Genomic DNA, 56,459 nt, shown 5'->3' on the forward strand with positions numbered 1-56,459 from the left:
AATTGAGATCGACGCTCGGCAGGATTGGCATTGCGACACCTTATCTCGCCGCTGCCGCCATCAGCCTGGTCTGGCTCTTCGCATCTGCCGGATCCACCCACATCCGGTTCGCGGGATGGGGCGCGCTCGGTGGAAGCGTTGGCACGATCCTCGTCGCCATCGCCCGGGAAGGATCGCGCCTTGCAGCACTTGCCGACAAGGTTCCTGATGACCAGTCCGTGGCTGCATATCTCGATCCAGCGACGATGATCGGCGCAACGGCTGTGCTGGCTACGGGATGCTTCGCACTGCGAGCCGCACTGGTCGGAAACGCCGCGTTCGTGCGATCCGAGCCAAAGCGGATTATCGGCAAGCGCGCACTCCATGGCGAAGCCAACTGGATGAAACTGCAGGAGGCCGGACAGCTCTTTGCCGAAGCGGGCGGGATCGTCGTGGGCGAGAAATACCGGGTCGATCTCGATGGGCTAACTGCTCGCGGCTTTCGGGCTGATGACAGGGAGAGTTGGGGAAAGGGAGGCAAGGCACCTCTACTCTGCTTCGACGGTTCCTTCGGCTCGTCCCACGGGATTGTCTTCGCTGGTTCGGGCGGGTTCAAGACGACATCGGTGACGATCCCGACATCACTCAAATGGGGCGGGACGCTGGTTGTCCTCGACCCATCGAACGAAGTCGCGCCGATGGTATCGCAGCATCGCGAAGACGCTGGCCGCAGGGTTCGGATCCTCGATCCGCGCCAACCGGCAACCGGCTTCAACGCGCTTGACTGGATCGGCAAGTTCGGCGGCACCAGGGAAGAAGACATCGCCTCCGTCGCATCCTGGATCATGAGCGAAAGCGGCCGCGCCTCCGGCATTCGAGACGACTTCTTCCGCGCTTCCGGCCAGCAACTGTTGACCGCGATCATTGCTGATGTCTGTCTGTCGGGTCAAACGGCGCGAGAGCAGCAGACATTGCGCCAGGTGCGCACCAATCTCGCCGAACCTGAGCCGAAGCTGCGCGAGCGGCTACGGGATATCTACGACAATTCGCAATCCCGGTTCGTAAAGGAAAACGTCGCCGCCTTCGTCAACATGACGGCCGAGACCTTCTCCGGCGTCTATGCCAACGCAATCAAGGAAACCCACTGGCTGTCCTACCAGAACTATGCGGCACTCGTGTCGGGTTCGGCATTTTCGACGGACGACATCGCCTCGGGCAAGATCGACGTGTTCATCAACATCGACCTGAAGACGCTGGAAACCCATGCGGGACTGGCACGCGTCATCATCGGTTCGTTTCTCAACGCCATCTATAACCGAGATGGTGCAATCGAGGGCCGCGCGCTCTTCCTGCTCGACGAGGCCGCAAGGCTTGGCTACATGCGTATCCTGGAGACGACGCGCGACGCCGGCCGCAAGTACGGCATCACGCTGACGATGATCTATCAATCGATCGGCCAGCTGCGCGAAACCTATGGCGGGCGCGATGCGTCCAGCAAGTGGTTCGAGAGCGCGAGCTGGATCTCGTTCGCCGCCATCAACGATCCGGAGACGGCTGATTACATCTCCCGGCGCTGTGGCATGACCACGGTCGAAATCGACCAGGTCAGCCGCAGCTTTCAAGCGCGCGGATCTTCGCGAACACGATCAAAGCAGCTGGCAGCCAGACCGCTGATCCAGCCTCACGAGGTACTGCGGATGCGCGCCGACGAACAGATCGTTTTCACCGCAGGCAATCCGCCGCTCAGATGCGGCCGGGCAATCTGGTTCAGACGCGATGATATGAGGACATGTGTGCGACAAAACCGGTTCTATCATCCAGCGGCTTCGTCGATGCGGATCCTCGACTCGAGCTAGGCAGATGAGGAATGACTACACCTTCCTGGGGATCGCGCCACAGCCAACGGCAATATTTCATTCGTGATTTCTCGAATGGATGTTGGCGCATTTTTCGCTAGCGGCGCGAGCAGGCAAACAATATTGGACACTCTGATTTGGCTGAACCTATAACAGCGGGCGCTGAGTTGCGAAGTAATCTCAGCGATGCTGTCTTTGGACGCCGAGTGATGTCTCCGTCGCGACCACGGGAAATCTATCCATGCCCTATACTCGCCTGCTTAAAAGTGCAGACGCAAAACTCCGACTCCTGGAGGAAAAGCTTAACGTGGGGACCTGGAGTTGGCGTTTGCAAACGTCCGAAGTCGTTTGGTCTCAAGGCCTGTTTCGGATCCTCGGCTTCGATCCCTTCAGCGTTATTCCGACACTGGATCTGTACCAGTCGCTCGTGCACCCCGATGACCAGATAAAATTCGATGACGCCGTTGGACTCGCGTCGGACAAGCGGCTGCAGAATCGTCGGTTCCGCGTCATCCGGCCCGATGGAAGTTTGCGTTGGCTTCTCAGCAAAGCCCAACCTCATCTGGATCGCAACGGCACCCCCATACTTCTCTTTGGCGTCATCGTTGACGTGACCGATGAAGAGGAGTCGAAGGCATCGATCGAGACAGATGCCAAGGTTGCGGGCATTCTCACGCAATTATTGAAGGGCAAGGTGTGGAGGGCGACATCCACCGGCAAGCTGATAGAGACAGCGGATTGGACGCAGCTTACGGGCGAAACCGCGGCGCAGGCACACGACTGGTCAGCGCTGGCAGCAATCCATCCGGATGACCGCGAGCAATTCCGAAATAGCTGGAAAATGGCGCTTAACACCCGAACGGAGTATTCGTCGAGGTTTCGGGTTAGAACTCGCGCCGGACAGTACGTGGTCAGGGCGAGTAGGGCCATGCCACTTATCGGGTCTTCCAGGGAGATCGAGCAATGGATCGGCTACTCCGTCGTTGACGCTGCGGCCGCTTCCAAACCGGGCGAAGCGAATTTATGTTCAGCCCAGATTCGAGCGGCGCGCGGATTTTTGGATTGGACCGCTCAGGAGCTTGCAAATCAGTCGGGTGTATCGTTTTCGACTATTCGCCGCATGGAAGCGGCTCACACGTCGGTCAGGTCGGAAAGTGTCCAGCAAGTCAGGGCAACATTCGAAGCCCGCGGCCTTGTCTTTCGAACAGATGAAAACGGACACGTGTCGATCGGTTTTCGACCCCATCCATAAAGGGCAGGGTTGGGCCCGATCAGAAATGGACGAAAACCGGCCAGTAGACACACACCAATAGAGCAAAAATTGTTCATCTCCCGCGATTGAGCAATTTGGGTCCTCGATATGGCTACCGAAGTCTTTACGAGATTAAGCCCTCCCTAAAACAGCTCTGCTACATTTCTTAGCATCGGACGCAGAAGCGGCGGCTGGATACAGACTGTCCATCTGCCGATCTCCGACAACCATGATGAAATTCATGCGAGCCTCACGGCTCCGCAAACAGAAAGCTATGGCAAATGCGCGATCGCAACTCCCAGGCCAAATTGAATGAACGCCTCGAATTCGTCGGGCTTGATGAAAAGCAGCGGCAATCGCTAGCGTCCCTTGGACCCGTGATCGGTCGTTCACTAGACGGCGCATTGAACGTCTTCTATTCGAAGGCTCGTGTCCACTCGGAAACCTCGAAGTTCTTTTCAAGCGAGGCTCATATCCAGCACGCGAAGGAGCGACAGGTTCGCCACTGGGAGAATATTGCCTCCGCCAAGTTCGACGAGACCTATGTCGAAGCGGTTACAGCGGTTGGGAAGACGCATGCACGTCTAGGACTTGAACCCCGGTGGTACATTGGCGGCTATGCGTTGATCGTTGAGAGCATCATACGTTCGGTTATTGATAGCGAACTGTCGGGGTTCACGATGCGATCCAAGCGGAGCAAACTCGGCGACGATATCTCAGCGGTGGTGAAGGCCGCACTGGTTGACATGGACTACGCGATTTCGGTCTACCTCGAAGCGCTCAGCGAGCAGCGCGTGAAGGCAGAAGGTGAGCAGCAGAAGCTCAAGGGCGAGCAGGACCATGCGGTCGCGGCATTGGACCGTGCGTTGGAACTGCTTGCCTCTGGCGATCTAACCGCGCAATTGGTCGAGCCGGTAGGCGAGGGTTTCCAGTCGTTGAAGGACAACTACAATAGCTCGCTTCACAGCGTTGGCGTAGCAATCTCCGAAATTCATGCGGCCGTGGCGATGGTGAGCGAGCAATCACAAGAAATCTCGGCCGCGACGAACGACATGGCTCGTCGCACCGAAAGGCAAGCGACGGCCCTTGAGGAGACTGCGGCAGCGTTGGAGGAAATTAGCGCGATCTCCAGGCAAGCGCAGGATCGCACCCGCGAGGTCCAGAGCCTCGTAAGGCAATCCGCCTCGGAAGCACTCGCCTCCGGGAGTGTTGTTGAAGAAGCGATTCAGGCCATGAGCGAGATCGAGAGCTCATCGAAGGAGATGACAGCCATCATCGAAGTGATCGATGACATCGCCTTTCAAACCAACCTGCTTGCACTTAACGCCGGCGTCGAAGCGGCTCGCGCGGGCGAGCAGGGCAAGGGGTTCGCAGTTGTTGCCCAGGAAGTGCGCGAACTTGCTCAACGATCCGCAAAAGCTGCCAAGGAGATAAACGTCCTCATCGGGCGGTCCGCACAGGACGTGCTGCGCGGTGTGACACTCGTCGACAAGACGGGGGCAGCGCTCCAAAGCATCGGGACTCAGGTCAGAGCCATCGATGAGCACATGGAAAACATCGCCAAATCCTCGCAGGAGCAGGCTACTGGAATCAGCGAAATCAACGTCGCCGTCGGGAACATGGACACGATAACCCAGCAGAATGCTGCCATGGTCGAGGAGTCGTCAGCGGCGACCGTGCGACTGTCCGAAGAAGCATCTCGTCTTTCATCGTTGGTCGCTGGCTTCAAACTCGCCAACCAGGGATCTGCATCGCTTTCAAGCCGGAGTTCGAACCAATCATACGTCCGACGCCTGCGTAGCGCTTGATCCCAGCGTGGCATTTCCCGGATGCCCTACCGGCAGCCAGATTCTCGATGGCGCTTGTGGCGTAAAGACGTCATCGGGCTGTACGCGAACAAACCATAGCCCGCACAGGCAGAGGCCACTTGCGGGCTGGACTCGCGCGGCGAATAGGGCCGTGTCTGGCGCAAGAACCATCACTGATGTGAATCGATGCCCTTCAACTGATTCATAAGTCTCGTTGGACGCCGGCAGGAGAATTCAAGATCCTGCCGGCATGATCACGCAGCCCTACCATCTCTATGTCGAACGCACCGATGCCACGAAGAATATGGCGCGCTACTACGCCTTGGAAATCACGGCGACGTTGTTCGGGCAGGCATGTCTCGTTCGGTCATGGGGACGCATCGGAAAAAATGGTCAGCACAAGAACCATCATTTCGAACGGGAAGAAGATGCCGTCGATCTCTTTCTCAGCCTTGCCCGCCAGAAGCGCGCGAAGGGCTATCGTCCCCCCGGTGATCGCCAGGGAATTGCGTAGGCGTCACGGTCATCGGAGTCCGCCTAGAACGGCGGCTTCACGTCAAGGCGTCCATCCTGCTCGGCAACGATGATTGCAAGCTCTGCCTGAGCGCACTCAAGCTCGACCTCGATCGCGCGGCGCTCATAGGTCTCACATGCATTCCGCAAATCAGCGCGCAGTTCCTCGATGTGCTGTTCGATTGTCATCGTCGTCAACTCCTGATGTTTGAGAAAGATGACGTCCGCGGGCGTGGCGAGGGGACAGGGTCAGGGATCGCGACAGCGACCGCCGCGCGGCGTGTGGGGGAGCCGAAATGCGCCAGCATTTTGGGGGAACCGGACGTCCTTGAGGCTGTACGCTCGTCACGGCACCCTCGCTCGGTCCGAGCAGACCTCACCTCTCGTGCGGCACCAGGAAAGCCGGAGGCTGGCTCGATGCCTGCCTCTGGCTTCCAATGGGAAAAGAAAACCCCGCCTTGCGGGCGGGGCCTTGTGCACGTCAGCCCCGGTTCGGGCGGGACCAGATCAGCTGGTAGTCTTCCTCGCCGTCGACCGCGATCAGGTTTGCGAAGATCGGAGCCGGGAAGCTCGGATCGTCGAGCTTGACCAAGAGGTAGTCGCGGTCGGTTTCGGTAGAGCGCTTCTGCCAGGCTGCGCCGAGCTCAACGTTGCCGGCATAGATGCGGAAGTGCGGCCCCTTGTCGGAGGGGTTTTCGACGCGAGCGATGCGGGCCTTGACGTTGAGTGCGAGAGTGCGGATCGAGCCGGAGAAGCCGTTTTCGGTGTTGGTGAAGTTGCCGATGGTAGCCATGTTCAAGTTCCTTTTGCTTGTTTCGAAGCTGCGCCCTTCGCGGCCTCGATGGCAGTCGAAAAGATCGGAAACGATCGGACCGCACCCCAAGGGCCGGAACATCGTGAAGGGCGGTGGACCGGGGACTTTCTTGTCCCGCGAGGAATGGCGGCGTAGCCGTCAGGGGAAGAAAGTTCCGGGGCCGCCGTTGCGGGATAACGAGCGAGGCGAAGCTGGTTTCCGGTCAGACATGCCCCATCGAGAACGCAGATGGAGCGCCGCCACCCGTGCAAAGGACGCGGACATCCTGGCAGAGGTTGCTCGCCATATTGCAGAAGTCATGCGAGTGGTCTGTTCACCCCCTCTCAACGACGTGGCGCATGCGTCCTTGCGTCGACGCCGCGGAATCTAACGTGCACGGGGCCGCTGGTCTCTTGTAGAATCCGACAAAAGACGGGCGCGGCGATCGTGATCTGCGTCGGATCTTCGGGCCGCCAATGATATCAGCCTCTGGACGTCGGTCGCCGCCGCGGTCAGTGAATGCTGACGACTAGAGATCCCGTCGGTCTCGGATTTGAGATCGCCGGAGATCGTGGGTTCCGTATCTCGGCGCCATCGTTCAAGGACTGGACTGCAAATGGCACCCTTACTTGCCTGCGATCCCCTTCGGTCTATCACTGCGGACCAGGAATATTGAACCACCGGAGAAGTTCGTGGCGAACGGCACTGTAAAGTTTTTCAATCAGGACAAGGGCTTCGGCTTCATCACGCCAACCAATGGCGGCCCAGACGTCTTCGTGCATATCTCTGCTGTCCAGGGCGGGTCGCTGCGGGATGGCCAGAATGTCAGCTACGATCTGGGCCAGGATCGAAAGACCGGAAAATCCAAGGCGGAGAACGTCCGTCCAGCTTGATCGTGAACGACAAAAAAGTCGGCGCGAATTCGCACCGACCTTTCCTTCCATTTTTCTGCCATTGGCAAGACATCCGTGGTCAAAGGCTAGGCGACTTAACATCACGGCTATTTCGAGCGCATCGACAGTGATGCCGATGGCCGATAGCTCGCGGGCGACCTATTGAGATCAAGAGAGGCGGGCCATCACTTCTCAGCTTGGAAACGCCGCTTGCACGTAAGCGCTTTCCACTGGAAGAAGGGGCACCGCAATCGTCACTCAGCAGATGGCCAATCGTTCGACGGTTCTTCGACAGTGGCACGATCGATAGATGCGACTGTCTGCTTTTGTCGGAGATTGCCGAGCTCCTTCTCAAGGACATCGAGCACCGCGTTATGCTCGGCGCCTTCCGCCACGAGCGCGCTTACCAGCGCCTCCAGGCGAGGCTTCGTTTCGGCGAGGATGTTTCGGTACGACATTTTGATCACTTCCTTGACTGGAGAAAGGACAAATGACCGGTTCGTCCCTGAAGGCTCTTTTCAGTGAACGCCATCGGATGAAGGCGCATTGACCAGTACGGCCCATCGGCCCACGTAAGTGCCGATCAGCATCGTTGACAGATCGTCGAGGTTGCGGTGGCCTTGGTCGAAGAGCGAGAGTGCAGCCGTCGATAGTACATCGTATGTCTGCTCGTGTGGTTCGACTTCGTAGTAGTCGAACCAGGCATTCACCGCTTCGGCCAACATTCGGAAATTTTCATCCACGCGCGGGGGCATCGGCATATTCTCCAGCCCCGATAAAGGTAGCGCCCCGCCCGATTCCGTCAAGAATGGACAAGGCGGAGCAACCGCTGGGATAGATAGCTAATGGAACAGCAACCACCTCGTTCGGAATTTCGATTTCGCTCGAAGAGGTTGGGCAACGCTAAAACCAACAACCACGCCATACGGCATTGCTGTAAATGACGTGATCGCACTCGCCGATTTGCCGGGTGCGATCAGCCCCACATCGCTTAAAGCCTGCATCAAGCCGCAACGTGAGCAGTTCCGGTGACCTGTAGGTCATGAAGGTAGGTAACGGCTCGCTGGGCATGAGCGGCCGCCTGGAAGATGGCGCGCCTGTCGTCGGCCAGCACCTTGAGCCAGGACTGAAGGTAGGACGCGTGGTCCGGCCTCGGTTCAAGTTCCGGCGCGATTCCAAGATCAGCGCAAAGGAAGCAGCTGCCAAGCTCGGCTATCAGCTCTTCGCGGGCACGCTCGCTTTTTTCCTTGCTGTAGCGCGACAGATCTCGCCCGAGGCGGTGCTTTGCCGCCGTCCAGTGTGTCGCCTCATGGCTGAGCGTGGCATAATAGCTCGCCGGATCCTTAAACATCTCGAAAGCTGGCATCTCGATGAGATCGGGGCCGGGCGCATAGAATGCCTGATTGCCGCCATGACGAATTACCGCGCCGGAATTCCGGAAGAAGCGGTCGACCTGCTCGATACGCTCGACCGGGTCCTGGGGTGGCGCCGGCCGATAATGATAGTGATCCGGAAGACCGCCGATCTGCTCGACGTTGAACACTGAGTAGGCCTTCAGAAAAGGGATCTCGCGATCGACCTCGCCGCCTTTTCCATCAGCCTCCGACTTGGTGAAGCGGCTGGCGAACACCACTGTCGATCCGGTCTCCCCCTTTCGCACGGCCGCGCCAAGCTCGAGCGCCTGCTTGAACGTCATCCACGTCGACGAGGCGAAGCCACGTGACATCTGTTCTGACCAGAGAAGAAGCACGTTCATGCCGGAATAGGGCTGTCCGGTGTGGCGGAGCGGTCGGGTGATCCGGCCGCCGGCGTTTGCAGCGCTCCATGGTTTCATCCAGGGACGCACGCCTTTGGCAAGCTCCTCCAGGATACGGTCAGTAATGCGTGAATAGATATCGGTGCGCTGACTTTCGACTTTCTTGTTCATTTGTCTTCTCCACTCTTCTGGAGCCGCGCCAATCGCGGCCCCGTCGCGGAGGCCATGGGCAGGAGCCAACGAGCCGGCAACATGCACCGGAACGGCCGGAACGAAGTGGAGGACGGCGAAGGCGTTGCGTGCGGCCGGCGGCTCCTGCAGGCCCGAAGCCCCAGACGGACCGCATGGTCAGACCAAAATCCTCTCCTCCTCTTCTTTCCTGAGAAAGCCAAAAGAGAAGGGGCCGTCCCGAAAGGACCGACCTTGGATCAATTGAGATGGCGGAGCCGAAGCCCCGCCGTGATGCTGTCATTCGAAGGCAGACATCTGTGCCGCGGCCGCCCTGCGGTCGACGGAATGACCGGGGTTTTCAACCGGACGGTCAAAGGGCTTCCAGCTGTCGCCGACGATCTGCCTGTATGCATCAACGGCGCCTTCCGACGCCATGCGCAGAGCGTGGGCCTGGATCCCCATGTCGGCTGCGAATTCGCGCTTGCGGTGGGCGGTGCTGTCATAGCCGACGGGACCGTCAAGATCCTCGTCCCGGGCGTCGTTTGCGGCCTTGGCCGTGGCATCGCGCGCCTCGGTGACCGCCTTGCTGTAGAACTGGCCGGCACCATGCGCCGAGCCGACGAATGCACCGACGATCCGCTGCAGGTGGATCTGCATGGCGCGCTCGCCCAGACCTTCGCTGAGAGCATCGGCCGTCTCGTTGATCAGGCGCTCGTGAAGATCGCGGATCCCGTCGCTGTCGACGATTGCATTCCCGAAGCTCTCGGCGATCTTGAGGGCCTGATCGATGTCCGGGCATGTCAGCCGGACCATCTCGATGGTGGCGCCCTTGCGGAGCTGGACAATGCGACCAGTCGGGCGGGCGGATTGGCGGGGATTGGTTGGGGGCTTGGCGGCCATGTCATTTCCTTTCATCCCGAAGTGGTTCCGGCCCGGTGCCGGATTGCCCTTCGGTGCGGTCGCCCCGAACCGGCGGAAGACGGGCGCTTCAAGGCCCGGGCGCGGCAGGACCAGCGGAGCCGATGTGCGGGCGAGCGGGCGTAGCCCTGCGACAGCCAAGCGGATCTGCTCTGCGCAGGACGAAGGGATCCGGCCGCCACGCGGCGCGGAACGCGGCCTTGAAGCGAACGGACGCTGGTTCAGACCACAGCCAAACCGAAGGACAGACCGGCACGGGTTCACGCAATCGTCGGCAACAAGGAAAATGTTCAAGCCCCCGTCGCTCCAGGCCTTTCCCAACTCGGCGTGTTCGGCCGAGGCCGCTTGGCCCTCCGATGTCCCATGCCTGCGGTTTCCCTCCGGCGATGGGCGGTCCAATACCGGATGCCGTCGGCATAAGACGTCGTGAGGTGCGAAGTGCCGCCGCCGTGCAAGCGCCGACGGCACTGGATCACGTAAGTCCGGCGAGGTTACTCGCCTGCGATCCCGTAATCGGCCTCGTGATCGTCGAGCGCGCCGGTGACCTCGTTGTCGGCGTTCATCGAGGCCTCTTGGTCGGCCGGGCCGAAGAGGTCGTTGGCCCATTCGATGCCATAGCCCTCGCGAAGATCGTCGCCGAAGCTCGCGTCGCGGGCGAACATGCGGGTCTTCGACAGGCTATTGGCAATCTGCCACCATTGCGCCGTGTCGCCCTTCTTCAGCTTGTGGGCCTTCCAGACCTCCTTCTGATCCTCGAGCGAGGCGGCCGCAATCGTGCGAAGCTGTTGCTCGCTGGGCATATCGCCCTTGGCCATCTGATCGAGCATCGCGGCCAGGACGTTGGCAAGCAGCCGGAGCTTGCGGACCTGGCGAACGGGAAGAGCGAGAGCGACCGCTATTGCTTCCTCAGTCCAGCCGAGCGCAACGAGGCGCTCGATACCAAGCCATTGACCGGGTTTAGTGGTTCACGCGCAATGTTTTCGACCATCGATCGCATGGCACCGTTGTCGTCGGAGGCCTCCTTCACGAGGACCTCGACTTGTTCGAAGCCCGCGCAGATCGCGGCCTGCACGCGCCGGTGACCGGCCTGGATGACATAGCCGTTTCCGCCGTCTAGCTGCGGCGAGACCACGGGGGGCTGGATGATGCCGACAGCTTTCACGGTGGCAAGCAGCAAGGCGTCGGCTTGCGGATTGGACTTCGAGCGCCTGATATCGTCGGGGTTGTCGCTCAAGGCGCGCGGGTCGATCGTGATAATGTGCATTGAAACGCTCCTTTGGGATGCGGGGCGGCTCGGTTGCCGCTCCTTCCTGTCTTCTTCCTTTGCGAAGACATCTCCCGAAGCGCTGGGGTAGCCGGGTCGGCGCAACTGCGACCGAGCAGCCCTGCTGCGAAGCGCACGCGGGACTTGAAGTCCTGCGATGGGCGAGTAGCCGGGATGAGCAGGTCGCAATTGAGCTTCGGCGACGCTGACCGGCACCGCTGCTAGCGACTTCTTCTGTTTATCACTTTCCTATTCATCCGGCCTCCCCATTTGTAAAACACTCATATTGACGCTATATTGCGTCAATAGTTTCGGCAACGGAGATTGAGAGGTGGCGATATGAGTCTTGCACAATATGCAGATGGGGGCATTTTCTCGCCGCGCAAATTCGCGGAGGCTCTGCGCACGACAAGCGAGGAAATTGCCCGTACGGCGGGCTTGGGGCGGGATGCTATCCAACGCAAGGATCGCATTCGTTCGGACAAGACGCAACGGCGCCTGCGTGAAGTCGCTGAGATCATCAACAAAGTCGAGCCACGTTTCGGCTCGGCTCTGATGGCTTACGCCTGGTATCGGTCGGAACCACTGCCTGGTTTTTCTGGCCTGACGGCTATGCAACTGGTGAGGGACGGTCGCGCCGACGACGTTCTTGACTATATCGACGCTGTCGACGCTGGCATCCACGCGTGATCGCCTAGATGCATTTCAAGGGAACTCTCTATCGGGCATTGAACCCGGTGCACGCACGCGAGCCGCTATCTGGTCGTGGAGCAGAGCTTTATGGTGGTCGCTTCAACGCAAAAGGAACTCCAGCACTCTACACATCATTGTCGGTGATGACGGCATTGCGCGAAGCCAACCAGGTAGGAGCCCTGCAACCCACCACGCTTGTCTCTTACGAAGCGGAAGTGGAACGCGTCTTCGATTGCCGAAACCGTGATGCCCTGGATGCCGAAGGTATCAATCCGGCCGCGCTTGCCGATCCGGCATGGCGCGACGAGATGAAGGCACACGGAGCGGCACAAACGCAGGTCTTCGCAAGGAGACTGGCGCTCGCCGGCTATCAGGGACTGCTCGTTTCGAGCTTCGCGCATGGGGCAACAGCGCAGGATCTCAATTTGGTTTTATGGACATGGAGCAACGCGTTGCCCAGCAGCATCAGGCTCATTGATGACGATGGTCGTCTGTCGCGTTAGTCGTGCAGCCTCGCAGGAGGCATTGGCCAAAAAAAATGGGCCAGCGAAAACGCGGCCCATAAAGTGTGAAGGTCAAAAACCTCCAGAGGGGAACAGCTACTGCGGCGGAACTGGGAGAAGACCGCCATCTGCATTAGCTGTAGGCTTTATGCCTGATTTTTGACCAGTTGGAAAACATTTATTGTGCAATGCAGCTATGCATTCGCTGCGCTGCTTATAGAACATGTGACGATTCAGGCGACGGCGTGCTGGCAACCTCGTCATCAACGTCGCGCAATCGGCGCCGTTTTTCACAAAGCTCTTCCGCAAATGCAAAGCTCTGCCATCCCGCGAGCGCCATGACGAAGAAGAACGAGAATATCTCCTGGCGCCTGGCCGTTTCTTGGAAGATCTTCGGTATCGATCTATGGCTCGTCATTTCGGTGCTGGCGCAGCCGGACGAAGGTCTGCTTGATCGGAGCGGCGAGAGGGCGACACGTCTCGCCCCTCCTTCCTTCTTGCTTCCTTGTCCTTCTCCCTTTGCTTCAGCACGTCGTTCCAGTCATCGGAGGTCGGCCGGAGCCGAAGCCACGAGCAGCCGACATCCTCGGCCAGTAGGCGAAGGCGGTCCGCGTACGCATCGCCCTGAGAATTGGCATCTGTCGCGGCCACGAGGTGCGCATCCGCGCGGTCAGCAAGCTCACGCAGGGCTGTCGCAGTCGCCGGAGCCCAGCCGCCGCCGGTGCTCAGATATTGGGTGTTGTCACGCATGCCTTCGATCGCGGCGAGGCTCATAGCATCGATTGCGGCCTCGGTTACGCAGAGCCGCGTTGCATGGGTGGCGCCGAGCCGAAACAGGATCTTGGCTCCGCCTGTCGCAAAGCCACGCCATTCAGGGCCGCGCCCCTCCCATCCGCTGACCTTGCCTTGGTCGTCGATGTGGGCCGCCCACATGCTTCCAAACGGCCCTTCGCGAAGGACACCCTGCCTGATCGCGGCTCGGATGATGGGTGCAGGTAGTGAACGCTGCCAGCGGAGATAGCGCCAGGTGGCCGAGCCCCGCCATGGCGATGGCCGGCGTGCCCACTGTTCGGCAATCGAGGCGCGATTTTCGGACTCGGAGTGTTCTCCATGCCAGATTTCCTCCGTAGCCCGGTAACCTGAAAGTTCTGCGACCAGGGCGCATGCACGCGGAAAGTCGCGGCCTTGCAGGCGGATCACCAGACCGAAAACATCTCCCTTTTCGTCGCCGAGAGGATCGAACCATCCGCGCCCTGAATGCGTGACGATGATGATCTCGCCGCCACGACGATATTTGATCGCGCGCCTGGTGCTTTCCTTGACGTCGAGGGCGAACCCGGATGTCTCCAGCAACACCTGGCAACCCACAGTGTCCTTGAGCCGTTCTATTTCGTTTCTCTTCATGTTGTCTTTCCGGTCGCACCGGCGGCCGGCCCTCATCTCTTTTCTTCCCGTCACTATCGCGGGACAGCTTAGGAAGGCCGCGAAGAGCAAAGGCTGCAAGGGCGCGCCTGGCAATTGCAGGATCCGACAATCAGAGCATCAGGCGCGGCGCAGCGTCCCTTGCAGCCGCCGGCTCGCAAGCGGCAGGCAGGGCGTCCCAGACGAGAGAATGGGCGGCTCAATGAGCCGCCCATGGCTATATGGCATTCGAGCCGCCACCGCTCGGTAACCGGGCATAGCAGTTCCCTCTAGAAATTACCGGAGGACTGGTATTATGGTTTGACCAAGCTCCCCGCAAAAATATATGCCCTGTGCACTCTCTTGTTGAGGACCCCTGGGGGTCTACCGAAAGTGCGCGGGCGGCTTGGGAGCCTAAAGAAATAAATGCACACTTAGCTCCCCACGGGGAGCTTTTGTGTTTCTGGATTCCGCTATGCGGCGCCTGCCGCAAGAGATGCAGTCGGCCTTGTCAGCGAGGCAGCCAGTCGAGATTTTCGGCACACTGTATCGACCTCCAGACAGAAATGTGTCGTTCCCACGACCTCTGACCATGTGCAAACCGCCCAGTCTGCGGGCGGCGTATCGGCAGGTGAGCATAAATCACCATGGCTCGTATTCGTGAATGATCTCAAGGTCATCGCTTGCGTCGATGTCATCAGACGGAAGGACACCGTATTCGCCGTCGACTTCGAAGACGGTGACCGGGACCATGAGGTCGCGGGAAAGCTGGAAGGCGTAGGATTGTGCGAGACTAAGATCGTGCGACATTTGAGAAGCTCCATCCGGGAGCGGGCCAATCCCGCTCGATGGCTCCCAAAAAGGCACGGGGACGGGCGCGATCACCGCGAGGGCAAAGCCTCGAGCGGCCGCAGCGGAGCTAGCGGACCCCTTGCGGGTTGATCGTGGAAGATCCGGACCAGGGCCAGGACGCCATCACATGAGAGCGGGATTGGTTTGCTCCCAGCAGGGCTGTCACCTTGTCACTGGGTCTTGAGCGTGTCCTTGTCGGCGCCTCCGCCAGCGCATCAGAGAACTCCCTTACCGAGCTCTGTGGAGACCTACGCGGTTGCCCCTCGTTCGTGGTGCCGGATCAGGCTGGAAATGAAGCTCACCATGCGGCCTTCACGGCTTGCGTCTTCTGCCTCCCAGCCGAAGTTCCAGGCTTCGACGCGAACCTGCCAGTCTTCATGGGTGCGCGGGTTGTCCAACGGTCGCACGTCCGACTTCAGGTAGGGGTTTTCGTGTGAGCCAAGCCCGAGCACTCGCGCCCGTGACCCAGCTTCCTGCAAATCAATCAGTTCTTCTATCGTCAAAGTATATCCCCTGAAAAGCCAAACTATCATTCGGAGGTTGCTTTGCAAGAGGTTCCTAATTTAACTCGTGGCTTAACGACAAGTTGGAGAAAGGCGAGAAGGACAGGGTCCTGCGTTTGGGGACAAGACCCTGCCTTCGAGATGGGTACCGTTGGAGCTCGCTGGCACCCATCGCAAACGAGAGCCGAGGATCTCACTTTCCGAGGTCGATGCTAAGTAACGGTGCGAGTTGATACGAGTAGACGGATCAAAAGGATCATCAGGGATGGCGTAGCGGATGTGTGTTCCAGATGATGCGGCCAAGCCCAAACCAGCGCCCCTGCTCCGTGGGCTTTTGCTCAGCTTTCGGAACTTCAATCTGAGGTCTGAGCGATTATTAAGGCCTTCAACCTAATGTGGGTTGTCGCGTATCGCCGAACCGGGATGGGAAATGCTTAGCGAGGCTGAAATTGCTCACTTCAAAAGCCGTATCGAAGAGATCCTCTGCGACGGGAAACCAACCGAGTGGCAGCGACGGTTTCTCATTGATATGCGCGACAAGATTGGTCGGTACGGTGTGCGGACCAGGCTGAGTGAGAAGCAACTGGCCATGTTGAGGCGACTGACAATGGCGACGGTGGTCACGCCTGTGTTTCGGGCTGATGCCGAAGGTTCCCGCCCGGAGCCATTTCGCCCTTCGCTAGCTATCAGACGTCGTCCTCGAAGCCCAACCGGGAGAAACCCGTTCCCGCAGAACCCTCTTCGAATCCGCAATCCACTTCCACCCCGAAACCCGTTTCGGCCTCGCTATTCGCGCCGCCTTCCGTTCCTCAGCGGGAGAGCAACGCTTGTCCTGGTGGCATTGGTGCTGGTCGTCGGTATTATCGAAAGCCTTTTGGACCGCGGGACTGCTACGTCGGGCAGATCCCCGGTCGTTTCCACGGTTGAGGAGCCCGCCGCTCCTCAAGCAGCGTCGGGCAATATGGGCTTTACGGTCACCGACGGTGATACGATCAAATTGAAGGATGGAACGCGGGTCCGACTGGTCGGCTTCAACACGCCGGAAAAGTTCGAACCAGAGTGCTCCCGCGAAGCCGCATTGGGCAACCGCGCCTCGGAGAGACTAAATGAGCTGGTTGCGGCAGCTGCCTCAACAGATGTTACACTTGTTGCCTGCTCCTGCCGGCCTGGCACCGAGGGCACGAAGAAATGCAACTATGGCCGTAGCTGCGGCAGATTGACGGTTGATGGCCGCGACGTCGGTGAGACACTGATTGGCGAAGGGCTAGCCGTGCCGTTCGTCTGTGGCGTGAGTGGCTGTCCGCCAACACCACGCCCTTGGTGTGGTTGACCCGCTGAAACACTTGAACGCGAACCACCTATCCGAAGGCGAAGGAGAAGAGGCGAGCTATCGGCTCCGGCCAACAATTGCTCGCCACGTAAGGCGAATTACGCTGAGGCGTGACCGAACCTTATCGCGCGTCGGTATATTCAGACCGTTTCGGAGATCGGCGAGAGCTTGTGCTTCCAATCTACTCTGCGGACCTGCTGATCCGCCTTTGAAGGGCAAGCCCGATGTTCGATCGATCACCTCCCAGTGCTCGCCGGCCTGCTCGATCTCATACCGTTTCATGCGCCTTACCTCACCGACTGATGCGGCGACGCTACGGCACATGTGTTAAGTCAGAACAAATTGCATCCGGCTTAGCGTCCCGATCTGCGGCATTGGTAAACATGCATCTAAGATCAACATCGATGGTGGTGCCCTGAGAGATCAACCCTCTTTGAGGTGGTCGTCGGCTTGAACGGCAACCAGCCAGGCTTTTGATAGGTGAACGAGGAACGTGCGAACCGCGAGCTGAGCCGGATCCAGGCAGCCTCGCCTACCGGACCATGGAAGCGGCTACGAGGACCCGCTCCTAGGCTCGCCAGGGAGCTTGTCTCTCAGGCGCCGGGCGTCCTTGATCGGATTGCTGAAGCACGAGTATCGCCTCACCGAACACTTCCTTCCGTCGCGTCGTTCGCGCGTTTATGGCGCGGTTCCTTTCGACCTCCGACATCCTGGTTGCGACTGCAAGCGAAGCCTCGTTCTCCACCATATCGATCAGCAGGTTGCGCATAACGCCGTTCTCTTCCCTCAAACGGATCAGCTCGATGCTCACCGGCGACGCCGACAGCTTTCGCTCAATGGTTTCCTCGATTGCCTTTTCGACCAGTCGGGTCTTTGCGGCGAAGTAACGCCCAATGAAAAATGTGCTGGTCAAGACGCAAATGGCAAGGAAGAGGTACAGCATTCTTGTGGCTCCAATCTCACTATGGAGATCGTGATTGTGACCCCCCTTTTCAATGAGCTCGGTCGCTCTTGGAAAGAGCAATCGGGATGAAATGACCCTGCGGTGACTGGCAACTCTCTGGCGACGGGGCGCCAGTCAGGTGCCGACCGCATCGTGTTCGACCAGTGATGACTGGAGACCAAGCGGAAGTTGGTCTGGTAGTATTGCATCGTCGCGAAGATGGCGACTGGATAGCTTGTTCAAAACGGCTAGCTGCGAGGCTTCCGGCCGATAAGCCACTCGAATTTTGGAACCACGTACGGATGCTGGGCACGCAATGACGCAAGGCAACGACTGGTATGATATCGCCAAGCGGCAAGGGCAACGTGCCGGCAAACGTGGCGGGGAGATACAACGCCACCAGAGCGATTTCAGGGATGAGGATGAAAATACCGCATGGATTGACGGTGTACTTGACGGTGTGATGTCTTCAGGCGAACGGATAGCGGCGCTGACCAGCGTCCGGGACATGATGCCCGGTTCGAAAGGTGGCCTCATCCAGGTGGTCATTGTCGAGAGGACACGCCTGTGACGCAGACGACTGACTTCGTCACCGAGTTGATCGTCGCGGCCAACCAGATTTCAAGCGTGACGCCCTTGGAGTGCCGCCGTCTGCTGGAGCGGGGGATCGCCACAACGAAAGCTCTTCAGGAAACCCTGTTGGTGAACAACAAAGCGGCGCCCGTATCCGCCAAGGTGTTGGCGCAGATCGAGACGATGGTGCCCGAGGTCGATGCGGTACCTGACGTCCCTGCTTGCTGCAACGCTACTACTCGTCGCAGACGAAATCAGACAACTCCGGGCGCTGGCGCTCTCAGCCAACGTCTAGTCGCACGGATTGAGCGCGACCTCAGGCGCCATCATCATGCGCCCTTGAACTGGTTGCCTGCCGATCTCACCTTAATGTGCAACATTAATCATTGGCTGACAGCTCCTCGCAACGCAGCGGCTGCCGGTCCTCAGCCAAAGACGCTTGACAGCGTCCAGGAACAGCATGGGTATCATTGATGGGAATACTGTCTCCGCCGATGAGGTGGAGCTGACTGACATCTATTCCAAAACGGTCGCCGGTGCGGTGGATCTTGTCGGACCGGCCGTCAGCCGCATAGAGCGAATGGAGGGCAGAGGTGGACATGGTTCAGGCTTTGCCATCTCTCCCGACGGTCTCATCGTCACGAATAACCATGTGGTCGATGATGCCAAAACGGTACGCATCAAGACAGCGGAAGGCTTGACGACCGAAGGCCGGGTCCTGGGTCGTGATCCCGACACCGATATCGCCCTTATCCGTGCGAACACTGGCGTTGGCGCATGGGCCCGGCTTGGCGATTCCAGGCGGCTGCGGCGCGGGCATGTCGCTATTGCGATCGGAAATCCTCTTGGTTTCGAATGGACGGTGACCGCCGGTATCGTCTCAGCGCTCGGCCGTTCCATGCGGGCGTCCAATGGCCGATTGATCGATGACGTCATCCAGACGGATGCGGCCCTCAATCCTGGCAACTCCGGCGGGCCGCTGGTGTCCTCCTCGGGTGAGGTCATCGGCGTCAATACGGCCGTTATTCGCGGGGCGCAGAGCATCGCGTTCGCGGTCGCGTCCAATACGGCGAATTACGTTGTATCGGAATTGCTGCGGTTCGGACGTGTTCGCCGAGGCTACATTGGCATTGCAGCCGACACGGTTGACCTGCATCGAAGGATCGCTTTGAACGCGGGCCTTACACAGACGACTTCGGTGCGGATAAGACGCATCGAACCGGATAGCCCGGCGGAGCGGGCTGGGCTTCAGGAAGGCGATCTGGTGCTGGCGATCAACGGCACAGCAGTCGGCGGGATCGACGATGTTGTCAGGCTGCTCGATGGCGACCGGATCGGTCAGGAGACAGAGTTTCTTATCTTCTCAGTTCAAGGCACACTGGACCGGAAAGTGCTGATTCCGTCTGCGCGTCCTTCTTGATGCAATCCACATCTCCCACTCAATGAGGTGACTATTGACGCAGTTCTTCGAAACCACCCAGGTCATCATGGCAATGGGAGCCGTGATTGGTTGTGGCTCGTTCGCGGCCGGGGCTCTTACACTTGCCGCGATCCAAGGTGCACGCAGCCGCGGTTCCGGGGCGGGGGCCAGGAGCCTGGCGATGCTGACTGTATTGGCTCTGGATGATTTTGTCGGTGCCAGCTACGCTGCTGTTCATGACAGCCCAGCGTTCAATCCGATGGACGAGGGGGAATTTGCGTTTCACGCGCTGGAGCCAGTCTTCGCCTTGCCCAGGGATGCCGACTGGGCCCTGTTTGGCGATGAGCTGTCCGATGAGATCATGTGGCTCTCCAACAGGGTAAGCAACCTCTCGCACGCGCTGGATTCCCTTGATCTTGCAAGCCCTGGCTACGATAGGTTCTTCGAAAGACGCCAGCAGGGCTACGCGGAACTGGCGAGCAAGGCGCTTGATCTTATCGACCGATTGCTTGGGGAGTTTGATCTGCATTTGCCTGCCAAGCCCGACTATTATCGCCAGCGTGAAGGTTTTGCTGCGATCTTGAAGACGGGCGGCGAAACCAACCTTCGCACGAAGAAGGTAGCGCTCATGTCGAACGGTTCGAACATCACACAGCTGTTTCCAAAGACGGGTGAGGAGGCTGAGTGATCTGGCCCTGCACGTCGGGTTCCAGGTTTTGACCCGACTGGACCGGAGCTTGGAGGAGGGCCCCGTAGCCGCAGCCGAGCGAGGCAAGGAAATGGCGGAGCGGTTATACCTCAGTGGCTGGCACGAGCAATGAACGTCTCGGCGGGCACCACTATTCCGGCGTAGTGGACGGGGTTGTCTTCTCGGTCGCGAAAAGCATCTTCCGAACGCGGACACCTGAGCGTAGCGACCATTCGCCTCAGTGTGCGGGAATTCGCGCAATATCTCGAAGCGCTTCAACGGCGTCGAAGCCGAGCAGGTCTGCCAGTACCAAAAACTCAACAACGTCTACCCGACGCTGGCCACTCTCCAAGCGAGCAACAAAGGACTGGTATTCGCCGAGTCCGGCTGCCAAGTCCGCTTGCGTGAGACCGGCTGTCTCCCGGCTTCTAACGAGCAGTTCGATAAGAGCCTTGTGTCTTTCGCTACCCAGAGTCTTTACCATGAAACACCCACCTTCGAAGAGATGGGTGTTTCGTTATATCTGATTTTCAGTTATCTTAAATTCAGATATTTTCAACGTGAGCTGCCAGGCCATGGAACTTCGCCAACTTTCCTTATTCAAAGCCGTTGCCGAGGAGCTGCATTTCGGTCGTGCGGCGGCGAAGATGTGCATCGCCCAGCCGGCTTTGAGCAATCATGTCATGGCGCTGGAGAAGGAACTGGGTTGCCCACTGTTCATCCGCTCGACCCGCCGGGTCGAGCTGACAAGGGCAGGGGCCACCTTCTATGATCGGGCGGTCCGGATCTTGAGCGAAATGGACCTGACCGCCGAACTGACACGGGCCGCCGGCGGCAGTCGTATTCGTCAGATCAAGATCGGAACCGTCTATCCCGCCACCATGGGCATGCTGCCGGTGTTCCTGGGCAAGATCGCGCATAAGTTTCCAGATGTCCGAATCCATATCGCCTCGGGCAATACCAGCGATATCATCCGTGGTCTGGAGACAGGGCAGATCAATCTTGGCTTCATCCGCCCCGTCGAAAACATCGGATCGTTGCGCTTCTTCTCGGTTGCCCATGAGAAGTACCTGCTGGCCGTGGCAGAGAGCAGTCCACTGGCTCTTCGCGACGAGATCTCGATCGAGGATCTGCGCGACCAGAAGATCATTGCCTTCAATCGTCAGAACCTTTCTTTTACGGAGCGCTATTTCAATGAGAAGTTCGAGGAATACGATCTGACGAAGAACATCGCCTATAGCTGCGATGACACCTATTCGCTCGTGTCACTCGTCTCCGCCGGTCTCGGTATCGGTTTTGCGCCGGAATGGACGAAGGACATTCCCAATCGCACCTTTGTCCTGAAGAAGGTGAGGGGGATCGATTTCAGGATTGGGCTCGGCATTGCCTGGAACCGGGAAGACCCGACCGCGTCGCGTGATGACATCGTCGAGATTGCCAAGTCCATGGTGCGGGCGGCGCGGTGACGGTCAAGCTTACGGCCCGTGCCCCCGCATTTCGGCTCCTCCGAACTTGGCGCATCGACCAGCGCCGGGCTGCAGCAGGCCGCACCTCAATAAAAAACGGGGCCGAACCTGGTATGGGTCATCCGTATAAGCGGTATCAGAACGTGCGCGGCACCTACAAAAATTGATTGTTGTTCGCTCGGAAGGTGGAGCATAACCGCCGCAAGCTCGGCAAAGCTGCGCGGACTGCAGCCATCGTCCACCGTGCCACTTTTGCAGTCCTACTCGAGTGCGTTGAAAGGCAGCGGGGCCGACTTACGGGCGTTTTATCTCCGGTACTATCTCGCCTTGTTCGAACCGACGGTCGCCATCCAATAGCTGCCACTCAAAACACGACGACCCTGAGACGGGCGAATATCTCTTCAAGGTCGTGGTTCAACTGCGCGTCAAAGGCATGAAGGGCAGGGACCGACGGCTTTGCCGCTGGTCTGACGCGGATCGTAATACCCCGGCCTCCGCGATCGACGATGAGAAAGCCATATTGTTGCGCCGCAGTTGCAATATTTCTGCCCGCAGCCGTGATCAGGTGCAGATCACTGACCCTGATATCCGCAGGCAACGCAAGCCTCGTTCCCATCGGCAGGACGCCCGAGTAGGGGAGTGGATTGGTCAGAGCATCGCGATCGAAGGCATAGGCGGGATAAACAAACTGCGGCGCCAGCAGCGTTGGCGGGACAGTAATGGCCATTGCGTGATTGACGCCTGATCCGATTTCGCTGTCGAGGACCGCTCCCGCATAGCTGGGCAACATCGATGCCGTCTGGCCGCTTTGTCCTCCGTCGCCATCTCCAGACCCACTGGCGTCGGTAGTCGCATAGGATAGTGCGACGATGGTGCGATCGGACAGGACGATAGTACCATATGTTTCCAGAACGTCTCCCGATGGCTGGCGCACCGCCATGTGTCCATCCGCTCCGGCGGCAGGTCGAAAACCGGAAGCGGGCACATGGAACGTCGCTCCTGCCATCATTGCCGGGGGTGCCCTGCGGTAGGATGTCGGCGTGACCCAGTCGGAGGCCGAGGTCGATGAAAAGACGTTGCCATGGCCGGGAAAGATGTCGGAAGACGTCGCTAGAATTGCCGCCTCGACGCTTGCATCGTTGCCCGACCGCCGCCAGGCTCCTGCATGCACCGCAGCCCAGGCTTGGGAATTGTAGAGGAGACGCACCTTCGGATCGGCTTCCGTTGTCGTGTAGAAAGGAACAACCCAGTTACCGCTGGGATCCCAGGTATCCAGGCCGACAGGTAGACCGGCCGCGACATTCGTTGAACCAATTGTTGCAGTCGCTGGCACCTTACGGTTCCAGGGAGAGCCGGCTCCAAACAGTGGTTCGCCAACTGCGGTCGTCGCCGCACCAAGAAGATAGAAGAACGCGGCGCACCGCACAAGCCATTGCCATATCATGCGGTTTCCCGGGCACAGGGATGGTTGTCCGTGAATGCCTTCATACATCGGTTGATCCAAACAGAATACTGACCAACCTATCCAATATCCAGCAATGAGATTGTGTTTCGACCAGTCTTCATCCTCCCATCACTGTTGCGGGCAAGACTCACGTTTGTGCACAGAGTCAGTTGCTTTTAAAGGCGCTTGATGCAGCGGGGAAGACGTCGAAAGCTATTGAGACAAGCGGCGGCTCAGCGAGCTGCTGCCTGGAGATACTCCAGGCACGGGACGCACCGAGCTCCAGAACTATAACAACGTATAAATCCCAATACCTCCCTACAACTAAGCATACCTACGCCATTCAGATGATCTGTATTGCCAATACTCAGTTATTAAATTATTAACATGAAGATAAAATACCTCTAACAGACTGAATGAATTCGCACTTTAGACGAGAAGTAAAAATGGTGGGTTGGCATTTTATATTGCAACGCACATAACTATGCATAGGCAGTCAGGTTTTCGCATGAATTACTATAAATCTTCGGCGAATATAGACGGCAATGGTGCGAGTCGACCCGCTCGGCTGCAGGTGTTCAAGCTCAAACCGGGCTATCTTGTTGGTGCGACCCTGGCATTTTTGTCGATCCTGGCGATGACGCTCATTGCGCTTCAGCTGACCCCAGCGAAGTTCCGCGCAAGCGCCGATCTCCTTGTTCTCCTGTCCGACGACTACGTTGCACGACCTACTGCGGGTAGCACGGATACGTCGAACGCACCGGCGATGGACCGCGATGCTTACATGTCGGCAGAAAGCGACATCCTTGGCAGCGAGACCGTGATCAAAGCGGCTATCACGAGCATCGATCCTCACATCTTGTACCCGGCATCCACGGGCCGGTCGTCGCCCGTCAAGTCCGCCATCGGCTATGCCCGTGATTTCATCTCCGGTGTGCCACAGGACAACAATGATGACGACGAGGCGGCGATGCTCCGCGCTCGTCGTGCCGTGGAAAAGTCCCTTCGGATCGACAGCGGGCGCAGCGGCAACATCATAACTGTCTCCTATGAACATTACGATCCTGAGCTTTCAGCGCAGTTCTTGTCGGCATTGATCGATGCGTATTTCGCGCGCCGGGCAGTCCTTTTCGCCGATCCGCAAACGACGCTTCTCATGCAGCAGATCAAGACGAAGAGCGACGAGCTGCAAATTGCCAAGGCGGGGCTGGCGGAATTCCGGCAGCGGTATGCGATTTCCGACCTTAACCTGCAGCGCGACCTGTTGCTGAGGCACCTTTCGGATCTCAACAACAACCTTCGCACGACTGACGTTGCTATCGCCGATGCAACGGCCCGGCACAAAACCATCCTCGACCAGTTGGATGCGTCGCCCGCCGACCGCACCAGGCGTGCAGCCAGTGGCGATGTCGCGACCAAACAAGGTGATCCGGCTGACGCTTTGCGCAAACAATCCGATGAGCTGGAACAGGCATTGAGCGCGGACGGTGCACGCCGGACCGAGATGAAATCGCGGATTTCCGATCTCGAGACTGAATTGCGAACGTTGAACGATCAGGAAGGGACGCTGCATGATCTCACGCTGCGCCGAGACATACTGGAACGCCAGTATGCCCTTGGTCTCGACAAGCTCAGTGAACGCAAGGCGGCCGAGGCCGTAAGAGAGGCCCGCCTCTCCAATGTGAGGCTCGTGGACGCGCCAGAGGCACCGCAGCGCCCGACGAGCCAAAGGCTGCTGATCGCGGCGAGTGGGATGATGCTCGCACTCTTCTCCTTCGGCGCCATCCTGACGCTCGGGTGGCTCCGTCGCCCGGGAAGTCAGCCGCTTCGCTGGTTTGCCTGAGGTCGCGGGAGTTCAGCATGAAAATCGCGATGATTGGCTCAAGGGGCCTCGGAACCTCATATGGTGGCATTGAGCGAGTGCTTGATGCGGTCTGCCCGGAGCTCGTGGCGCTTGGGCACACTGTCGACGTCTTCGCGGCACCGTCGGCGACGACCAGCAGTCTGCCGGGTCTTGACGTTATCAAGGTCCCAGGTCTTGCCGGCAAGCATACGGAAACCATCTCCCGCAGCGTCGTGTCGCTCGCCCTGGCAGCAGGTCGATATGATGTTATCCATCTTCACGCCATTGGACCGGGCATCTTGTCTGCGGCAACACGATTGCTTCGACAGCCAACGGTGGTCACGATTCACGGGCTAGACCAGCGCAGGGACAAGTGGGGACCAATCGCCAGATCCTGCCTGTCGACCGCAGAGCGCTCCATCGTCCGTTATGCTGATCGCATTACAGTCGTTTCAGAAGAGCTTCGCCGATACTTCGTTGAACGCCACGATCTGCGAACCTCGTTCATTCCGAATGGGCTTCCTGTCGTAAAGAAGCTGCCTCCGGGTTCGCTTCTGAAGGCATTGGGTCTTACGGGCCGCCGGTACGTCTTCTTTGCCAGCCGACTGACGCTGGAGAAGGGGTGCCACGATCTCATCCAGGCACATAAGAGGCTGGGCGACGATGTCACTCTCGTTATCGCTGGCAGTGCGCCACAGCGGGACTACGAAGACCACGTGAAGGGCCTTGCTGGCCCCAATGTCATGTTCGTTGGCCACCGTAGCGGCGCCGATCTGCAGGAGCTTTACAGCAATGCGGCTCTGTTCGTTCTCCCGTCATACCTCGAGGGCATGTCGATGGCGCTGTTGGAAGCCATGGCATACGATATTCCCACAGTCGTCAGCGCTATTCCCGAGAACACGAGGGTGGTCGGAAACTCGGCTATCCTGTTCCAGCCCCGCGACGTGTCCGGGCTCACAGAGGCTTTGTCGCGAGCCCTGTCGCGTCCCGCAGGCGCCGTTCCTGCTACCCCGACTTGGCCGACCTGGTCAGAAATCGCGAGGAGCTACAGCGACGTCTACGATCGCGTCGTGACGCGGCCATTGCCGGTGCCGGGGCGGCTCTACGAGGGGAAGCTGTGACCTTGAAAGCGCCTGCCGTCCTTCAAAAGCTATGCGATCGTATCTTTGGCGGCGACGTTTCGTCACTGATGAACATCGGTTCGCGACTGCTGCAAAATGCCAACGGGTTTCTGCTCACGGCCATCGTCGCGCATCGTTACGGCCTGGATGCCGTGGGAACGCTTACGCTTGCCGCAGTCCCAATCACTCTGGTGGCTCTATGCGGAACGTTCGGCCTGCACTTCAGGTTCGCGCAGATAAAAGAGACGAATTCGGTCTTGAACTCACTGGGGTTGATTTCGGCGGTCGTCTCGCTGCCTGCCATTCTGCTCCTTGCAGTCGTTTTCGGACTGGCCGTCGGCCATAGCCAGGAAGAGCAGTTTCAAATCGCCGCCATAGCGCTTTCGTCAATCTTCTTTTCCCAGTCCAATGTGACCAACGCGCTACAGGTCGTACAAAACAAGATGGCGCACACCATCATCCCGCCAGGACTGAATGCCCTGGGGCTGTTGGCTGGTGCCTTTTCCCACGATTTCAGCATATTCTGTGTTTGCATTCTCGCTTTCAGGCTCCTCGGCATCACAATCGCCTACGCTCTTTTGCCGCACGACTTTAACGCCGCCATCCGACTGGCGCCGACGCAGATGCGTGCCGGCATTCGCTACCTTTTTGCAGACGGCGTTCTGGTGCTCGGTGACAACCTTCTGGTCCTGCTCTGCTCACACCTTCTCGGGCGCGGTGAACTGGGCGTTCTCGGCATCTGCCGGCAACTGATGACGGCAAGCGACACCCCAGGCTGGGCAAGTCTCCAATCCGTCTATCCGAAGCTCGTCACGGGCGATGACGCGTTCTTCCGCCGCGTCGTCCGTTCGATGCTCTTGTTGAGTGCACTGCTCGGCATCGCGGTCACTGCGGTGGCCGTTCCTGCTGGCATGACGATCTTCCACAAACCGGATCTTTGGCTCTATACGGCAATTCTGATGGCCTCGGCACCAGCGCGCTATTTCGTGGTGAGCGCCGAAATGTTCCTGAAAGCCAAAGGTCGCATTAAAATCGCCAATCGCCTCAGCAGTCTGCGAGCGTTTGCAGGCTTCGCCTTCATTGGCGGTTTAACGGCCGCGGGCGGGCTGGTGGGCCATGTCTTCGCGTTTACCTCGTTCTTCATTCTGTGCGCGATCATCGAGTTTGCGGTGGTCTTGGGTGACCGGCGAATTCGTCCTGCTGCGCTCAAAGTGGAGGAGGCGATATGAAGGCTCAAACGGCTGCGTCCAGGCCAATATTCCCGTGGCTGACGGCTGACCAGAGCCTGTACGCAGGAATGTTGCGCTACACGGTCGTGTTCTGGGCGCTCGGCCTCCTTACGCTTGTCCAGGCCATCGTCATCACTGTTCTTGCTTTCAAGCGGGCGCCTATGGGACTGCTGGCACGTGCAGTGGCGATCAGCTGGATTTGCATCGGCGCCGTTCAGTTTATCGCATCCATTCTTGCTGGCGTGTGGCGCGAGCAGCCAGGCGAAGGCTTCATCCAACTCGTCAGCTTCGGTGTTCTCGGATGGATCATGGGTGGACTTGCCATTTGGGCGGGTGCCGCGCACGGTCTTTCCGGCCGTTCTGTGGTCCGTGCGGTTTCGATACTTGGCGGGATTGTTATTGTCCTTGCCTTGATCGGTGCTGTCGGTGTTTCGCTGGGTTTGCCGAGGCTGGTCCTGCCGTACACGCTGCCGATGCTGATTGCCCCTAACAGTATCTCTGCCCAGCTTTACGGATCGCTCGCAATCTACATTCCCGAGGAGACCTTCGGCGAACAGGTCACGCGGTTGATCCTCTTTTATCCGTACACGACCGCTCTGGGCCTCGGTGGAATCGGCATCACGCTTATCAGCCTACTCGAGAAGGATTTGCGTTTTCGACTGCTGGGCATGACCGGCGGTTTGATTGCGGTCGTGTTCAGTTGGAGCCGATTGTCGCTAGGCGCGCTGGTCTTGTGTGCCCTTGGATGGGTATGGCTCAAGGCGTCGTTCAGACTGAAGCTCATGTTCATCTTCTCGGCACTCTTCGCCTTGTTTGCGATCAGCGTCGCTGGCTTCGATTGGCCCGGGGCCCTCATGTCCGTTCAGGATCGGATCGATGGCGTGCGCGCCGGGTCGAGCCTTGCGCGACACTTGATCTATGAGAAGAGCTGGGAAGGCTTTCTCCAGTCTCCGATCTTTGGCTACGGCTGGATCGGACCGTCGGTCCATCCCAAGGAGATCCTGCCGATCGGCAGTCACTCCACGATCTACGGCCTGTTGTATACCGGCGGTGTAATCACCTTAGCTAGCTTCGTGATCGCAATTGCCCTGACACTCGCAAGCGGCCTCATGCGACTGTTCGACGAAGCAGGCGAAAGGCGCGACGAAGTCATTGTCATGCTCCTCCTGTCGCTGACGTTGTTGTTCTTCTGCAAATATGAGTCGCTTTTCAGCATCACGTTGCCGTGTTCATACATCTTCGCGTTTATCGGTGGCGCTCTGGAGCCACGTGAACAAACACAATCTTCCCCGCTGCTCACCGCATCAAGCGCACAAGGACGTCATCCATGATTGAACATTCGCCGCGTCTTAGCATCGTAATCCCGGCCTACAATGTCGGCGATTTCATCGTGCCCGCGCTTGAATCCGCGCTGGATCAGACGTTCCGCGACCTTGAGGTCATCGTTGTGGACGACGGCTCGACCGACGCCACCTCAACGAGGATTGCGGATCTGGCAGCACTGCGAAGCGATACCAGACTAAGGATCGTTCGCCAGGACAATGGCGGATTGTCCGCGGCCAGAAACAGGGGAATTGCCGAGGCGCGGGGCGAGTATATCGGCTTCCTTGACGGTGACGATCTCTGGCGAGCCGACAAGGCCGCAGCTCATATTGCCCTGTTGGACAGTGACCCAACGATTGGCTTGAGTTTCTCGGCCTCGGAACTTCTGGAGGAAGATGGCCGACCTACGGGCAAGGTACAATCTCCCGACAAGATAAAGCCGACGCTGCATCAGATGATCCTGCGAAATCACGTCGGAAACGGCTCGACACCGGTCGTGCGGCGTTCGTGCTTCGAAACCGCAGGCGATTTTCGCGAGGATCTGCGTAGCTGTGAAGACTATGAAATGTGGTGCCGTATACTCTGGCTGACAGACGCCTCTGCTGTCGGCCTGACCATCCCCCTGACGTTCTACAGAATGCGGAAGTCGAGCCTGTCTTATGATGTCGATCGTTTCGTGAGGGAGATCGACGCCGCCCTGGACATCATTCAGTCATCGATGCGCGAACTCCCTCGCGATTTGATCGCGCGGGCGCGGGCCGAACATTATAGAATTGCCGCGCGGAAAGCCGCGCTCGCCGGCAGAACAGCCAAGGCGCGGGATCTTCTGAAGCGCGTATTTCGAATTAGGCCAATGATCTTCCTTACAGACCGGCGCGCCGCGGTCACCTTGGTATCGCTTCTCATGCCCGAGCAAGGAAAGCGCAGGATCGAACACCTTGTCGGATCCGTTCGAGCCAGAAGAACTTGAGCCATACGCAAATCGCGAAGACTTCCTGCGCTTGCGTCCGCATATTGCCTGCCACAGATAGGCGATCAATGCACTCGCAGACCTGTCATCTTGCGGCGAACGACAACAAAAATGAAATGACGCCAGAAATACCCGTTAAGTGGGTCCCTCGGAAGATAATACTGCCATCCATCAAGAACCTTTAAGGTCGAGATGACCTGAGTATCAACCATCGATTGCGCGACACTTCCCCTCGTCAAAGATCACATGCGACCGCCAAAAGCCCGAGGCTGAGCGACCTTGCCGTGGTAATATCTCCTATCCGCACTGAAAGGGTGGGCAGAGCGATGGAGAGGCGTCTGACGGCGATACTTTCCGCTGACGTGGTTGGCTATAGTCGCCTGATATCGGAAACCAATATTTCAGCTTGCCGGACATTGGTGTTGGTCACCAGCATCAGGAGAAGGCCGAGCGCTACAGCACGCGGAATAACTTCGGTTCCTTCCGCCCAGGCCAGATGGGTCACCGGCTCCGCACCAAAAAGCGTCTTGATATCTGCGGCATTCAAACCTGTGACGGCAACCGCAGCCCTGTACTCTAAGGCTTTCATGCACTGTCCAGTCGATTGTTTCTTGCAGAAGGCCTGAACTCTAGGCTCATCCGAGACTACAAGTATCGAAATTCCGACAGCGTCTATTCTACAAGCGACTGTCACGCCCTATTCACGTAGCGGCCGTGCCTCTGATCGGCACCGGACACAGCTCGTCCAGACAGGTCAGCACAGCACGATTAACTCGTTTTTAACCACGGCAACCGAACCTTGAGCAAGGTTCCCCGGTCGCGTTTTCCGATTCTGGTCGCCCCAGCCGGACAGGAGACCTGTCTTCACCGCGTGCGCTTCAATTCCACGGTAGGGGCATTTCGCATGGTAGATACAATGCCCATTCCAGATGGGAATCATCCGCTCCAAGGTAAGGCGCACTCCAGCGAAGCCCCTCGGGGGCAGATACTGAAACTGCTTGAATACTGGGAGAACATCGAACGCTATAGCGCCCCAATCGCAGAAGACGATGGCGAACTGGCTCCTAATGTGGTCGTCACGCATGTCTCAAGCGATCGCGATCCCTGGCCATCGATGCGAGATGAAACCAAAACAACCCGGCAGTTCGTGCGCTTCGGTGTCGCTTCGATGCGGGGATGCGACAGCCTGCTTGTTCAGCGCTGGCGACCAGATCAAGACTCCAGAGAACCTGACCTCGTAGATAACGACCGGTTCACATTCGCCGGAAGCTTTGCTGTCTCGGGAAAGAACGCGGCGGAAAAAGGCTCGTTGGTGGTCAGCCGCTTCCTTTTCGATCTCGCAACCGCGACCGAATCCTCCACCATTACCTTCACGGAATATACGAACCTCCTGGAGGGCGAATTCAAGAACAGGCTGAAGACGCGGGCGAAGCCGCTCGCGATAGCAGAAGCGCTTGCCGATCAGGCATTTATCGCTCTGAAGCTCCCGCCGGATCTCAGACCGTCGGTCAAATGCGTCGTCGTTTCGCGCTCAAAGCCTGTCAAAGAAGGGAAGAAGGCGAGGAAGATCAGAGACGCCAGGCTGTTCGGCAATGCCTATCCCGGCCTGTTGCGACAGCTGCGTCAAGATGTCGAGGACTGCCTGGTAATCGGTGGTGCATGGGATCTGCTGACCCAGCCTTCGGCCGAGTCCGACTTCGACGCGGGATGCGACGATACAGTCCTGGAACGCCTCGAGACACACCGCTATCCCTCGGCACGATGGCCTTCCGACTTTTCGCTGTCACCTTACCAGCAGGTCGCCGTCAACGAACTGTTCGCACGGACCTCGCGAGAGGGGATATTCTCGATCAATGGGCCGCCGGGAACCGGCAAGACAACCCTAGTGATGGATGTCGTCGCCGAGATCATCAGCCGTCGCGCTGAAATCCTGCTCAGGTTCGACAACCCGCTCGACGCCTTCAAGGCGACCGCAAGCGGCAGCGACCATGGGTCCACCTTCGAGATCGACAGTGCTCTCCACGATTTCATCATCGCGGTCGCGAGTTCGAACAATGGCGCGGTCAACAACCTGACGCTCGAGCTTCCCAAGCGGTCGAAGATCGGCGAACGGTATGGCAAGCAGTTGAACTATCTGCCGAAACTCGCCGAACGCATTCTCGCTCAGCACCAGGTCACGTCGCCTGCCTGGGGTTCGGTTTCGGTGCCGCTCGGAAACAAGCAGAATAGAGATCGGTGCGCGTCGGCTGTCGCTGAGCTGATCGATGACGGATGCCCTGATGACGACGATCTCAGCACTCGCAATTGGGGTGAGGCCTGCGCCATATACAGGGCCGCGAAGGCGAGAGTGGATGACCTCAAGGCAAAGCACGTTCGTCTCGACGAGCTTGCGCGTTCGGCCGACGAATTCGGATCACTTCAAAAGGCGGCTGGTGCGCGGCCACCGGTGGTAACAGCATCATCGGCTCGCAATGGCTCATTGGCCATGAGCCAGGCTGAGGCAATGGAGGCCGCGTCCCATCCTATCATTGCCGCGTCACAGCGGCAGATCGAGGAAGCGCGTGAGGAGCTTGGGAAGGTTGTTTTGCCGGCCGAGTTTCTTGATGCCGATCCACGTGCAAGAGCAGAGATGCTGGTCGGCACGTCGACGGCTCTGGAGGACGCACGTGCCGATCTTTTCGTCGCGGCGATGGCGCTACATCAATCCTTCATCGCTGGCGCATGGGATCCTATCAGCGCCAACCTTCGCGCATGGACCGAACGTATCGCGCATCCCGAAACAGGGGGTTCGCCATCGTCGGCCGTCCATCTGTGGAGTACGTTCAGCCTCCTCGTTCCGGTCGTATCCTCGACGTTCTGCTCGTTCGCGAATGTCTTCGCAAGCTTGGGACGCGACGCGATACCATGGCTGATCGTTGATGAGGCAGGACAGGCCGCCGCCCATCACGCGATTGATGCCCTGTCTCGAGCCAAACGCACCATCGTTATCGGAGACCCGTTCCAACTGGAGCCGATCTCCGCGATCAGCAGCTCCGTTGACGATGCTTTGGCGAGCCGATTTGGCATCCCGCGGGAGTTCAGAAGCAAGGCGGGCTCCCTGCAAACACTGGCCGATCGGATCAATCCATTTGGCGCGAGGCGGAACGGCAAGTGGATCGGAGCGCCGCTACTGGTCCACCGCCGGTGCATCGAGCCGATGTTCTCCATCTCAAACGCTCTTGCTTACGAGCACTCGATGGTTCTGGTCAACAACGCGCTTCAGGCCGAGAACCCAGTCGGCAACGATCGGCTCGCCTTTGGGCCCGAGAGTGCATGGTTCAACGTCCGTGGTGCATCCGAGATGCCCGACAGGTTCTATGTGCCTGAGGAGGGTGCTCTGGCCTGCTACATCATGTCCCGCCTCGCGGAGTGCCGCCCACCCCAACATCGAGGCCAGTTGCCTGATCTCTTCGTGATTTCGCCGTTCCGGAAGGTTGCGCTGGGAATCAGGGAGGATTTACTGGCGAATGCACCCACGATGTTCGGTCATACCGCTCCTGATGTCGTCGAGGAGTGGGCGGAACGGTCGATTGGAACTGTTCATTCGTTTCAGGGAAAAGAGGCTGAGATTGTGCTGCTGGTATTGGGTGCGTCAGATGCCGAAAGCATATCCTGGGCGCTTGCCAAGCCGAATATCATGAATGTCGCCGTGACGCGCGCCAGACGACGACTTTATGTCATCGGCAATCGGGCGAACTGGTTCCAGGACAGCAGCCGGGATGCGTGGATGCTGGGCCAGGGCAGGGACTGGCTTGTCGACGAGGCCGATGCGCGGGCGCTATTTTCACGCAGTCCACACCACAAGCCACACCTTCGTTTGGTGGTTTAGAAAGCGGCAGGAGAAGCAGCTCGAGCTCTGAGTTGTCGGTTTGAACGGGCCAGCTGAGGTTTGCGAAGGTTGTCTCATGGACGACAGACCTTCTGTTCCGCCGCACCTGCGGGCGTCGGCATTCCATCCTTCGGCAGAGGATTTTTGTGCGAGCTGATTTGATGAGTGTATTGGCAGTCGGGGCAGGGATTCGAACCCCGCGTCACAGCTCGAAAGCTGGAAGCAACCTCAGGAAAACCGAGGATAAGGAGAGCACCGCGCTCCGATTACGCTTACGCCCGACTTGTCAAATAATGCGCCAAGGTCACGATTGTTCCTGGAACAGGGTTGCCTGACCTCAGGATGCGTTTGTAGCGGGGCTCGCAATCTGACCTGCCGTTACTCGCTCCTCCAGTTGAGTGTGCGCTCGCTCAAGCCTCCAGCATGCTCCACGCACCAACGACCGGCCAGGATCCTGCGTTTCTCCGTCGGCTGGCCTTGTTATATCGATCGATCGAATAAACCGAAGCCAATCCCTGGGATGCGCAGGATGGACGAAACGCGGTGAATCAGCTTAGGAGTCTCTAATAGAGTTGATGCATTCAACAGGCGCGAGGTGAAATGTTCGGGTTCTTCAAACGAAGGAGACATGCAACGTTTTCGCCCGAAGTTCAGTTGCTTTGGACGGAAGTCGAGAAATTCCGGATCCGGTGTCGAGGCAAGGGCGGCTCCGTTGAACAGGCTATCGATGTTGTCGCACACGATCTCTTCAGGCAACTGACTCATCAGGGTACATTCGCGGCAGACCTGATCTTGAAGAAAGGGTGGTCGGTAAAAGATGCGGCCAACCTGATGATCGCGGAATATGTTTCGGCCGAAATTCTGACTGGTCAACTACACAGCTATCGAGGCATGCTTAATGATAAAGGCAGGGCATACCTGAAGCTTTTCAAAATGAGCACGGAGGGGCTGATCAGTTCCGGTCGGATGCCTGCGCAGCTCGGCTACGACGGTATTCGAGCCTTCGAAGAAGCAATAGCGACCATTGGATAGAGCGCCGAGCGGTTTCCACATCCAGGCTTTTTGGCTGACTTGGCTCAAGTCCGGCTGATTGAAATGCCTCGCGGAAAGAGGTTGTCGGCCTCTCCCGCAAGTTCGTAACAGATCGTCAACGTCGAGCCATGACGAATTCGAACGATCCTGCCCAAACCAAGCTTTGCACTACCGTCGCGCACGTGAGAGGCGGCCTAGCGCTATTCTCAAGAGCCCTTGGATCCTGCCCGCCGCCCTTGAGGCTTGAATTCCACCAGCATCGACTTCAACTCCACCTCTCGAACGCGCCGCGCTGCTTCATCGGGACTGACCCAGGCGATCGTTCGCTCGCCGTGCTCCTTAAACGTGCCAGTCGACTTCCTGATCTCGATCTGGAAGATGTCGACGATACAGGGTACGACGTCACCATCCCCCAAAAGCTTCAAATAGGTGTATCTGCCGATCGGTTTCTTCCTTGCCTTGCCGCGTACGCCAGCTTCTTCCCAGGCCTCGATCGCTGCCGCCTTGTAGGGCTGCTTGCCTCCCATCGGCCAACCCTTCGGGATGATCCACCGGCCACTGTCGCGTGAGGTGACCACCAGGATCTCGATGCCTTCTCCGTCTTCCCTGTAGCGAAAGCACAGCGCGGCGAATTGCTGGCGAAACTTGCCCGTGAACAGTTTATCGGGCACGGCCGCCAGCTGTTTCAGAAGCGATTTTGGTTTGGCCTCGCGACCTTTTTCGGATGTTTTTTTTCGTGGCATATCGAAGTGTGGCTCGCCGGACGCCTCACTAGCCATCGGCTCTTCGGCAGCCCGGGATGAGAGTGAGATTTTCTGGCGTTGCTTTTGTCGCTCTCGTGAACTCGGCATAAACGAGCCAATTACCGCAACGGCGTGGAGAGACAAGGGTTTAAAACGATCAGAAAATCTTCAATCGATTTTAATAGCGACATTCAAAAATTCGCGTTGCAGCGCGAGAGGAAACCGGCTCCGTTCGGCCTCGTTGAACCGCTGGAGATGAGAAGCTAGCCGTCAAGTCCTGTTCCGAACCACGCGGAACGCTGTAAGCCCGCCAAACCTCCGCCAGTCTCCATGTCAACCCCGCCCAGGGCACGATTGTCGCCATCGACGTCAAGGGCCTGTCTTGAATGGTGGTTGGTAACAAACGTGACGTCGTTAGGCCCGCAAATCCGACCTTGCCTACGGCCGAAAGACACCCCTTCGGTGCTTCTTCCTCGTTCGCGCCGGCGACACGCTGAACTTCGCTTTGGGATCGCTGCGATGCCGTCAGGGAAGAGACAAAAGATCCTCCGTGACCGGCTTGAGGGAGAAGTGCAGCCTCATTTTTCCGAGCGCATCCTGTCCTTCGATCTGGCGACTTCACAGGCTTAAGCGGAGCTGATGATACGCGCGCGCGTACCTGGGAAAGCGATCTACAAGGCCGATCGCTACGTTGCCGCCACAGCAGTCGCGAATAGCCTCGCGGTCGCAACTCGCGACCCACGCCCATTCGAGGCCGCCGGGATGAAAGTGATTAATCCCTGGCCCCGATAGCGGTAGTGTGCATCCAGGTGTCAACGGCTCGTTGCGAACGCGAGGCAATTTGAGGCGGCGGACCAGATGAAACGAACCTTAAAGCCCGTGGTGGCTCAGTCCGGCGCGACGGTCCTTGGAGCTTGTGTCCTAACACTTGAAGGCTTGCATCATGTACGTCGGGGTTGCCCCCCCCTCGCTCGTAATGCGTTCGAGTTCGCCGTCATTGCTGTCGGCCAGTATCCCGGTTCTGACGAGCACACTGTCCAACCCGGCAGACCGGGCGCCCACGATATCGTGTTCAACACTGTCGCCTATGCAAACCACGCGTCTCCTGTCTTCCACGCCGACAAGCTTAAGGGCGTGGTCGTAGATTTCAGGATAGGGCTTTCCAATCCAGGTAACTCTTCCGCCCATCGCTTCATAAAGCTGGGCAATGCTGCCAGCGCCCGGCGCAACTGACCCTTCGTGCAGTTTGTGAATGTCAGGATTGGTGCAATAGCACGCTACGTTGTTTTCTGCGGCCGGCCTCAACATCTCGCGATAATCGTTCATGGAGATGCGCTCGGCTTCGCTGCCCGAGATGATGACGATGTTCGCCTCGTTCCCGCTTCGTATCGAGACCAGGTCCAACCGGTCGGCAAGATTGGTATCCCCGCCGCTTGAGATCGTCAGCGCTCTTGATCCTTTGGGGATGTCAACTCCGGGTCGCGACAGGAGCTCAAATGCGACGTCGCCCGATGTCACGAAGAAGTCGAAACTGTCCGGCGCGAAGCCGAGCTTCACCAGCCTTTCGGCGTTATACTGCCCGCTCCGCCCCGAATTTGAGAGGATCACGATCTTCTTGCCCGCCTGGCTCAGTTGCCGGAGGGCATCGATAGCGCCCTGGTAGGGCCCAATATCGTCGCGAAGGACGCCGAACTGATCGACGAAAAACACGTCATAATCGGTTGACAGTCCGGCCATGTCCACGGTGACAGGTCTAGGCATCTTCCTGCTCCAGCGCGGCAATGACCAGAGAGGCCGTGCCGACCGCGGCCTCCAGCGATTTGGCCGGCAGCGTCTTAACACCGAGCGCGCGATACCGCATTGCCGTCCAGGCCGGATTGCGCGCGCCGCCCCCGACTGTTCTCAAGGTCTTGAGAGGCATGGCGCCTAGCTCCTCCAATCGTCGATAGCCAAGGCGTTCGATCTCGGTCATCCCCTCGAGGATTGCCTGGAAGAATTGCGCGTCATCGACGGGCCGTGGACCCAGCCTGGGTTGATGGTCCGGATCGTTGAAGGGAAATCGTTCACCTGGCCGCAGAAGAGGATAGTAGTTTAGGCCAAGCGGACGCTCCGGATCGATCCTGCCGGTCAGTTCTTCGAGCCTGTGATCGCCGATCAGGGCTCGAACCACGTTGCCGCCGCTGTTGGACGCGCCTCCGAGCAACCAGAATTTGCCGACCCGATGAGAATAGACCCCGAATTCCGGCGCGTTGATCGGGCGGTCGGAGGCAAGTTTCAAAACGATCGTCGAGCCGAGCGCCGTTACCGCGTCGCCGAACTCCGATGCACCGGTCGCAAGGAAGGAGGCACATCCGTCAGTCGTACCGGCATGGAAGGATGCCGACTTCGGAAGGCCGAGATCATGCAGATAGCCAGCGACAGGTGCGATCTTCCTGCCCGCGCGCACGACCTTGGGAAGTGCGTCCAGATTCATTCCGGCGTCTTCGATCCAATCTGGCCATTGCTCCGAAGCGAGGTCGTAGCCTGTCTTAAGAGCATTGTTTTCGTCGGTGACGCGCGCCGGGCAGCCGAGCATCATCAAGATCCAATCGGCCTGGTGTATGACAGCCTCGACGTCCTGTTCCCGGGACAAATAGATAGCTCGCGCGAGCCCCGAATTGGCGCCGGCGGCAGCGCTTCCTGCAGGAGCATGGCGAGCGATCCGGCTGACGATCTCAGGCTCGGGGCAGGGGTCGTTATACATCAGCACCGAACCCGTCGGACGGTTGCTGCTGTCGAGTGCGAGCACCGTGCCTGACGTGCCATCGACGGCAACGCCCCTGACAGCTGTCAGATCAACTTTGGAATTGAGGTCTTCGACGGCCTGTCGCACACGTGTCCACCACGCGGCGGGTTGCCGTGTCTCTGTAGGGCTTTCGAACGGCGCGGCCGCGAAGCCTAAGGGGTTTCCATGCTGGTCGACGGCGCTCGCCCGGGCACCTGAGGTGCCGATGTCGATGCCAAGCGCACAGGCCTGCGCAGAACCGTAGGTCACGCCGAGTGCCTCGTTGATTGCCGGTCGAGTGCCTGGCGGTATTGTTCCGCTTCCCAATGTGTCAGTTCATATTCGTCGGCATCGGACAGATAGGCGATCTTCTCGCCATCAGTGATGCGGCCTGTAACCTCTGCAAGGCAACGTGCCATGACCTCGCCTCCGGCCGTGAGTGTATTGGACAATAGGATGCCTTTGCCGGGGACGATCACCAGTTTAGGCAGTTCGCGCCCCTCCCTGGCGCAGGCGGCTTCCAGATCAGCGGCGTTCTGCCCAGGCGTGAGCGTGCCGATCTCGGTTCCGAGGAAGATCACGTGGTCGGGATAGAGCGACCCGCCGAGGGCAAGCACTTGGTTGATCTCCGAAAGCGCAATCACATGGCTGTCGAGGTCTTTTGCGGCATGAAAGGTTGATCCTGCCGCCGCAGCAGCAAGGGCGTCGAGATCGGGTGCAGGTGTTTCGCGCGGTTTTGAACGAAGGGCCTCGGTGACGCGATCAATCCGTTCGGCGACTTGGCCTACCGTGTCGCCACAGACGATGATGCCGTGGTTGAAGAGGATCAGGATATCAGGCCTTGCTGCGGCGGCTTTTTCAATCTCGCGTGCCAGAGGCGTGCCCGGGCGTCTGTAGGGAATGGAGGCCCACTTCAGGTCGGGAACCGCTGCCATCCGAGCGGCCAGGACCTCGTCGCGCCCGCCGAGCACCGCAAGCGCAATCGTATTGACGCAGTGGTAGTGAGCGACCACCGGGCTCTTAAGCGCGGCATGGAAACTTGTCTCGATCGACGGACGCAGGCCGCTCGAGTTCAGTTCACCAACGACGAAATCGACCGACTTTTCGGCCCTTGGGTCGCCTTCCCGCAGCGCAGTGACCAGCGGATCCACAAGAACTGGGACCATGATGTCCTGTTCGCCAGCCTTCGCAAGCCAGGTTCCCGAGGCCTTCACCCACATGACGCCGTCATGCTTTATCGACGTATTTCCACCCGCGCCCTGGGTTTTCTCGATGTCGCTGCCGATCTTGTTCGAGAGCTGGAGAAAATCCCTGAACAGATCGGTTTTCCGCAAGTCCGGGATTGTCATCTGGTTCTCCTCCTACGGCACATTGCTCAATTGCGCTGGATACGCTGAGCGAATTTTGGCTCGATCCTATAAATGTGATCGAAGATCGTCAACTATGAAGATTTTCAGTCTAATCTATTGCGACAACTCCGTCAGTGTGATTATAGTTCATCATCGCGCTTGAGGAGAAGCGCGAATGGAGGCACTTCTTGAACGATTCCGATCGCCATCGCCTGATCACCGAGATGCTGCTCGAAACGCCGTTCGCATCGGTGCGCGATCTGCAGGAGCGCCTTGGCGTGTCTCCGGCGACCATTCGACGCGATATCGACAAGCTTCACGAGATCGGCAAGGCGCGGAAAGTCTATGGCGGGATTTCCGCAAATGATGCGTCCGCGACCGGGCGTCTTTCTGCGCGGCCTTACGATGAAAATCGCGACATTGCGGTGGATGCGAAGCGCGCAATCGCCGAAAAGGCGGCAAGCCTTGTCAGGGACGGGGACTCCATCATCGTCCATGCCGGCTCGACCTGTTATCAGCTCGGGCAGCAGCTTGCTCGGCGCAATGTGCGCATCTACACCAATTCAATGCCGCTCGCGGCCTATCTCGGGGAGCACGGAACATGCCACCTGACGCTCGCCGGCGGCGAGCTCTATCGCGAGCCGGGCATAATCCACGACCCTTCGGCGGGGGCGCCTGATTTCTTTGCGTCTCGCTTCTTTCTCGGCACGCAGGGCATCAGCGCCGAAGGGCTGCTTGAATCGCATCCGCTCCTGACCAAGGCAATAGGCGAGCTCAGCACGCGTGCCGACGAGATCGTCCTTCTGGCCGACAGCAGGAAGTTCTCGATCCAGCCGCGTAACATTGTTCTGCCGCTTTCCAGGATCGGGACGATCGTCACCGATGATGGCCTATCCGACTCTGGCGCAAAAATGCTCGAGGATGCCGGCATAACCATCCTGATTGCTGCGATCGGGGTGCCCTCATGACCGAGCAGGCGGCAGTAGCGGTCTTTGACCTCGGCAAGACGAACTCGAAGCTGTTCGTCCTCGGTCACGATGGCTCGATACTTTGGGACGCTCGCAGCAAGCCGAGCTGGGTCGATGATGCTGGAATTCGGGTTCTTGACGATGAGGCGCTCTTCGCGTGGATGAAAGACGTCTTGAAGACGGCGGTTGAAGATCATGGGGCACGGCACGTCACCTTTTCCGGACACGGCTGCACCTTCGCATTGACCAAGGGTGACAAGCTGGTTCATCCGATCATCGACTACGAGCAGGAGCCGCCCCGGGAGGTCGCCGATCGCATCGACATGCTGGTTCCGGCTTTCCGAGAGACCTATTCGCCTCGACTTCCACTCGGCTTCAATTATGGTCGCCACATTCTCTGGGTCGAGGAGACCAAGCCCGAGCTCCTGGCTCAGGTCGACACCATCTTGTGCTATCCTCAATTCTGGTCCTGGCGGTTTTCAGGCCGGAAGGTGTCGGAAGTTTCTTACATTGGTTGCCATTCCCATCTCTGGGCGCCTCTGATCGGGGATTTCAGCAGTCTGGTCGACAGCAGGGGCTGGCGGGAGAAAATGCCTGCTTTCGCGAAGGCGGGCACGGGGCTCGGCACATTCCTGGTCGCGACGAAATCAGGCGAGGCAGTTCCGGTCGCCGTTCATAACGGTGTCCACGACAGCAACGCGGCGCTCTATTTCTATCGCTCGGTCGGGTTCAACGATTTCACGCTGGTTTCGACAGGGACGTGGGTCGTGATCCTCAACTCCGCTTGCCCCCTTGAGGCGCTGGACGAACACCGCGACATGCTCGCCAACGTGACCGTCGACGGCACGCCCGCGCCGACCATTCGCTTCATGGGTGGTCGGGAATACGACATCGCGAGCGGTGGCTGGAACAAGCCCGTTAGCAAGGAAGCCGTGTCGCGCGTTATTGCCAAGGGCGCGTTCGCATTGCCCTCCTTTGCTCCCGGCGGGCCAATGCAGGGCTTCGATGGTCGCTTTGTCGGGCCCGTTGTCGATGGCGAGGAGAGGGCGGCGGCGGCCCTTCTCTATGTCGTGCTGATGACCGACCTTTCGCTTGACCTCATACGCTCAAGCAACCCGATCGTTGTCGACGGCGGCCTCGTCAAGACCGGTTTGTTTGCAGAGTTGCTCGCCCAATTACGTCCGGCCCAGCCGATATTCACGAGCACGACTGCCGAAGGAAGCGCTTTCGGAGCCGCCGCGCTCGTTTTCGATGCACTCGGACAGCATCCGTTCGCCAACGAGACGGTTGAGGCTACCTCGCTCGATGCCGAGGGCCTTGAGGCCTATCGGCGTGCCTGGTGGGCCCTGTTGGAGCTCGGGGAAACCGCTGCGATGCATCCAAAAGAGGAGCTCCACGCATGAGTGCGGCAGCGCCAAGGGCGAATGTGCCCGTTCTCGAAATGAGAAACATCAGCAAGACGTTCGGCAATACGAGAGCCCTGACGAACGTGTCGCTGACGGTCTATCCAGGCGAAGTCCACGCGCTGATGGGTGAGAACGGCGCTGGCAAGTCCACGCTGATGAAGGTGCTGTCAGGCGCCTATACGGCTGATCCAGGCGGTACAGTTGCGGTCGACGGCCATCCAATCGTCTCAGGCGATCCCGTTCGGGCAAAGGCGAACGGCATCGCAGTCATCTATCAGGAGCTGTCTCTCGCGCCGAACCTGACGGTTGCACAGAACATGTTCCTGGGTGCCGAGCCCGCTCGCTTCGGGGTGATCGACAAGACGGGAGCGCGGGAGCGCGCCGAACCGATCCTCAAGCAGCTCGGCATTGAATTCGGTTCGTCGCAGCTTGTCGCGACCCTGTCTCTTGGTGAGCGACAGATGGTCGAAATTGCGCGCGCGCTGACGACCAACGCGAAGATCATCGTCATGGACGAGCCGACAACCTCCCTGACATCGAAAGAGACCGAACGCCTGTTCGACGTTATTGCCGGCCTCAAGGCCCGCGGTATCGCCATCATCTATATCAGTCATCGCATGGAAGAGGTCTATGCGCTCGCCGATCGTGTCAGCGTTCTGCGCGACAGCGCTTATGTCGGAACACTGGAGCGTGCCGAGCTTTCGGCGGAAAAACTCGTGTCCATGATGGTCGGCCGCGACCTTTCGTCCTTCTACAAGAAAGAGCATCGTGCCTCGCAGCAGGCCGCTCGAACCATATTGTCTGTCCGCGACATTGGCGACGGGCGACGCGTCCACGGATGTTCCTTCGATGCAAAGGCCGGGGAAGTCCTCGGGATCGCCGGCCTTGTTGGCTCCGGCCGCACCGAGCTCGCCCGGCTGATTTTCGGGGCCGACAAGAAGATCTCGGGTACCGTGCTGCTTGAAGGCCGCGAACTGACGATCGGCGGCCCGCGCGATGCGATGGATGCTGGTATTGCGTATCTCACCGAAGACCGGAAGGGTCTCGGCCTCTTCCTCGACATGACGATCAACGAAAACATCAACATCGGTGTGATCGGCAAGGACGCGGCGAAGGGTGGCATTCTGAATTTCGCGGCGGCTCGCGAACGCGCCGCAAAGGCCATCTCCTCACTTTCCATCCGAACGCTGAGCGCCAGCATCAACGTTGGAGCGCTGTCGGGTGGAAATCAGCAGAAGGCATTGATCGCGCGCCTGCTCGAAACCAAGCCGAAGGCCATCATCTTCGACGAACCGACGCGCGGCGTCGATGTCGGCGCGAAGTCCGAGATTTACCGGATCATTGACGAACTTGCGCAGACCGGCATCGCGATTGTCGTCATTTCCAGCGACCTTCCCGAAATTATCGGCATTGCCGATCGCGTTCTTGTCATGCGCGGGGGCCACATCGCCGGCGAGGTCTCGTCGACGCCCGAGCAACCAATCCGCCAGGAAGCCATCATGGCGTTCTCGACCGGCTCGGCGCCGAAAGTCGCCTGAGTTCGCCAATTCAAAAAGACGGGACAAGAAGCATGACCGCCACATCGACCGAACAGCCGAACGCCAGCAAAGCCAGGTTCCGATCAACGTTGACGGCGCTCGGCATGCTTCCGGTTCTCGTCATGTTGGCAATAGGCTTCCATCTTCTCAGCGGGCGGTTCCTGAGCGTCAACAACCTGTCGATCGTCATGCAGCAGGCATCGATCAACACGGTGCTGGCTGCCGGGATGACCTTCGTGATCCTCACGGGCGGTATCGATCTTTCGGTGGGCTCGATCCTGGCGGCATCTGCCATGGTTGGTGTTATCGTTTCTCTTTGGCCGGATATCGGCATGCTCGGAATTCCCGCTGCAATCGCCGTCGGTCTCGCCTGCGGTGTTGTCAATGGAACGATCATCTCAGCGCTGAAGCTGCCGCCGTTCATCGTGACCCTCGGCTCGCTGACTGCTATGCGTGGCATCGCTCGGTTGCTCGGAAACGACACCACCGTCTTCAATCCGGATCTGCCCTTCGATTTCATAGGAAACGGCAGCTTCTTCGGCGTACCGTGGCTTGCCATCATCGCGCTTGCGACGATCCTGATCTCCTGGTTCATCCTCAAGCGGACCGTGCTCGGAACCTGGATCTACGCGGTTGGCGGCAATGTCGAGGCTGCGCGCCTGACGGGCATCAAGGTGCCGCTCGTGCTGCTGTTCGTCTATTCGATGTCAGGCCTTCTTGCCGGTCTTGGAGGGGTCATGTCGGCTGCGCGCCTTTACGCGGCCAACGGTCTCCAGCTTGGCCAGGCATATGAACTCGATGCGATTGCGGCTGTTATCCTCGGCGGTACCAGCTTTGTCGGCGGCGTCGGCTCGATCTGGGGCACGCTCATTGGCGCGCTGATCATAGCCGTCCTGTCGAACGGCCTCATCCTCGTCGGTGTCTCGGACATCTGGCAGTACATCATCAAGGGACTTGTCATCATCGTCGCCGTGGCGCTCGACCGCTATCGGCTGAAGGGGCTTAGCCGCACGTAAGGTGCGGCTGATGGGACCGGGGTTACCGGATAACAAGGCGCAGGAGGCGCCCAATGGAGGAAAGAATGCGCATGATTTCGAAACTGCTCGCCGCCACAGCACTGGCTGCATCGATCGCAATGCCTGCGGCCGCAAAGGACCTCGAAAAGATCGGCATTTCCGTCGGCCTTCTCGGCAACCCCTTCTTCGTCGCCACCATCAAGGGCATCGAGGACCGCGCCAAGGAAATCAATCCTAACGTTCAGGTAACCTCGGTTTCCGCAGACTATGACCTCAACAAGCAGGTATCGCAGATCGACAGCTTCATCGCTGCCGGCGTCGACATCATCATGCTGAACGCAGTCGACGCAAAGGCGATTGCTCCAGCCGTCAAGAAGGCTCAGGCCGCGGGCGTTATCGTTGCCGCATTCGACGTTTCCGCACCGGGCGCCGACGTCACCGTCATGACCAACAATGTGAAGGCTGGCGAGGAAGCCTGCCAGTACATCGTTGATCATCTGAAGGGCAAGGGCAACGTCATCATCATCAACGGACCGGCATCGTCATCGATCATCGACCGCGTTCAGGGATGCAAGAATGTTCTCGGCAAGAGCCCTGACATCAAGATCCTTTCGGACGACCAGAACGGCCAGGGGTCGCGCGACGGCGGTCTTGCGGTCATGCAGGGTCTTCTGACCCGCTTCGACAAGATTGACGCGATCTTCGCGATCAACGACCCGACCGGCATCGGCGCTGAACTGGCGGCAAAACAGTTGAACCGTAACGAGTTCATCATCACTGCCGTTGATGGCGCTCCTGATATCGAAAAGTCTCTTGCCAGCGGCAAGTCGATGATCAAGGCCTCGGCCTCCCAGGATCCCTATGTCATGGCAGGCGACTCGCTGAAGATGGCTGTCGACGTCTTGAACGGCAAGAAGCCTGCCGAAAACACTGTCCTGTTGGATCCGAAGCTGATCACGGCCGACAACATCAAGGACTACAAGGGCTGGACAGCAGCTCGCTAACGGTCTCCTCCCGTGCGGCCCGCCGATGCCTTGTGCTCAGCGGGTCGTCATCTTCCTCAAATCAGGAATACGGTCTCATGTCCAAAATCGGCGTCCACTCCTTCGTCTGGAGCGCCGGCTCCTCGAAAGACGAGCTGGAGAGAACTCTTGCCCGCTCCCACGACCTCGGCTTCAAACTTGTCGAATTCTCGTATCTCGATCCGAAGCAGGTCGACGTGAAGTGGCTCGCCTCGCGTATAGAAGAACTCGGACTGGATGTCGCGATCAGCATGGGGCTGCCGGCGGAAGGGGACATTTCAAGTGACGACCCATCCGTCATTGCCAATGGTGTCGATATTCTGGACCGCGCAGTTGCCCTCGTCAGGGATCTCGGCGGTTCAAAGCTGGCGGGTATCCTGAGTTCCGCACATGGAAAGCAGGAGCACACGCTGACAAGAAAAGCGTGGGACACAAGCGTCAGCACGCTGTCGAAAGTCGCCGAACGCGCGAAGTCCGCTGGCGTCACCTTGAACCTGGAGATCGTCAATCGCTTCGAGAGCAACATGCTCAATACCGCCGCCCAGGGTCTTGCCTACATCATGGACACAGGCGCATCGAACGTCTTTCTTCACCTCGACACATTCCATATGAACATCGAGGAGGCCGACGTGGGGCTGGCGATCCGCAATGCTGCGGACAAGATCGGCTACGTGCACATCGGTGAAAGCCACCGTGGCTACCTCGGCACGGGGAATATCGATTTTGCCGCGATCTTCGATGCCCTCGTGGCAATCGGATGGGATGATTTTGTCACGTTCGAGTCGTTCTCCACCACGATAGTCGACAAGGACCTGTCGCTGAAAACGGCGATCTGGAGGAATCTCTGGAGCGATAACGTAGCACTTGCCGAGCATGCACGGCGGTTTATCGAGTTGGGCCTCCAAACAGCGAGACTGAAAGCGCAACTGGTAACCAGTGCTCACTTGCCTCCAAGGTAAACCAGGTAGCCAGGCCAACAGAGATGGAAGCTGCCGGCGCCGACGACACTCAGCTGGAAACTGTGCCGCGCAAGCGCCCTTCGTCCCGATTAAACGGAAGCCGCTCTTTCCATCGCGCTTGCGACCGCCTCCGTGTGTGAGCTAGCCAAAGTCTCAGTCCCGATGCTCTGGCATCATCTTGAGTTCGTCCTTTGTCCAACTCGCCACGGCATGGACGTCCCCATCCTCGTCACGCATGAACTCGAGATCCGAAATCGGGATAGCAACGGGCTTGGCGCCAATACCAAGAAAGCCTCCGACGTCGATGACGGCGAAGCCTCCGGCGCCTGCTCCATGGACGTGATCGATCTTACCGACCTTGTGATCGTCAGCGCCATAAATTGTCGCCCCTTCAAGCAGGGCTGGCGTGAGTTCTGATCTGGTAAGACGAACGTGGTTTGTGTGGTCAATGTTATGCATTCTCCATTGTTGATGGTGGCATAATCGGCAGCAGACTGAATGTTCCACAAGTCGCGCACGATCAAATGCTCCCATCGACAAGGATGCGATGGGAAGCTAGCCGTCACGAACCCGCAATTTTCCCGTCCCGCACAAGCCCAAGCCGCTTCAATTCGAGAAGAGCGTCGGGAAGGGCGCGGTGATCTGGGTTATCTGGCTCCGACCGTTCGATGACATCGCCGACCAGACCCGCAGCATCGAACTCAGCGCGACTTGGAGGATAATCGACGCCTCCTGGATAAAGAGGTCGTCGGATTTCCTCAATCGCAAGGCATGGCGTGGCATCCCTGTGCCCCGAAGCAGCATACAGGCAGCAGCCGCTTTAGCGCACTCGCTTGTCTAAGCTGTTGGGTATGAATATGTCTTCTTAGGACGGCGGGGTTCATGTCCCAGCAAGAGCAGCCTGCTGATTTGCTTCGCGGCAATCGACAAACTTGAAACTCGCCCAAATCGAGATGCTGAAAAAACTGGGGCTGGCAACGGCTTGATCGTTGTTTCGAGTGTCTTCAGCGCCCCTAGTCTTAGCCTGGCTAGCGAATGAGGGGACGGAGCGGATGCCTCTTCCAACATCGGTGCGTCGGTGTCAGGCTCGCTCTCGGGCGAGCCTACTGTTGTCGCGGTTTGGGTTCGGACCCATGCCTCCGACTGAGACATCGATGCGGAATTCGGTGAGGCGCATATATTCGGGTCGGCGTCGGTGCGCACTCTACCGCGCGAAGACGCGATCGGTTAGCAAAAGCCATTGAGTTTAAGGATCTTGTGAGCGTCTATCGCTGCGCGGAGATGTTCCTCTGACGCGCGATCGCCCTGATTGGCGTCAGGGTGATGCACTTTAAGCCGCTCCTTGTACCGACTTTTTATCTCTTCGGGCGTTGCATCCTCTGACAGGCCGAGCGTTTCAAAGGCTTTTGCCTCAAGGACTTTGAGCTTGCGCTGGTTGAGATCCGCTTTTGCTGCCTGGCGCTTGGCCGCATTCTTCCGTGCATTCACCACCTTTGCGGTCCCAGAGCGAACCGACGACGGAAGGCGCGTTTCAGCAACATCATCGATGCGTGTTCCCCAGGTCGGGCGGCTGCCATTTGCCGCTTCCCTTTGATAGCGGGCCGTTATCGGGGCGGAAAGTTTCGTCACGAAATTGTAGCCTCTGCCGTATTCACTGACGTGCTTGGCACAAAAAAACAGATACAGTCCTTCCGCATCGGCTCCGACGGGGGCACGATGGGTGCCTTGCGCCTCGCAACCTTCCCATTGGCATTTCGGCCCGCTCGCTTCCCGATGTTGAACAGGGCTTTTGCGGGTCGAGCGCAGACCAACGAAAATTTTTGAATCAAACGTCATCGCGCCATATATGGCTTTGCGGGCCTCCTGGGCAAGCTATCAACATCAGTGATGTTCGCTCCTGCCGGCTCCTTCCACAAACGTAGCCACTTGCTCGCGCGACTTTATTGGATGCGGCTTGTCCTATTATCGTTCCCCTTCCATGACAAAGTGATCGCGATTAACCTGAGCGAAAGGCCGCCGGCCTCGGCTTGAAGGGCCACGTACGGACCGGACCGAAGCTATTCGATGCTTCATACCCCAACTTCCGTGGCCTTTTGTTCGAAGCGGCGGGAGTGCCACTCGTGAACGAAGCGCCGAGCGATTTCGCGCCGGCCCGTGTTCTTGTCGAACTCGTACAGCCTGGAGGGACGTTCTCGGAAGGTGGTGTTGGTCTGCTCGCCGAAGGCGGCATAGCCGGTGGCTTCGACGAGATCGCCATTGCTGTCGGTGACCTGGCGCCCTGAGCCAGATGGTCGCGATGCACGAAGCTGTTGGTCACCGTTGCCGAGGCCGTAACCCTGACGATCTTGATGTGGGCACGCGGATCGCAGGTATAGACGTCGTTGTCGGGGGTCGAGCGATCGATCTCGACGCAGCCGTCGGTATAAAGGGTGGTGCCGAAAGACCACGTTTTCTTTACCCGGGCGCCGTTCGGCCAAGGTGTAGGTGACGGTGGTGGCGTTCTGGGGGACACTCGACAGCCGGTCGGCACCATTCCGGGTCAGCGCGCGATTGCCATCGGAGATCATGTTGCTGTTGGCATCATGGTTGGTGGTTTTGGTGCCGACCGAGGTCGCCGCATACAGCTGCGGTCGATATGGGACTTAGATGTCGAGGTCACTGCCATAATGTCTGGTCGAAGGTTCGGATCCTTTCGACGCGCGGGATAGGTCATTCAGCCAGCCAAATCGTCTTCCACAGAACGAGTACCCGAACCGTTGCCGCAGAGGCTTTTGGCGAGGCTAGAGGAATTGTGGAGAATTGCCGATCGGCATTTGAGGAGAGGACGAAAGAATCTGTCGACAGACGATACCACTGGGATTGTAACGCGGCAGAGAGCACTTGAATTCTAATGCCGGGAAAACCATTTGACCGGCGATTTCCGCGCGATGGAGTTATCAATGGCAACAGTAGAAGAGCGGCACCCCGAGCAACACGTATTTGAAGCCGATGTCAGCCGGCTCCTGCACATGATGGTACATTCGGTCTACTCGGACCGAGATGTTTTCCTCCGAGAATTGATCTCGAACGCAGCGGATGCCTGTGAAAAACTTCGGTATGAGTCGATTTCCAAGCCGCAGCTCTCGGCCGAGGGGACCCAGCCGGGAATTCTTGTGACGCTCAATGAGGAGTCGCAGACACTCGTTATTGAGGACAATGGCATCGGCATGAACCGCGACGAGATGATCGACGCGCTTGGCACGATCGCGCGCTCGGGGACAAAAGCCTTCATGGATCGGCTGGAGGCGGCCAAAGCTGGGGAGAAAGCGGAACTGATCGGCCAGTTCGGCGTCGGCTTTTACTCGTCGTTCATGGTCGCTGACCGGGTCGATGTGATTTCCCGCCGCGCCGGTGAGAGCGAGGCCTGGAAATGGACATCCGATGGCAAGGGAAGCTATGAGGTCCTCGCGATCGATCTCGGAGAAGCGCCAGCGAGGGGAACGCGTGTCGTGCTGCATCTCATGGACGATGCAAAGAAATATACCAGCAAATGGACGGTCGAGAAGATCATTCGTGATCAATCCGGCCACGTACCCGTTCCTATCCGTCTCGTTGAAAAAGACGGCGCGGAGCCGTCGCAGGTCTCCGATGGTGCAGCGCTCTGGATCAAGCAGAAGAGCGAGATATCCAAGCAGGACTACGACGATTTCTATCGTAGTGTCTCGGGCCAATACGACGAGCCGCTGGCTAACGTGCATTTCCGCGCTGAGGGACGCCACGAATATACGACGCTTGCCTTCATCCCCGGCTCTCAACCTTTCGACCTGTTCGATCCAGACCGACAGGGTCGGATGAAGCTCTACGTGAAGCGCGTGTTCATAACCGACGAAGCCGAGTTGCTGCCGCGTTATCTGCGGTTCGTCCGCGGCATCGTTGACACCTCGGATCTGCCGCTCAACATCTCCCGCGAGATGATCCAGGAAAGTCCCGTGTTTGCCGCTATCAAAAAGGGCGTGACAAGCCGTATCCTTTCCGCCCTAGAGAAGCTGGCCGAAGGCGAAGCCGAGACGTTTTCCAAGGTCTGGAATCTGTTCGGCGCGATTCTCAAGGAAGGTATTTACGACGACTTCGAGCGGCGCTCGCAGTTGCTGAGGCTGGCGCGATTCCACAGTACCGTGTCCGGCGAGGCGACTAGGAGCCTAGCCGACTACCTAACCACGATGAAGGAGGGCCAGTCGGCGATCTATTACATCAGCGGCTCCAGTCTGGACCAATTGAGGTCGTCGCCGCAACTCGAGGGTTTTCGAGCCAAAGGTATCGAGGTACTTCTCCTTACCGATGGCGTAGACAGTTTCTGGCCGACCAACGTCGCAGATTTCGAGGGCAAGCCACTTAAATCGGTTACCCAGGGCCTTGCCGATCTAAACGCCGTGACCGGTGAGGGCGGCACTGATGAGGGTGGCCGGCAAGCTTCTCCGGAAGTCGTGGCATTCATCGATTTCGCTCGAAGCGCCCTTGGTGAGGAGGTCGCTGACGTGCGTATTTCCGATCGATTGACCGAAAGCGCGGTTTGCCTTGTCGCGTCGGAACATGGCCCCGATCGCCAGCTCGAAAAGCTCCTCCAAGGGGCCGGGCGGTTACAGACAGCATCGAAGCCGATCCTGGAGATCAATGCACAGAGCGAGCGTGTTAGAAGCATCGCATCGATCGACGATCCGGCCTTCCGCGAGGATGCGGTGTGGCTGTTGCTTGACGAGGCACGCATTCTTGATGGGGACAAGCCAGCCAATCCGCGTGCTTTTGCCGACCGGCAGGCCAGGCTGTTTGCGCTTGCGACCGGGCACGGCAAGTAGGGTCTTGGCAAGGCGGTCTTCGGCGTTCTCGCCAGAAATCCTCGGCAGAGGCGGTCGCTCAGCGCGATCGCCGAATGTTTCGCATTCCCTGGGAACGGACAGCGTTCTCAGTTCATGATCCCAGGTCATCGGCAGTCGCACCCGGTACGCTGCCCGATCTTTGAATTTTCAATTGGTCTGGACTCAGCGGGTCGACGGTTCGACTCCCTTCAGAGGCTGTGGCAGCTTGCGCCCATCCGACCCACTGGGCGGGAGACCACGTAGGGCAGCAGAAAGCGTGGCGGCCACTGCCGCCCTTGCCGCTATCATCTTTTAGCGCGTCTGAGCAAGCGCGATAGCGTCTGCGCCAGCAGGGAAGCGGAGCTGGTTCTCGGTATCGTGAGCGGCCTGCCAGATTGCTCCTGCTACATCGCTTTCCGTGGTGGTCAGGGCAGGATTCGCCAGGGCCCGGAGAATTGGCTGTGCGAAGTCAGCATATCCGTCGGGAAGGAGCTCCGAGACAGGAACGATGGCATTCGCCCCGAACCGAGTGGTTGGCGCATAGCCGGGCTCGACGAGCTTCATCCGGACCCCGAAATAGCGGAGTTCATGCGCAAGTGAAGCCGAGAAGCCTTCCACGGCCTGTTTCGTGGCGGTATAGGCTGCCGCGAGTGGAAATTCCCCCAGAGTAACGCTCGATGTGACATTTATGATCGTTCCGGACCGACGCTCACGCATCTGCGGGATGACGGCTTGGCACATCGCGATGACGCCAATCGTGTTGGTCTCGAAAAGCTGTCGGATAAGTGACATTGGCATCGCCTCGAACGCACCGACACCGCCAAGCCCGGCATTGTTCACCAGTACGTCAATTGGACCGGCCGATTTGAAGAGGCTGGCGATGCTTTCGGGGCTGGTGACATCGAGCGGCAGCACGCGCAGCCGGTCGGTTTCGGCAAATAGCGACCGGTTCGGGCGCCGCATAGTCGCGACCACATTCCAGCCGCGCGAAAGGAAGTGTTCCGCAGTGGACTTTCCGTAGCCCGATGATGTCCCGGTAATGAGGATGGTCTTGGTCATGTTAGTCTCCTTGGTTTCGATCATGTAGCAATAGACAGACACCTCAATACGATCTATAATCCAACATCCATAAAATGTTATAGATCGTCCAAATTCATGGATCCTCTCAGCGATATCATTGCTCTCCTGCGACCGAGAGCCGCGATAGCAAAGCCCATCTCCGGGCGCGGCCAATGGGGCGTTCGCTATAGGTCGTATGACCCACCCGGGTTTACGGTTGTCCTGACCGGAGAAGCATGGGTCACATTAGGTAACCAGGAGCCGCTTCGGATTGCCGAAGGCGATTTTCTCCTTTTGCCGACTACGCCAGCGTTCTCTCTGTGTAGCAAACCAGGCACCCCCTGCATGCCCGCTGAACCTCTGGCTAAAGCTGTCCGGCACGGCGATCAAGAAGGAGACCCAGATTTTGTGGCGCTGGGCGGGAGCTTCTCGATTGAGAGTGCCAACGCGTCGCTGCTGCTCGCGCTGCTGCCCGATGCAATTCATGTTCCCGCTTCGGCGGGGCGTGGGACGCGATTTGGCCGCTTGATCGAACTGCTGTCTGAGGAGTGCGTTTCCAACTATCCCGGCAAAGAACTGATCATCCAGCGCTTGCTGGAGACACTGCTGGTAGAGGCGTTGCGGTGGGACATTATCGGAAATAATGCAGCCTCGGCGGGTTTGTTGAATGGGCTGCGCGATCCCGCCATCGCCCGTGTTCTGCGTGCCATCCACGAGGACGTTCGTACGAGGTGGACCGTAGCCGATCTTGCGGGAATAGCTGGCATGTCGAGATCGGGTTTTGCCGCGCGGTTCAACGAGGTTGTTGGTTGCGCGCCAATTGAATATCTGGCGCGCTGGCGCATAGCACTTGCTAAGCAGGCACTGTTGAATGGTGCTAAGTCGCTCGACCGGATCGCCGATGACATAGGTTACGAATCCGCCAGCGCCTTCAGTACAGCGTTCAGTAAAAGGCTCGGATGCTCCCCGGGCAGATTCGCCAGAGGGTATGTTGCCGGTGTCAGTCCTGGCCTTCTTGCCGTCTCATGACGCTATCTGCCGCTGTCCTGTCACGCGTGAGAGGCAATTTTGGCTGCGCCCTGGGCTCCGCGGACGACCCGTCCTGCGGCTGGAGCTTTCGAACACGTGGTTCGCGCGGCAGTTACATCTTCCTAAGATCAGGAACCCGCCAGACTCGATGGCTGATTCAGCAGTAAGTTGTTGACATGTTATAGGCGTTCAGGATGCACGAAGGCTCGAACGTCTGGGTCACCGGTCCAAATGTTATCTAAGAGCAGGCTGTTTTCCTTAGAACGTCCTTGGTAAGTCTTCAGCGCGACCAGGACGATAACCAGGAGCGACCGGTAGATTTTATCGGCAGACGGCGCGACGCACAGCGCACTTATGGCGTTTCGGCCAACCTCATCCAGTTATGGCTGGCGTAGTTCGATCGCGGCGAGCTGAACGATGGGGAGGCTGAGGCCAGCGTCATCGCGGAGGACGAGGCCCACATTGCGGCGCTCGGACGCAAGGTCGGCCAGCTCACCATGGAGCCGGACCTGGTGAAAGAAACACCGGGCCAGCCGATCGCCAGCGACAGCGGGAGCTCCTCCATCATCACCCACGCTTGGACAAGACAACGGCTGGGATGTGGGAGGTGCTGATCCGAGCTGCGCAGTCCGTCATTCCAACGGAAAAATCCACGAACTTGTTTACACAAGAACAGAAGCTATCGCGCCGGCTGCCCCCTTGACGACGATATCGGCCCGCCTTACGGGTCAGGCAGAGCGGCGGCGCAATGCCGCGGATGTCGCCCTGTGGCATGGCCGGCCGATCACGCCCCGCTCCATCAGGGCGGTTGCAATCTGCGGGCCGACCTTGCGGGAGACGTCGAAGAACTTGCGGTGGTCCTTGTCCTCGACAAACTCGGCCGAGGCACACATAGTTTTGCATCCGGATCAGACAATGTCACAGGAGTTAGCATGGCCCGCCTTTCGAACACCGTCGCTGTCGTAACCGGCGGTGGCAGAGGAATAGGTCGAGAGATCGCTCTACAGCAGGCTAGGGAAGGTGCCAAGGTCGCCGTGCTGGCGCGAACGTTGACGGAAATTGAGACAACAGTCGCGCTTATCGAGGACGAGGGCGGGCAAGCGATGTCTATTTCGACGGATTTGATTGACCTTGCTGCGGTTGAAAATTCATTCACGCGCATCGCGGCTGAATTGGGTGCTGTAGACATTCTCATCAACAACCACGGCTCGTTTCAGGGCTTCGGTCCTATTTGGGACTGTGATCCCCTTGTGTGGTGGCGGGATGTCGAGATCAACCTGCGAGGTACCTTCAATACCTGCCGCACGGTGATCCCTGTGATGATGGGAAGGGGTAGCGGCCGGATCGTGAACCTGGTTGGTGGCGGAACGGGCAACAGTTTTCCACATGGCTCCGGCTACGCGTCCAGCAAAGCCGCAATCATGCGTCTCACGGAGTGTCTGAACGACACAACCATCGGCAACGAGGTGCGCGCTTTTGCAGTCGATCCCGGTCTTGTTCGGAGTGCGATGACGGAACTACAGCTATCGTCGGAGGCGGGGAAAACCTACCTGCCCGGGATCCAACAGCTTTTCGACGATGGTGTCGACATTGAGCCATCGCGGGCTGCGCTTTTGATTGCCGATATCGCCGCCGGACGTTTCGATCCTCTTGCCGGCCGTCTCTTGCGCGGTGTCGATGATCGCGATGCGCTTGCAGAAGATATGGATGCCATAGTCGCGGCAGACGGTAGAGCGCTGCGCTTCAGCGACCTGGGACAAGTCAAGCTGTAAAGCGAGGCAATGAGATATGTGAGCTGGTTTTGGAACGACCTTTGCTTTGGCTTCGAGCAGTGCGTTTTACTCAGAAGTGGAAACGGATGGGTACCAGTGGCGAGGGCGAGCGGAAACAGGGATGTGCCATTGCCAAAGCAGGTATGGTGGTACATCTCGCCAGCGTGAGGCGGCTAACAACGTGAATGATATTTAGACAGATCATTTTGTGCATAGTGATCCCTATTTTATATCTTTTGTCTTCTCATGGATGCGGCCGCTCAGACGACGAACTCAAGACGGTTCTCGGTGAAATAGCCGTCGCTACCGAAAAAGATGTGATCGTGCCGTGTTTTGCATGGCAGCACAAAGGTGGGCCGGCGTGCCATGGCTGGTATTCACGATATGCTTGAGTTCATGCCGTTGCCGTAGGGAGACGAAGCCGCCGACGTCGCGACCTCTACCTCTACCTATCAACTTCTCGGAGCCTCCACGCGACTTGGATCGCAGCCGCAATGTCGTTGCTTCGACCTTTCCGCGCTCATTGACAATAGTTTTAAATGGGATTTAAAGGGATCCTGTAGGGAGGATTCGCATGCTTGCAAAGGGATTAATCGCCGCGACTGTTCAGGCGATGGGGCAGTCGATCGTCAGCGGAGAATGGGCGCCAGGCTCAATCCTCCCGACCGAGATCGATTTGGCCAGCAAATATGGGGTTGGCCGGAACGCTCTGCGAGAGGCCGCAAAGGTACTCGCTGGAAAAGGGCTGATAAAAACAGCCCGCCGCTACGGGTCGCGGGTCGCTGACAAGGCGCACTGGAACAATTTGGATGCGGACGTCATCGGCTGGCGCTTGACCGACAAATCCTCCCACGCGCGGTACAGGCGCGAAGTTGCGCAGCTCCGGGAAATGATTGAGCCCGGAGCCGCAGCAATGGCGGCTACCAATGCAAGCGCCGCCGAAAGAGCCAAAATCGTCAGTCTCGCCAAAGCCATGGGGGAATCCCCGTCTTCTGATGCAATCGAGGAAGACATCGCGTTTCACTTGGCCATCCTGGAAGCCACGCACAACACCCTCATCCAGGCTCTCCGCAATCCTCTCGAAGTGATGTTGCGGACCTTGTTCCACGCCGATCTCCGGCTTCACGAAGCAGGACTTTCCTATGACCCCAATCCGGCCATCCACGTGGCCCTGGCAAGTGCGATTGCAGGGGGGCGGCCGGAGGAAGCACGACATATTGCAACCGCGATCGTCATCCGTGGCTCGGAAGGGGCGGATCGACTTGAGCAACTCCAAACCGGAGAGGAGATAACTGAATGAAAATCGATCGGATCGAGTGCTTTACTCCACGGGTCGGCCACCGGAACCAGCTCCTTATGAAAGTCACGACTATAGATGGGATCTATGGATGGGGGGAGTCTGGCCTGACAGGTAGAGAGCATGCCGTGATAGGGGCTCTCCAGCACTACAAGCAATTCCTGATCGGACGAGATGTTCGCCAGTGCGGCGCTCTTTGGCAAGAGATGTATCGCAGCCAGTACTTCGAAGGCGGACGTGTTTTGACCGCTGCGATCGGAGCTTTGGATATCGCCTTTCACGATATCCGGGCGAAAGCGT

Annotated in this window: 52 protein-coding genes, 1 tRNA gene and 3 pseudogenes (2 of these 56 only partly in view); 33 read left to right on the forward strand and 23 right to left on the reverse strand. The window is 58.6% G+C overall.

Annotated elements, in window-relative coordinates:
• From traG to QTL94_RS16390, 4 genes are all read left to right on the forward strand, one after another.
• A protein-coding gene (traG, locus tag QTL94_RS16375; RefSeq protein WP_065690344.1) for a Ti-type conjugative transfer system protein TraG crosses the window boundary here: on the forward strand, positions 1-1,835 show its 3' portion. The gene continues 112 nt to the left of window position 1, outside the view; only the last 1,835 of its 1,947 coding nucleotides appear in the window; its start codon lies beyond the left edge, outside the window; it ends in the stop codon at positions 1,833-1,835.
• Between the two features lie 241 nt (positions 1,836-2,076).
• Positions 2,077-3,087, forward strand: coding sequence for a PAS domain-containing protein (locus QTL94_RS16380; RefSeq protein ID WP_065690345.1), 1,011 nt, complete (start codon positions 2,077-2,079; stop codon positions 3,085-3,087).
• A gap of 281 nt (positions 3,088-3,368) precedes the next feature.
• Complete coding sequence (locus QTL94_RS16385) at positions 3,369-4,895, forward strand: globin-coupled sensor protein (protein ID WP_065690346.1); 1,527 nt, start codon at positions 3,369-3,371, stop codon at positions 4,893-4,895.
• Positions 4,896-5,145: 250 nt separating this feature from the next.
• Positions 5,146-5,409, forward strand: a complete 264-nt coding sequence (locus tag QTL94_RS16390) for a WGR domain-containing protein (RefSeq protein WP_065690347.1) — start codon at positions 5,146-5,148, stop codon at positions 5,407-5,409.
• A 23-nt stretch (positions 5,410-5,432) separates the two neighbouring features.
• On the opposite strand, the gene QTL94_RS16395 is transcribed toward QTL94_RS16390, so the two are convergent.
• Positions 5,433-5,597: a hypothetical protein gene (locus QTL94_RS16395; RefSeq protein WP_198928673.1), complete on the reverse strand. Its 165-nt coding sequence runs from the start codon at positions 5,595-5,597 to the stop codon at positions 5,433-5,435.
• Between the two features lie 292 nt (positions 5,598-5,889).
• Positions 5,890-6,201 carry a DUF736 domain-containing protein gene (locus tag QTL94_RS16400; protein WP_065690471.1) on the reverse strand — a complete coding sequence of 104 codons (312 nt, stop codon included), beginning with the start codon at positions 6,199-6,201 and terminating at the stop codon, positions 5,890-5,892.
• Between the two features lie 692 nt (positions 6,202-6,893).
• Between QTL94_RS16400 and QTL94_RS16405 the strand changes: the two genes are divergently transcribed.
• Positions 6,894-7,094 (forward strand): cold-shock protein, encoded by a 201-nt coding sequence (locus QTL94_RS16405; protein WP_065690348.1) that lies wholly within the window; start codon positions 6,894-6,896, stop codon positions 7,092-7,094.
• A gap of 254 nt (positions 7,095-7,348) precedes the next feature.
• Here QTL94_RS16405 and QTL94_RS16410 read toward each other — a convergent pair whose 3' ends face one another.
• The 5 genes and pseudogenes from QTL94_RS16410 to QTL94_RS16430 all read right to left on the reverse strand — a co-directional run.
• Positions 7,349-7,552 carry a hypothetical protein gene (locus QTL94_RS16410; RefSeq protein ID WP_065690349.1) on the reverse strand — a complete coding sequence of 68 codons (204 nt, stop codon included), beginning with the start codon at positions 7,550-7,552 and terminating at the stop codon, positions 7,349-7,351.
• A gap of 60 nt (positions 7,553-7,612) precedes the next feature.
• Positions 7,613-7,819, reverse strand: coding sequence for a hypothetical protein (locus QTL94_RS16415; protein ID WP_083199307.1), 207 nt, complete (start codon positions 7,817-7,819; stop codon positions 7,613-7,615).
• A gap of 278 nt (positions 7,820-8,097) precedes the next feature.
• Positions 8,098-9,021 (reverse strand): ArdC family protein, encoded by a 924-nt coding sequence (locus QTL94_RS16420; RefSeq protein WP_065690351.1) that lies wholly within the window; start codon positions 9,019-9,021, stop codon positions 8,098-8,100.
• Between the two features lie 297 nt (positions 9,022-9,318).
• Entirely contained in the window at positions 9,319-9,921 is a 603-nt protein-coding gene (locus tag QTL94_RS16425) for a hypothetical protein (RefSeq protein ID WP_289802593.1), read from the reverse strand.
• A gap of 587 nt (positions 9,922-10,508) precedes the next feature.
• Positions 10,509-11,203: pseudogene (locus QTL94_RS16430) on the reverse strand (ParB/RepB/Spo0J family partition protein); the annotation flags it as partial.
• Positions 11,204-11,542: 339 nt separating this feature from the next.
• Here QTL94_RS16430 and QTL94_RS16435 point away from each other — a divergent pair.
• On the forward strand, positions 11,543-11,893 hold the full coding sequence (locus QTL94_RS16435) for an antitoxin Xre/MbcA/ParS toxin-binding domain-containing protein (protein ID WP_289802556.1): 351 nt from the start codon (positions 11,543-11,545) through the stop codon (positions 11,891-11,893).
• Between the two features lie 8 nt (positions 11,894-11,901).
• Positions 11,902-12,399 carry an RES family NAD+ phosphorylase gene (locus QTL94_RS16440; protein ID WP_065690353.1) on the forward strand — a complete coding sequence of 166 codons (498 nt, stop codon included), beginning with the start codon at positions 11,902-11,904 and terminating at the stop codon, positions 12,397-12,399.
• A 414-nt stretch (positions 12,400-12,813) separates the two neighbouring features.
• Here the strand turns inward: QTL94_RS16440 and QTL94_RS16445 are convergent, their stop codons facing one another.
• From QTL94_RS16445 to QTL94_RS16455, 3 genes are all read right to left on the reverse strand, one after another.
• Positions 12,814-13,803, reverse strand: coding sequence for a DUF3991 and toprim domain-containing protein (locus QTL94_RS16445; RefSeq protein ID WP_065690355.1), 990 nt, complete (start codon positions 13,801-13,803; stop codon positions 12,814-12,816).
• Between the two features lie 639 nt (positions 13,804-14,442).
• Complete coding sequence (locus QTL94_RS16450; protein ID WP_198928674.1) at positions 14,443-14,610, reverse strand: hypothetical protein; 168 nt, start codon at positions 14,608-14,610, stop codon at positions 14,443-14,445.
• Positions 14,611-14,900: 290 nt separating this feature from the next.
• Positions 14,901-15,155 carry a CrpP-related protein gene (locus tag QTL94_RS16455; protein ID WP_065690356.1) on the reverse strand — a complete coding sequence of 85 codons (255 nt, stop codon included), beginning with the start codon at positions 15,153-15,155 and terminating at the stop codon, positions 14,901-14,903.
• A 430-nt stretch (positions 15,156-15,585) separates the two neighbouring features.
• On the opposite strand from QTL94_RS16455, the gene QTL94_RS16460 reads away from it, so the two are divergent.
• Positions 15,586-16,485, forward strand: coding sequence for a thermonuclease family protein (locus QTL94_RS16460; protein WP_244499431.1), 900 nt, complete (start codon positions 15,586-15,588; stop codon positions 16,483-16,485).
• 568 nt (positions 16,486-17,053) lie between these two features.
• On the opposite strand, the gene QTL94_RS16465 is transcribed toward QTL94_RS16460, so the two are convergent.
• On the reverse strand, positions 17,054-17,428 hold the full coding sequence (locus QTL94_RS16465; protein ID WP_065690357.1) for a hypothetical protein: 375 nt from the start codon (positions 17,426-17,428) through the stop codon (positions 17,054-17,056).
• A 316-nt stretch (positions 17,429-17,744) separates the two neighbouring features.
• Here QTL94_RS16465 and QTL94_RS16470 point away from each other — a divergent pair, with 316 nt between their 5' ends.
• The 4 genes from QTL94_RS16470 to QTL94_RS16485 all read left to right on the forward strand — a co-directional run bounded on the left by QTL94_RS16470 (position 17,745) and on the right by QTL94_RS16485 (position 20,109).
• Positions 17,745-17,999, forward strand: coding sequence for a hypothetical protein (locus QTL94_RS16470; RefSeq protein ID WP_065690358.1), 255 nt, complete (start codon positions 17,745-17,747; stop codon positions 17,997-17,999).
• On the forward strand, positions 17,996-18,475 hold the full coding sequence (locus QTL94_RS16475) for a hypothetical protein (protein WP_065690359.1): 480 nt from the start codon (positions 17,996-17,998) through the stop codon (positions 18,473-18,475). Before QTL94_RS16470 ends, QTL94_RS16475 begins: the two co-directional genes overlap by 4 nt.
• Positions 18,462-19,421: a S1C family serine protease gene (locus QTL94_RS16480; protein WP_065690360.1), complete on the forward strand. Its 960-nt coding sequence runs from the start codon at positions 18,462-18,464 to the stop codon at positions 19,419-19,421. Before QTL94_RS16475 ends, QTL94_RS16480 begins: the two co-directional genes overlap by 14 nt.
• Before the next feature lie 181 nt (positions 19,422-19,602).
• Positions 19,603-20,109: a hypothetical protein gene (locus QTL94_RS16485; RefSeq protein ID WP_244499432.1), complete on the forward strand. Its 507-nt coding sequence runs from the start codon at positions 19,603-19,605 to the stop codon at positions 20,107-20,109.
• Between the two features lie 238 nt (positions 20,110-20,347).
• Here QTL94_RS16485 and QTL94_RS16490 read toward each other — a convergent pair whose 3' ends face one another.
• Positions 20,348-20,593, reverse strand: a complete 246-nt coding sequence (locus QTL94_RS16490; RefSeq protein WP_065690362.1) for a helix-turn-helix domain-containing protein — start codon at positions 20,591-20,593, stop codon at positions 20,348-20,350.
• 91 nt (positions 20,594-20,684) lie between these two features.
• Between QTL94_RS16490 and QTL94_RS16495 the strand changes: the two genes are divergently transcribed.
• On the forward strand, positions 20,685-21,575 hold the full coding sequence (locus QTL94_RS16495) for a LysR family transcriptional regulator (RefSeq protein ID WP_065690363.1): 891 nt from the start codon (positions 20,685-20,687) through the stop codon (positions 21,573-21,575).
• A 364-nt stretch (positions 21,576-21,939) separates the two neighbouring features.
• Here QTL94_RS16495 and QTL94_RS16500 read toward each other — a convergent pair whose 3' ends face one another.
• The gene (locus tag QTL94_RS16500) at positions 21,940-22,908 is read right to left on the reverse strand and encodes a hypothetical protein (RefSeq protein ID WP_141683911.1); all 969 of its coding nucleotides are present in this window, start codon (positions 22,906-22,908) and stop codon (positions 21,940-21,942) included.
• 619 nt (positions 22,909-23,527) lie between these two features.
• Between QTL94_RS16500 and QTL94_RS16505 the strand changes: the two genes are divergently transcribed.
• The 5 genes from QTL94_RS16505 to QTL94_RS16525 are packed head-to-tail and all read left to right on the forward strand — an operon-like array spanning position 23,528 to position 29,505.
• The gene (locus QTL94_RS16505) at positions 23,528-24,862 is read left to right on the forward strand and encodes a GumC family protein (RefSeq protein ID WP_158007257.1); all 1,335 of its coding nucleotides are present in this window, start codon (positions 23,528-23,530) and stop codon (positions 24,860-24,862) included.
• A 17-nt stretch (positions 24,863-24,879) separates the two neighbouring features.
• Positions 24,880-25,983, forward strand: coding sequence for a glycosyltransferase family 4 protein (locus tag QTL94_RS16510; protein ID WP_083199283.1), 1,104 nt, complete (start codon positions 24,880-24,882; stop codon positions 25,981-25,983).
• A complete protein-coding gene (locus tag QTL94_RS16515; protein WP_141683913.1) occupies positions 25,980-27,212 on the forward strand; it encodes a lipopolysaccharide biosynthesis protein in 1,233 nt (410 codons plus the stop codon). Before QTL94_RS16510 ends, QTL94_RS16515 begins: the two co-directional genes overlap by 4 nt.
• Positions 27,209-28,543 carry an O-antigen ligase family protein gene (locus QTL94_RS16520; protein WP_065690368.1) on the forward strand — a complete coding sequence of 445 codons (1,335 nt, stop codon included), beginning with the start codon at positions 27,209-27,211 and terminating at the stop codon, positions 28,541-28,543. The genes QTL94_RS16515 and QTL94_RS16520 overlap by 4 nt, the downstream gene beginning before the upstream one ends.
• On the forward strand, positions 28,540-29,505 hold the full coding sequence (locus tag QTL94_RS16525; RefSeq protein ID WP_065690369.1) for a glycosyltransferase family 2 protein: 966 nt from the start codon (positions 28,540-28,542) through the stop codon (positions 29,503-29,505). The genes QTL94_RS16520 and QTL94_RS16525 overlap by 4 nt, the downstream gene beginning before the upstream one ends.
• 370 nt (positions 29,506-29,875) lie before the next feature.
• Here the strand turns inward: QTL94_RS16525 and QTL94_RS16530 are convergent, their stop codons facing one another.
• Positions 29,876-30,094 carry a hypothetical protein gene (locus tag QTL94_RS16530; RefSeq protein ID WP_065690370.1) on the reverse strand — a complete coding sequence of 73 codons (219 nt, stop codon included), beginning with the start codon at positions 30,092-30,094 and terminating at the stop codon, positions 29,876-29,878.
• A 315-nt stretch (positions 30,095-30,409) separates the two neighbouring features.
• Between QTL94_RS16530 and QTL94_RS16535 the strand changes: the two genes are divergently transcribed.
• Positions 30,410-33,373 (forward strand): DEAD/DEAH box helicase, encoded by a 2,964-nt coding sequence (locus QTL94_RS16535; protein ID WP_083199284.1) that lies wholly within the window; start codon positions 30,410-30,412, stop codon positions 33,371-33,373.
• A gap of 171 nt (positions 33,374-33,544) precedes the next feature.
• Here the strand turns inward: QTL94_RS16535 and QTL94_RS16540 are convergent.
• A tRNA-OTHER gene (locus QTL94_RS16540) sits at positions 33,545-33,657 on the reverse strand.
• 316 nt (positions 33,658-33,973) lie between these two features.
• On the opposite strand from QTL94_RS16540, the gene QTL94_RS16545 reads away from it, so the two are divergent.
• Positions 33,974-34,405, forward strand: coding sequence for a hypothetical protein (locus QTL94_RS16545; protein WP_065690373.1), 432 nt, complete (start codon positions 33,974-33,976; stop codon positions 34,403-34,405).
• 206 nt (positions 34,406-34,611) lie between these two features.
• Here the strand turns inward: QTL94_RS16545 and QTL94_RS16550 are convergent, their stop codons facing one another.
• Positions 34,612-35,148: an NUDIX hydrolase gene (locus QTL94_RS16550; RefSeq protein ID WP_065690473.1), complete on the reverse strand. Its 537-nt coding sequence runs from the start codon at positions 35,146-35,148 to the stop codon at positions 34,612-34,614.
• A 492-nt stretch (positions 35,149-35,640) separates the two neighbouring features.
• Between QTL94_RS16550 and QTL94_RS16555 the strand changes: the two are divergent.
• Positions 35,641-35,940: pseudogene (locus tag QTL94_RS16555) on the forward strand (PIN domain-containing protein); the annotation flags it as partial.
• 129 nt (positions 35,941-36,069) lie between these two features.
• On the opposite strand, the gene QTL94_RS16560 reads toward QTL94_RS16555, so the two are convergent.
• The 3 genes from QTL94_RS16560 to QTL94_RS16570 are packed head-to-tail and all read right to left on the reverse strand — an operon-like array spanning position 36,070 to position 39,261.
• Entirely contained in the window at positions 36,070-36,909 is an 840-nt protein-coding gene (locus tag QTL94_RS16560) for a TIGR01459 family HAD-type hydrolase (RefSeq protein WP_065690374.1), read from the reverse strand.
• Positions 36,902-38,182 carry an FGGY-family carbohydrate kinase gene (locus QTL94_RS16565; protein ID WP_065690375.1) on the reverse strand — a complete coding sequence of 427 codons (1,281 nt, stop codon included), beginning with the start codon at positions 38,180-38,182 and terminating at the stop codon, positions 36,902-36,904. Before QTL94_RS16565 ends, QTL94_RS16560 begins: the two co-directional genes overlap by 8 nt.
• Positions 38,179-39,261: a class II aldolase/adducin family protein gene (locus QTL94_RS16570; protein ID WP_083199285.1), complete on the reverse strand. Its 1,083-nt coding sequence runs from the start codon at positions 39,259-39,261 to the stop codon at positions 38,179-38,181. Before QTL94_RS16570 ends, QTL94_RS16565 begins: the two co-directional genes overlap by 4 nt.
• A 188-nt stretch (positions 39,262-39,449) precedes the next feature.
• Here QTL94_RS16570 and QTL94_RS16575 point away from each other — a divergent pair, with 188 nt between their 5' ends.
• The 6 genes from QTL94_RS16575 to QTL94_RS16600 all read left to right on the forward strand — a co-directional run bounded on the left by QTL94_RS16575 (position 39,450) and on the right by QTL94_RS16600 (position 46,170).
• Complete coding sequence (locus QTL94_RS16575; RefSeq protein WP_065690376.1) at positions 39,450-40,229, forward strand: DeoR/GlpR family DNA-binding transcription regulator; 780 nt, start codon at positions 39,450-39,452, stop codon at positions 40,227-40,229.
• Positions 40,226-41,632, forward strand: coding sequence for an FGGY-family carbohydrate kinase (locus tag QTL94_RS16580; protein ID WP_065690377.1), 1,407 nt, complete (start codon positions 40,226-40,228; stop codon positions 41,630-41,632). The genes QTL94_RS16575 and QTL94_RS16580 overlap by 4 nt, the downstream gene beginning before the upstream one ends.
• Positions 41,629-43,173: a sugar ABC transporter ATP-binding protein gene (locus tag QTL94_RS16585; protein ID WP_289802557.1), complete on the forward strand. Its 1,545-nt coding sequence runs from the start codon at positions 41,629-41,631 to the stop codon at positions 43,171-43,173. Before QTL94_RS16580 ends, QTL94_RS16585 begins: the two co-directional genes overlap by 4 nt.
• Before the next feature lie 32 nt (positions 43,174-43,205).
• Positions 43,206-44,189, forward strand: a complete 984-nt coding sequence (locus tag QTL94_RS16590) for an ABC transporter permease subunit (protein WP_065690379.1) — start codon at positions 43,206-43,208, stop codon at positions 44,187-44,189.
• A gap of 65 nt (positions 44,190-44,254) precedes the next feature.
• Positions 44,255-45,193: an ABC transporter substrate-binding protein gene (locus tag QTL94_RS16595; protein WP_065690380.1), complete on the forward strand. Its 939-nt coding sequence runs from the start codon at positions 44,255-44,257 to the stop codon at positions 45,191-45,193.
• 77 nt (positions 45,194-45,270) lie between these two features.
• On the forward strand, positions 45,271-46,170 hold the full coding sequence (locus QTL94_RS16600; RefSeq protein ID WP_065690381.1) for a sugar phosphate isomerase/epimerase family protein: 900 nt from the start codon (positions 45,271-45,273) through the stop codon (positions 46,168-46,170).
• 153 nt (positions 46,171-46,323) lie between these two features.
• Here the strand turns inward: QTL94_RS16600 and QTL94_RS16605 are convergent, their stop codons facing one another.
• On the reverse strand, positions 46,324-46,620 hold the full coding sequence (locus tag QTL94_RS16605; RefSeq protein WP_289802594.1) for a PRC-barrel domain-containing protein: 297 nt from the start codon (positions 46,618-46,620) through the stop codon (positions 46,324-46,326).
• A gap of 777 nt (positions 46,621-47,397) precedes the next feature.
• Positions 47,398-48,006, reverse strand: coding sequence for a J domain-containing protein (locus QTL94_RS16610; protein WP_065690382.1), 609 nt, complete (start codon positions 48,004-48,006; stop codon positions 47,398-47,400).
• A 284-nt stretch (positions 48,007-48,290) separates the two neighbouring features.
• Between QTL94_RS16610 and QTL94_RS16615 the strand changes: the two genes are divergently transcribed.
• Positions 48,291-48,452, forward strand: a complete 162-nt coding sequence (locus QTL94_RS16615) for a hypothetical protein (protein WP_158007258.1) — start codon at positions 48,291-48,293, stop codon at positions 48,450-48,452.
• Between the two features lie 657 nt (positions 48,453-49,109).
• Positions 49,110-51,002 carry a molecular chaperone HtpG gene (gene htpG, locus QTL94_RS16620; protein ID WP_289802558.1) on the forward strand — a complete coding sequence of 631 codons (1,893 nt, stop codon included), beginning with the start codon at positions 49,110-49,112 and terminating at the stop codon, positions 51,000-51,002.
• A gap of 312 nt (positions 51,003-51,314) precedes the next feature.
• Here htpG and QTL94_RS16625 read toward each other — a convergent pair whose 3' ends face one another.
• Positions 51,315-52,061, reverse strand: coding sequence for an SDR family oxidoreductase (locus tag QTL94_RS16625; RefSeq protein WP_289802559.1), 747 nt, complete (start codon positions 52,059-52,061; stop codon positions 51,315-51,317).
• Positions 52,062-52,157: 96 nt separating this feature from the next.
• Between QTL94_RS16625 and QTL94_RS16630 the strand changes: the two genes are divergently transcribed.
• On the forward strand, positions 52,158-53,090 hold the full coding sequence (locus tag QTL94_RS16630) for an AraC family transcriptional regulator (RefSeq protein ID WP_289802560.1): 933 nt from the start codon (positions 52,158-52,160) through the stop codon (positions 53,088-53,090).
• Positions 53,091-53,752: 662 nt separating this feature from the next.
• Here the strand turns inward: QTL94_RS16630 and QTL94_RS16635 are convergent.
• Positions 53,753-53,983: pseudogene (locus tag QTL94_RS16635) on the reverse strand (aspartate aminotransferase family protein); the annotation flags it as partial.
• A gap of 39 nt (positions 53,984-54,022) precedes the next feature.
• Between QTL94_RS16635 and QTL94_RS16640 the strand changes: the two are divergent.
• From QTL94_RS16640 to QTL94_RS16650, 3 genes are all read left to right on the forward strand, one after another.
• Positions 54,023-54,862: an SDR family NAD(P)-dependent oxidoreductase gene (locus tag QTL94_RS16640; RefSeq protein ID WP_289802561.1), complete on the forward strand. Its 840-nt coding sequence runs from the start codon at positions 54,023-54,025 to the stop codon at positions 54,860-54,862.
• 574 nt (positions 54,863-55,436) lie between these two features.
• Complete coding sequence (locus QTL94_RS16645; RefSeq protein WP_289802562.1) at positions 55,437-56,162, forward strand: FadR/GntR family transcriptional regulator; 726 nt, start codon at positions 55,437-55,439, stop codon at positions 56,160-56,162.
• Positions 56,159-56,459: the 5' portion of a mandelate racemase/muconate lactonizing enzyme family protein gene (locus QTL94_RS16650; protein WP_289802563.1), read on the forward strand. It continues 851 nt past the right edge of the window; only the first 301 of its 1,152 coding nucleotides appear in the window; it begins with the start codon at positions 56,159-56,161; its stop codon lies beyond the right edge, outside the window. Before QTL94_RS16645 ends, QTL94_RS16650 begins: the two co-directional genes overlap by 4 nt.

Origin of the sequence: Rhizobium sp. S96 (assembly GCF_030382195.1) — a bacterium.
Classification (GTDB): domain Bacteria; phylum Pseudomonadota; class Alphaproteobacteria; order Rhizobiales; family Rhizobiaceae; genus Rhizobium.

Excerpts from the sequence above, each read along its gene's own strand:
- QTL94_RS16380 (WP_065690345.1), top strand. The coding sequence starts at position 2,077 with ATGCCCTATACTCGCCTGCTTAAAAGTGCAGACGCAAAACTCCGACTC.
- QTL94_RS16385 (WP_065690346.1), top strand. The coding sequence starts at position 3,369 with ATGCGCGATCGCAACTCCCAGGCCAAATTGAATGAACGCCTCGAATTC.
- QTL94_RS16390 (WP_065690347.1), top strand. The coding sequence starts at position 5,146 with ATGATCACGCAGCCCTACCATCTCTATGTCGAACGCACCGATGCCACG.
- QTL94_RS16395 (WP_198928673.1), bottom strand. The coding sequence starts at position 5,597 with ATGACAATCGAACAGCACATCGAGGAACTGCGCGCTGATTTGCGGAAT.
- QTL94_RS16400 (WP_065690471.1), bottom strand. The coding sequence starts at position 6,201 with ATGGCTACCATCGGCAACTTCACCAACACCGAAAACGGCTTCTCCGGC.
- QTL94_RS16410 (WP_065690349.1), bottom strand. The coding sequence starts at position 7,552 with ATGTCGTACCGAAACATCCTCGCCGAAACGAAGCCTCGCCTGGAGGCG.
- QTL94_RS16415 (WP_083199307.1), bottom strand. The coding sequence starts at position 7,819 with ATGTTGGCCGAAGCGGTGAATGCCTGGTTCGACTACTACGAAGTCGAA.
- QTL94_RS16420 (WP_065690351.1), bottom strand. The coding sequence starts at position 9,021 with ATGAACAAGAAAGTCGAAAGTCAGCGCACCGATATCTATTCACGCATT.
- QTL94_RS16425 (WP_289802593.1), bottom strand. The coding sequence starts at position 9,921 with ATGGCCGCCAAGCCCCCAACCAATCCCCGCCAATCCGCCCGCCCGACT.
- QTL94_RS16435 (WP_289802556.1), top strand. The coding sequence starts at position 11,543 with ATGAGTCTTGCACAATATGCAGATGGGGGCATTTTCTCGCCGCGCAAA.
- QTL94_RS16440 (WP_065690353.1), top strand. The coding sequence starts at position 11,902 with ATGCATTTCAAGGGAACTCTCTATCGGGCATTGAACCCGGTGCACGCA.
- QTL94_RS16445 (WP_065690355.1), bottom strand. The coding sequence starts at position 13,803 with ATGAAGAGAAACGAAATAGAACGGCTCAAGGACACTGTGGGTTGCCAG.
- QTL94_RS16450 (WP_198928674.1), bottom strand. The coding sequence starts at position 14,610 with ATGTCGCACGATCTTAGTCTCGCACAATCCTACGCCTTCCAGCTTTCC.
- QTL94_RS16460 (WP_244499431.1), top strand. The coding sequence starts at position 15,586 with ATGCTTAGCGAGGCTGAAATTGCTCACTTCAAAAGCCGTATCGAAGAG.
- QTL94_RS16465 (WP_065690357.1), bottom strand. The coding sequence starts at position 17,428 with ATGCTGTACCTCTTCCTTGCCATTTGCGTCTTGACCAGCACATTTTTC.
- QTL94_RS16470 (WP_065690358.1), top strand. The coding sequence starts at position 17,745 with ATGACGCAAGGCAACGACTGGTATGATATCGCCAAGCGGCAAGGGCAA.
- QTL94_RS16480 (WP_065690360.1), top strand. The coding sequence starts at position 18,462 with ATGGGTATCATTGATGGGAATACTGTCTCCGCCGATGAGGTGGAGCTG.
- QTL94_RS16485 (WP_244499432.1), top strand. The coding sequence starts at position 19,603 with ATGCTGACTGTATTGGCTCTGGATGATTTTGTCGGTGCCAGCTACGCT.
- QTL94_RS16490 (WP_065690362.1), bottom strand. The coding sequence starts at position 20,593 with ATGGTAAAGACTCTGGGTAGCGAAAGACACAAGGCTCTTATCGAACTG.
- QTL94_RS16495 (WP_065690363.1), top strand. The coding sequence starts at position 20,685 with ATGGAACTTCGCCAACTTTCCTTATTCAAAGCCGTTGCCGAGGAGCTG.
- QTL94_RS16505 (WP_158007257.1), top strand. The coding sequence starts at position 23,528 with ATGAATTACTATAAATCTTCGGCGAATATAGACGGCAATGGTGCGAGT.
- QTL94_RS16510 (WP_083199283.1), top strand. The coding sequence starts at position 24,880 with ATGAAAATCGCGATGATTGGCTCAAGGGGCCTCGGAACCTCATATGGT.
- QTL94_RS16520 (WP_065690368.1), top strand. The coding sequence starts at position 27,209 with ATGAAGGCTCAAACGGCTGCGTCCAGGCCAATATTCCCGTGGCTGACG.
- QTL94_RS16525 (WP_065690369.1), top strand. The coding sequence starts at position 28,540 with ATGATTGAACATTCGCCGCGTCTTAGCATCGTAATCCCGGCCTACAAT.
- QTL94_RS16530 (WP_065690370.1), bottom strand. The coding sequence starts at position 30,094 with ATGAAAGCCTTAGAGTACAGGGCTGCGGTTGCCGTCACAGGTTTGAAT.
- QTL94_RS16535 (WP_083199284.1), top strand. The coding sequence starts at position 30,410 with ATGGTAGATACAATGCCCATTCCAGATGGGAATCATCCGCTCCAAGGT.
- QTL94_RS16545 (WP_065690373.1), top strand. The coding sequence starts at position 33,974 with ATGTTCGGGTTCTTCAAACGAAGGAGACATGCAACGTTTTCGCCCGAA.
- QTL94_RS16550 (WP_065690473.1), bottom strand. The coding sequence starts at position 35,148 with ATGCCACGAAAAAAAACATCCGAAAAAGGTCGCGAGGCCAAACCAAAA.
- QTL94_RS16560 (WP_065690374.1), bottom strand. The coding sequence starts at position 36,909 with ATGCCTAGACCTGTCACCGTGGACATGGCCGGACTGTCAACCGATTAT.
- QTL94_RS16570 (WP_083199285.1), bottom strand. The coding sequence starts at position 39,261 with ATGACAATCCCGGACTTGCGGAAAACCGATCTGTTCAGGGATTTTCTC.
- QTL94_RS16580 (WP_065690377.1), top strand. The coding sequence starts at position 40,226 with ATGACCGAGCAGGCGGCAGTAGCGGTCTTTGACCTCGGCAAGACGAAC.
- QTL94_RS16585 (WP_289802557.1), top strand. The coding sequence starts at position 41,629 with ATGAGTGCGGCAGCGCCAAGGGCGAATGTGCCCGTTCTCGAAATGAGA.
- QTL94_RS16590 (WP_065690379.1), top strand. The coding sequence starts at position 43,206 with ATGACCGCCACATCGACCGAACAGCCGAACGCCAGCAAAGCCAGGTTC.
- QTL94_RS16595 (WP_065690380.1), top strand. The coding sequence starts at position 44,255 with ATGCGCATGATTTCGAAACTGCTCGCCGCCACAGCACTGGCTGCATCG.
- QTL94_RS16600 (WP_065690381.1), top strand. The coding sequence starts at position 45,271 with ATGTCCAAAATCGGCGTCCACTCCTTCGTCTGGAGCGCCGGCTCCTCG.
- QTL94_RS16610 (WP_065690382.1), bottom strand. The coding sequence starts at position 48,006 with ATGACGTTTGATTCAAAAATTTTCGTTGGTCTGCGCTCGACCCGCAAA.
- htpG (WP_289802558.1), top strand. The coding sequence starts at position 49,110 with ATGGCAACAGTAGAAGAGCGGCACCCCGAGCAACACGTATTTGAAGCC.
- QTL94_RS16625 (WP_289802559.1), bottom strand. The coding sequence starts at position 52,061 with ATGACCAAGACCATCCTCATTACCGGGACATCATCGGGCTACGGAAAG.
- QTL94_RS16630 (WP_289802560.1), top strand. The coding sequence starts at position 52,158 with ATGGATCCTCTCAGCGATATCATTGCTCTCCTGCGACCGAGAGCCGCG.
- QTL94_RS16640 (WP_289802561.1), top strand. The coding sequence starts at position 54,023 with ATGGCCCGCCTTTCGAACACCGTCGCTGTCGTAACCGGCGGTGGCAGA.
- QTL94_RS16645 (WP_289802562.1), top strand. The coding sequence starts at position 55,437 with ATGCTTGCAAAGGGATTAATCGCCGCGACTGTTCAGGCGATGGGGCAG.